The organism is Flavobacterium branchiicola (assembly GCF_018383905.1).
In the GTDB taxonomy this organism is placed as follows: domain Bacteria; phylum Bacteroidota; class Bacteroidia; order Flavobacteriales; family Flavobacteriaceae; genus Flavobacterium; species Flavobacterium branchiicola.
Genome location: NZ_JAGYWA010000007.1, coordinates 358,415 through 416,085 on the forward strand (window position 1 = coordinate 358,415; position 57,671 = coordinate 416,085).

A 57,671-nucleotide genomic window follows, 5' to 3' on the forward strand; every position below is an offset into this window, starting at 1 on the left:
ATCAACTAGTTTCTTTAATGGAAGAATTTAAATGTCCGCTTTACGATCCGCAAGTTCCTGCACGTTATGATGAAATGAGTGAATAGGTTTTTTGTTTGAAGTTTCAAGTTTCAGGTTTTTGTTCATACAGTTTTGGAATTTGGTCCCGAAGTTTCGGGATAAAAATTGGAATTTAAATTTACCCGTTTTTCAATATCAAATCCTGTTCTTTTCTTATTCTTACGACCAACTGATCGATATACGTTTTTATTTTCTGCGGAAGCGTATTCCAGTTTGCGTCTTTTTTAAAACTTATGCAAAAATCTAAGTCACATTCTACAGCGCGAATCACGTATTTTTTATTCTTATAAACGGTAATAATTTTTATACGTCTAATCTCATTGTATTCCGTTCTTGATCCGTATACAATTACAGGATCAACATAACCGTCGTTATCAAGATCTTTTGTATTGCAATATTTTGTCCAGAACCAAATATTAGTTTCTTTAGGGTCAGAATCTTCAAGGAAGTCATTAATTTTCCATTTTTCCAGAAAACCACCGTGATCATTTATGACACAAACCGCCTGAATTTTAGTATTTAAAGTATCCTTCTTCGAAATACTTTTTTGATTTTCGCCCAAAACCAATTCATAAACACCTCCTTTATCGCTAAACTCAAAAGCTCTGTAAATGGGAAATTCAATAAGGGCAGTAAGTTCTCTTTCTGAAATTTCTTGTTTGGTTAATCGGGTGCTTTCTGTTTTTTGAGAAAAAATAAAAGAAGAATAAAAAGAAAGTAGAATTAAAATATATTTTTTCATGGTTGGCTTTATACTTTTAATACATCAAAGATATTTAAAACCTTTTGGCATCTGCTAATTTTATGTTTTTTAAAAACAGATTTTATTGTATTTTTCTGCATTATAAAGACCGAATATCAATTTTTAGATAAATTCGTTCAGTCTCAAACAAACCGTAAGAAAAACGATAAAATGACTATAATAAACTCCAGAAAATTTCTTTTAGGAATATCAGTTTTGATGTTCAGTTTAACCAATACCGTAATTGGACAAAAGAAAGCAATTGAAAAACGAAACCTCATTCAGTACGTAGACCCAATGATTGGAACTGCCAAAATGGGGCATACGTATCCGGGCGCAACAGTACCTTTTGGGAGTGTACAATTAAGCCCCGAAACAGATACAATTGCTTATAGCTTAAACGGGAAATATAATGGAGACGTTTATAAATACTGCGCCGGATATCAATACGAAGATAAAACAATCGTAGGTTTCAGTCATACGCATTTCAGCGGTACAGGGCATTCTGATTTAGGTGATTTTTTAATAATGCCTACAACAGGAAAACTGCAATTAAATCCCGGTGTGGCATCAAAACCTTTTTCAGGTTACAGATCGGCATTTTCTCATGCAACAGAAAAAGCAGAGCCCGCTTATTACAGTGTACTTTTGGAAGATCATAATATCAAAGCCGAGCTTACTGCAACAACCCGTGTAGGAATGCATCAATATACTTTTCCAAAGTCTGATGAAGCTCATATTATATTAGATCTAACTTCCGGGATTTATAATTACGATAAAAAGAATGTATGGACTTTCGTGCGTATAGAAAATGATACTTTAATTACTGGTTACAGACAAACTAATGGATGGGCGAGAACCCGAACGGTCTATTTTGCGATGTCTTTTAGTAAACCCATTAAAAGCTACGGACAAGCTGCACAGGATAAAAGTGTTTACAGAGGCTTTTGGGGAAGATTTGATCAGACTAAAAATTTCCCCGAAATGGCTGGTCAGAACCTAAAACTGTTCTTTAATTTTAATACTGAAGAAGGAGAGAAAATCAAAATAAAAATGGCTTTGTCACCAGTAAGTTCAGCTGGAGCATTAGAAAACATGAAAAAAGAAGTTCCGGGCTGGGATTTCGAAAAAGTAAAAAAACAAAGTCAGGAAGTCTGGAATAATGAACTGAATAAAATTCAGATAGAAGCCATTCAGAAAGAGGATTATGTGAATTTTTACACGGCAATGTATCATGCATTTTTAGGGCCGACAGAATACATGGATTTGGATGGCAATTACAAAGGTTTGGATATGAATGTTCACAAAGCTCAAAACTTTAAAAACTATACCAGTTACTCGCTTTGGGATACGTATCGCGCTTTGCATCCTTTTTTTAATATTGTGCAGCCAACCAGAAATGGAGATATGGTAAGTTCAATGCTGGCACATTCAGAACAAAGTGTTCATAAAATGCTGCCAATCTGGTCGCATTATGCCAATGAAAACTGGTGCATGATTGGTTATCATTCTGTTTCGGTAGTGGCAGATGCAATTGTAAAAGGAAATGTAAATTTTGATGCCGAAAAAGCGCTTCAGATGTGTGTGAACACAGCAAAAGTTTCGTATTACGACGGACTGGAATATTATATGAAAATGGGTTATGTTCCCGAGGATAAAAATGGTTCATCGGTGTCTAAAACTTTAGAATATGCTTATGATGACTGGGCTATTGCTCAGGTTGCTAAGAAATTAGGCAAGACTGATATTTATAATGAATTCATCGAAAGATCTAAAAATTATAAAAATGTGTATGATGAGAAAACCGGATTCATGCGCCCAAAATTAAATGACGGAACTTTCAAAAAAGAGTTTGATCCGCTGGATACACACGGTCAGGGTTTTATTGAAGGGAATTCCTGGAATTACAGTTTGTATGTTCCGCAAGATCCAGCTGAAATGATTAAAATGATGGGAGGAAATGATAAATTCAATGTTCGTTTGGATTCTCTATTTAACATGCATTTGCCGGATAAGTATTTTGAAAATACAGAAGATATTACCAGAGAGGGAATTATTGGAAATTACGTGCATGGAAACGAACCTTCGCATCATGTGGTTTATTTGTACAATTGGACCAATTCGCCGTGGAAAGCTCAGGATAAAATTAGAATGATCCTGAAAAAGATGTATCGCAACGGAGCAGATGGTTTAGGAGGAAATGACGATTTCGGACAAATGAGTGCCTGGTACATTTTTAGTAGTTTAGGATTTTATCCAGTTGCTCCGGGCTCTGATGAATATGCTTTGGGTAGCCCGCTTGTAAAAAATGCAGTTTTCAATTTAGAAAACGAAAAGAAATTTGAAGTTGAAACAGTAAATCAATCCGATAAAAATGTGTTTGTTTCTAAAGTACTTTTAAATGGCAAACAATTAGATAAACCTTTTCTGAAACATTCGGATGTTATGAATGGAGGAAAAATCACTTTTTATATGAGTAATAAACCAAATAAAAAGAATTACCAGGATTAAAAATATTGCACACGGATTGAACGGATAAAACAGGTTTACGCAGTTTTTTGTTTTATTTTGCCAGACGTTCAGACCTGACAGGTTTTTAAAACCTGTCAGGTCTTATTTTGTTAAAGAACCACAACTTAGCTCAGTCTGGTAAAGAACAATATTAAAATTCGGGAAAATTTGTGCAATTCGTGGCGGAACAACAAAAAAACTTTACGAAATTTGCACTCTAATAAAGGAAACAACTATGAAAATAAATCTAAAATCAGGAATTGATAAATTGCTTTTCGGAATGAAGCAAAACGATGTAACGGCTGCTTTAGGAAAACCTGATAAAAATTATATAGACGAAGATGATAATGTGATTTTTGTGTACAATGCACATAAAATCAGATTGACATTCTATCAGGAAGAAGATATGAAATTAGGTTATTTAGTAGCTTCAAGCAATGATTTAGAAGTTTTTGGCTTCAAGTTAATCGGAAGAAAAATTGCTGATGTAAAGAAAGATTTAGCAACTAAAGGAATTACAAAATACAATCAGGAGACATTTGATACTTTTGAGAATTATTTCAACGAAGACAACTGGTTTATCCTTCAGACTGAATTTGATGAGGTAGTGAAGTTTGAAATTGGTGCTATTATCAACGACAAAGATGAATTTGACTGGAAATTTCCGGTGAAGAAATAATCAAACGTAAAAATCTTTGTCAAAGTTTCAAACTTTGACAAAGATCAAAACAAAAAGTTTGTCAGACTGAGCGAAGTCGAAGTCATATAAAGCGAATCACATTGCGGGACTTCGACTTCGCTCAGCCTGACATCAGATTACAAAAAAAACCGACAATCACTTGTCGGTTTTTTTGCTTTCAGAGTTAAAAGAGATTACCCTTTCAACCATGCATTTTTAAGTTTTTCTTTTGTAGCGTCTGTAGCTTTAAAAGTTTCAGATTCTTCGTATGGTAACTTTACAGTTCCTTTTATCGTTTCTTCTTTAGTACCACGTTTAATTTTTACTGTAATAGGATCGTTTTCTTTCCAGTTTTCGCTTTCAGTAATTAAATCATAGATGTTTTCTAGAGAATAGGCTTTGTTGTTGATTGCCAAAATTTTATCTCCACCTTTTATATTTAAGTTTTTGAAAAAATCATTTGGTTCGATGTCAGAACGAACAGCAATTTCTTTCGTTTGTTTGTCAACAGTGATAAAAGGAGTTTGTCCTTTTAAGAATATCGGACCTGGCTTTTTTTCTGTTGCTTTTGCTACACCAACTTTAGCTAAATAAAAATCGTAAGGAATTGGAGTAGTTCCTGCTACATATTTGTCTAGAAATTCACCCACTTCCGGATAAGTCAATGATGTAATTTTAGCAAAAAGCTCATTATCATTAAATGGCTTTTCAATACCATATTCATTAGATAATTTATGCATTAAATCAAGAATTCCTCTTTCTCCATTGCTTTTTTCTCTAATGATAATGTCAATACACATACCAATTAAAGCACCTTTTTGATATACATTTAAGTATTGATCTTTATAAGGTTGTACTAAAACGTTAGCACTCATTTTAGTAAATGACATCGTATCGTCTAAACTTTTTGCCTGCTCAATTTTATCAGCGATACGAGTGTAAAACTCACCTTCGTTAATTAATCCCTGATTGATCTGGAAGAGGTTTGCAAAATATTCTGTTACACCTTCATACATCCATAAATGCTCAGACATTTTTGGCGCATTGTAATCAAAAAACTGAATTTCTTTTGAGTGAATCGTTAATGGTGTTACAATATGGAAGAATTCATGAGAAACAACATCCTTCATTGATTCTACTAATTTCTCTTTTGGCATTGATTCCGGTAATACAACCGTTGTTGCAGTAGGATGTTCTAAAGCTCCAAAACCATGTGCATCATCTTTTGCCATACTTGACAAGTATAGTAAAACAGAATATTTTTTAGTTGAATTTACTGGTCCTAAAAAGTTTTTCTGAGCCGTCATCATTGTTTTCATTTCCGGCGTAATACTTTCTGCTGTAAATTTTCCTGTTGGAGAATAAACGGCAATTAAAATATCCATTCCGTTAACGTTGAAAGTAGTGTAATCCGGTTTAGAATACATAATTGGGTTTTCAACCAAAACAGCATAACGAGGAGTTGTAAAAACATCGCTTGTTTTGCTTGCATCTTCATCTGTCATAGATGTAGCACCCCAAAGTGTTTCAGGATGTGTAATGGTAACTTTATAAGGAACATCTAGTTTATCTTGAAAATAACCTACAAAACCATGCGTATTAACCATGAAGTTTTCTCCTGCTTTAATATTAGTACCTGCCGGAGAAAATACGTCATCATTACCAAAACCGGTTCCTTTTTCAGTATCAAAAGTATCTCCGGTTAAATAAGTAATCTTTTTTAACGTTTTTGCATTAGAAATAGACCATGAATTATCGTCAATTCTTTTTACCGTTAATGCATTTCCTTTAGCATCAAAAGCTTTGAAATCATCAGAATATTTACCGTAATTATCGGTAGAATAAGTTCCCGGAACTGTTTTAGGAATACTATAAATAACTTCGTCAGTTTTAATAGCAGGCGGAGTAACCGTTACCAAAACTTTATCGTCTTTTACATCAACAAGATTGATGTTAACGTCTACAATATTGCTTTTTGCAGTGCCGCCGGTACTACCTGTTTTACAACTCCAAAGCGTTACAGCCAGAGCTAAGGTGTAAATTATTTTTTTCATTTGCGTAAGTTTAGTTTTGTGTATATGACTAGATAAATAAGAAATTGTTACAAATTAGTTTAAAATAAAAAAAACTCCTGAATTTCAGGAGCTTTATTTTAGTCAAATTTGTTCTTAATGTAATATTTACCATCCAGATCTTCATCAAAATCATCAATTTTAACTGGTTTTGGTTTTGGTTTATTTGCAAGAGCCTTCTTTTTCCACATTTCAAATTTTTCAAGAGGCATTTTCTTCTTCAAAATTTCCAGTACTTCTTTTTCTGCCAATCCAAATTCTTTCTTAATGATCTCAAATGGATTTTTTTCTTCTAAAGCTAACGAAACAAGTTTTTCGGTTTGTTCCCAATTCAATTCTTTGCGGTTACTCTTTTTCATCTCGTGAAAATTAATTCAAAATAGAGGTTAATGATTAATAGATTGATTTTCATTTTATATATCAATATTAATAAAAAAAATAATTAGTTGGTACGCTCAATGATATTTTTTTTACTGATTTTAACTGTTTTTTTTCGATCTCGATTTTTGAAACGGAATTTGTAATAAATTCTGTAATTTATTGTGTTCCTCGGGTTTCATATGCGTATCAACCCCATAAATAAGCTGTTCTTTTGGTAAAGTTGTAAAAGTGCCAAATAAACGATCCCATACCGAAAAAATGTTTCCGTAATTACTGTCTGTATAAGGCAACATATAATGGTGATGCACTTTATGCATATTGGGAGAGACAATAAAATAACTTAGCCAAACATCCAGTTTTGCAGGAAGCGAAATATTGGCATGATTAAATTGTGAACCTATTACTGATAAAGACTGATAAAGGAACACCATCCACATCGGACTTCCCACTATTAAAACGCCCAAAGTGGTAAATATAAATCGAATAACACTTTCGCCCGGATGATGTCGGTTTGCGGTCGTAGTATCAATCCAGGTATCGGTATGATGTATAAGATGAAAGCGCCATAAAAATTTTATTTTATGTTGTACAAAATGGGCCAGATAAGCGCCAATTAAATCCAGTAAAAGTAAGCCAATTATAGTATAAAGCCAGATGGGTAATTCGGGAAGCCATTGCAGTATGCCGAAATTGTTTTCAGTGGTCCAGGCTGCGGTTTTAATTAAGATAAATGCCAGAATAAAGTTGACTATTATAGTTGTAATAGTAAAGAAAATATTAATACCCGCATGATGCCATTTGCGATACTGCATCTGAAAAAGCGGAAACGTATTTTCAATCAACCAAAAAAGGGTAATTCCTCCAATCAAAATCAAGCTTCTATGAGTTGACGGAATCGTGCTGAAATAATTAATAACTTCATTCATAATTAAGCAATGTATTTACTCAAATGTAATGAAATTGATGTAATAACGATATTGTTTTAGTGGAATTAATATTAATGAAGTGATTTTTTAAAAGAATCTGTTTTGTGATATAGTACAAAAAAAAAGAGAAAAAAGAGGTCTTTAGGACTTCTTTTTTCTCTTTATATATTCTGATAGGTGATTTAATTTATGCTAATACCTTTAGGCTTTTTTGATCAGGCTGATGATGAATAATAAAATCCAGGCACCTCCTGCAGCAATTAAAATTTGCCAAAGAAGCCCGCCGCCTCCAATACCAAGCTTTCCGGCAAGCCATCCGCCAAAAAATCCGCCGATGATTCCAACAATAATATTACCAATGAGTCCAAAACCTGCGCCTTTCCAAATTTGTCCGGCTAACCATCCTGAAACTGCACCAATAAGTAAGAAATATAAAAAATCCATATTTTAGTTTTTAATGTTAATGCTTGATTTGAGTTGTATGATTAAGCTTCGTCGTGATTTTGTAATAGATTTTTATAAATAAATCCGGCGACTATAGCTCCCAAAATTGGTGCAACCCAAAACAACCAAACCTGAGATAATGGTTCTCCACCAACAAAAATAGCCTGAGAAAGTGATCTAGCAGGATTAACTGAAGTATTGGTAATTGGAATACTGATTAAGTGAATTAAAGTTAAAGCTAAACCAATTGCAATCCCGGCAAATCTGCCATTTGCAAATTTGTCTGTAGCGCCCAAGATAACTAAAAGGAAAAACAATGTCAATACAAATTCGGCAATAAAAGCAGATTGTAAAGAATAACCGTCAGGAGAAAAAGCACCAAAACCATTTGATGCAAAAGCACCCGCTTTTGTATTGTCAATTACAAATCCGGCTTTGCCTGATGCAATCGTATACAAGGTACCTGCAGCAGCAATCGCACCTACACATTGCGCAACAATGTACGGAATTAGTTCTTTTGCCGAAAATCTTCCGCCAGCCCATAAACCAAACGAAACCGCCGGATTAAAATGTCCTCCTGAAATATGTCCTACAGCATAAGCCATTGTTAAAACAGTTAAACCAAATGCAAGGGCAACACCTGCAAACCCAATTCCCAGATCAGGAATTCCAGCTGCAAAAAGTGCACTTCCACAACCTCCAAAAACTAACCAATAAGTTCCAAAAAACTCTGCAAATAATTTTTTCATAATTAAATAATTTTAGATTAATAGATTTGATTGTTAACAGGTATATTGATATGCCCAGAAAATCAAAACAAATTGTAAGGGCAAACGTACAAATAAAATCCAATTTGGTAAACCAAAACTCGCTTTTTTATTTTGAAACATATAAATGTTTGCAGGAAATACAGCAATTAAAAGCGCTATAATTCCCCATGCGGCAAAAGTTTTTGTAGCAGGAAGCAAAAGGAGGGCACCCAATAGTATTTCGGCTCCTCCGCTTAGATTATTTATTAACTTGGGATTCTTAAATTGAGGCGGAATGATTTTAAAATACATTCCGGGTTTTCTAAAATGATTGATACCGGCAAGGATATATAAAAAAGCCATTAAATATAAATGCCAGAGTAGATTCATGATATCTTGTTGTTTATCACGAATTTATAAAAAAATTAACAATTATTACATTACAAGAGCTTTTTTTTTAGCACTCTGCAAAAAGTACTATTTTTTAGTCTTAAAATTGATGTTCATAATAATGATGGCAAGAATGATTAAAACAATTCCAACCCATTGTAAAAAGATAACTTTTTCATTCAAAAGGACGTAGGCCATAGTAACAGAAACGGGAAGTTCCAGCGCAGATACAATACTTCCTAAGCCAATTCCGGTTAACGGAAAACCAGCATTCATAAGCATAGGAGGGATTATGGTTCCAAATAAAGACAGAACAATTCCCCATTTAAGGAAGATTTCCAGATTAAAAGTTTCGGTTTGAGTAGCCAGAGCAAACGAAAATACAATTACAGCCCCGCCAAGAAGCATATATAGGCTTCGCTGTGCTGATGAAATTTCGGTCGCAACACGATTTGCGGTAAACATGGTTGTGGTAAATGATGACGCTGCACAAAGACCCCAGGCAATTCCTCGCCAGTCCAGTTTAAAATCGGCATTGATTAAGTTTGTTGCTAAAACAGTTCCTATAAGTACTATAAAAACGGCAAAAACTTTTTGTTTTGAAGGCAGTTTTTTTTCCAGAATCATTTCAAGTAAAACCCCCATCCATACAGTTTGCATTAATAAAACGATTCCAATTGAAACGGGAATATATTTTACCGCCAGATAATAAAACAAACTTGTCATTCCCAATGAAGTTCCGGCAAGCATTAATTGGAAGATGTTTTTTGAGGTGGCTTTTTTTACCGCTTTATCTTTATTTTTTATTTTTTGAAAGGCATTGATCAATAAAATTCCAAGAATACCTAAAACAAATTGAGAGGTGGTTACTTCGGCAGTAGTATATCCTTCACCATAGGCCATTTTTACAAAAGTGGCTAACATTCCGAAAGTTGTAGCTCCTAAAGCAACTAAAAATACTCCTTTTAATACGTTGTTTTGTGACATTGGAAATTCCTGTTTTAAAAATTAAGGCTGGCAAAGGTAAGGTATTTTGTTTAAGATTCAGCAGAAAATCAACGCAAACGTTATTATTGCTGTCGTTTTCGAGTGTAAAATTGCTTGATATTTTGAGGATTTAATAGAAAACAGAATTGGTTGAATAAAAAAAGAAAGCCATCAAAAATTGCTAATTGATGGCTTTCTTTTTATTTAAAATAATCAGTATAAATTACTTATTCGGCTGATTTTTATAAGTTTCAATTTCAAAAATCAAAGTAGCGTTTGGTGGAATTACACCTCCGGCACCTTTTTCTCCGTAAGCTAAATTTGAAGGTAAAAAGAAAGTTGCTTTCTCTCCGTCAGTCATCATATCTAACGCTTCAAGAAAACCAGGAATCATTCCGTCTTTTTTACCCACTGTAAAAGGAAAAGCTTTGTAGCCGCCTTGAGCATCTCTGCTTGCATCGTATTTACCGTAAGCTTTTGCGACACTTGCCATGCTGCTGTCAAAAAGAGTTCCGTCTTCAAAATAACCAGCATAATGAAAGTAAATTGCAGATCCTTCAGCATCTTTTACGCCAGTTCCTTTTTGTGTAATTACATATTTTAAACCAGAAGCAGTTGTGGTTGCTTTTGCTTTATTTGCTGTAAAAGAAGCAGCTTTTTGTGTTACTACTTTTTGAGCTTCCAATTTTTTTGCCTCTCCTTTTTTAGCATCGTCAGTAATCACTTTTAAAGCATCAAATTTTTTAGCAGCTGCACCTTTACGGGTAATTGTAATTTTTGTCATGATATCCCCCTGAACAATTTTATTTACATTGTCCATTCCAGATACCACATGTCCAAAAATGGTGTGTTTTCCGTTTAACCACGGAGTTTCTTTATGAGTAATAAAAAATTGACTTCCGTTTGTACCTGGACCTGAATTTGCCATAGCAAGAATTCCGCCTTTATCAAATTTTAATTCTTCAGTGAATTCATCTTTAAATGCATAACCAGGATCTCCTGAACCATTTCCTTCCGGATCACCTCCCTGAATCATGAAATCATTAATAACTCTGTGAAATTTTAATCCGTCATAAAATGGCTTTCCTTTAAGTCTTTCCACTTTTACATTAGGATTTTTTCCTTCTGCCAATAAAATAAAGTTGGCTACGGTAACAGGTGCTTTTACATATTCTAAAGAAAGAACGATGTCACCTTTTGTAGTTGCAATAGTAGCAAAAATACCATCATTTGGATCTGCTTTTGCAACCGTTTTTGTTGTTGCTGCCGCCTTTGGTTTTGCTACAGGTTTTTTTGTTTGTGCCTGTAGGTTTGCAACAGCAAGGCAAAATAAAAATAAAAATTTAAACTTCATTTTGTTTAGAATTTAAGTTTATGTTAGAATGTACTATTGTGGTTTTTCTAATAATTGAATCTCGAAAATGATATTTGCATTTGGCGGAATTACGCCTCCTGCACCAGTTGCTCCGTAAGCCAGATGAGATGGAATAAAAAGAACTGCTTTGTCTCCAAATGAAAGCTGCTCAATTCCTTCAATAAATCCGGGAATCAAACCGTCTTTTTTTCCTGCCTGAAATGGAATTGGCTGATAACCGTGTTGTTCTGCTCTTGCCGAATCATATTTTCCGAATGCTTTTGCAACATCTTCTACACTTGCATCAAATAATGTTCCGTCTTCAAGGAATCCTGCGTAGTGAATGTAAACCTGAGTTCCGATTGCAGGTTTTTTACCTGAACCTTTTTCTGTAATTACATATTCTAATCCCGAATTAGTTTTGGTTGCTTTAGCTTTCAAAGCCGCATAATAAGCTACTTTTTCTTTTTGAGCTCCTGCATATTTACCTTTTTCTTTTGCAATATCTGAGAAGTAATCGTGAAATACTTTTACCGCATCAAACTTTTTAGCTGCTTCACCATTTCTGATAATAGTTACAGAAACAATAGTATCACCTTGTTTTACCTGATTTACAACTTCTTGTCCTTTTTCAACCACACGACCAAAAATAGTATGTTTTCCATCTAACCATGGCGTTTCAACATGCGTGATGAAAAATTGGCTGCTGTTTGTTCCGGGACCATTGTTTGCCATTGCCAAAACTCCCGCTTTATCAAATCTTAAATCTGTAATTTCGTCTTTAAATTTGTATCCTGTATCACCAGAACCAGTTCCTTCCGGATCTCCGGTCTGAATCATGAAATCTTCGATAACTCTATGAAATTTTAAACCATCATAGAATGGTTTACCTTTAAGATATTCTTTTGTTACAAATTCGTTTTTACCTTCTGCAAGAGTTACAAAATTTGCTACTGTAACAGGCGCTTTTTTATAATCTAATTCAACGATAATATGTCCTTTGTTAGTTTCTATATCGGCGTATAAACCATCAGGTAAATTGCTGTGTTCGTCTTTACAGGAATAAAATGAGGTTACGGCTAATAGTAATAATAAAATACTCTTTTTCATTTTTAAAATGTTTTTTTAAGGGTTTATTGTATCTTTTTTCGGTTGAGCAGCAGGTTTTACAGCAGCAGGTTTAGGTGTTGCCGGTTTTGGTGTTTGTCCTGCCGGAGTCTGAGTTGTTGCTGCTTGACCTGCAGACACAGCTGTTTTTGGAGCAGTAGGATCCGGAACAAAATTTCGAAGCGTCACTGTACAAATTAAAGACTGGTTTGTTCCAATCTTGTTATTATCTCCATGGTATCCATAAGCGATATGCGACGGAAACAAGAAGGTAACTGTTTCATTTTTATGCATCAATTTGATTCCGTCTCTCAGACCCATCATAATATCCTGTTTATCTACAGCATACGTTTGAGGACCAAGTTCGGTTTCTGAGTAAATAACTTTACCGTTGATATCTTTTATTTCTAAGTTGAAATAAGCAATATCACCTTTTCTTGGTGTTTGGGTTTCGTTTAGATTTCGCTCATCATAAGAAAACCAATATCCTTTTCTGGTAGCATAATATTTTACCTTAGGATTATTTTTTATGATTTTTTTGATGACACTTTCTTCGTTGGCTACTAATTTCTTATTACGATCCGCCGATTTTTTCATGAAAGTACCCGAAGTTCTCGAAAGTGGTCTTCTCGCTTCTTCATGATGCTTGCAACTCACTAATAAAACAGCAAAAAGAAAACTGCAAATGCTTAGTTTTAAGTAATTCATATTCGGTTATATTTTTAGTTTAGATACTAAATCTTCAAATTTATTTAATGTTTCTTCCATCGATAAATCCGATTTTCCACCAGCCGCATTGCTATGTCCTCCGCCATTAAAATGATCTCTCGCAAATTGATTTACATCAAATCCGCCTTGAGAACGGAAAGATATCTTGATGATTTTCTCGTCTTTATTTTCGATAAAAATAGCAGTAAAAACAATACCTTTTATACTTAATCCATAATTTACAATTCCTTCGGTATCACCTTTTACATAATCGAAAGAATCCAATTCAGCTTGCGTAAGTGATGTATACGATGTTTTATGCTCTTCCTGCACTTTCATATTCTGTAAAGCGCGACCTAATAACTGAAGACGGCTGTACGAACTATTGTCAAATAACAGAACGGGAATTTGAGTATTTTCAACCCCTAAATCAATCAATTCTGCAATAATGCGGTGTGTGTTTCCTGTAGTTCCCGGAAAACGGAATGAACCTGAATCGGTCAAAATTCCGGTATAAATACAAGTTGCGATTGTTTTATCAATATCTTCTTTTTTGTTTAAAAAAGTGATAAAGTTATAAACCATTTCACAAGTTGATCCGTAAGAAGTATCAGAGTACGTATATGCCGCATAATCATCAGGTTTTTGGTGATGATCGATCATGATAAACGGAGCTGTTAGCTTTGCTAAAGTATGCTCCATTTCGCCCGTACGATGAAAAGCGTTAAAGTCAAGTGTAAAAATTAACTCGGCTTGTTCTAATATTTTTGTGCAGTTTTCAGTGTCTTTTTCAAATATTTTTACCGTTTCAGAACCCGGAAGCCAGGCAAGGAAATCAGGAAAATCATTTGGCGCAATCACTGTTGGCTGATGATTATTTTTTAATAAAAAATGGTATAAACCTAAGGTAGAACCCATGGCATCGCCATCTGGACCTCGGTGCGGAATTATTGCAATCTTCTTTGGGGTAGCAAGCAACAATTGTATTGCCTGTATATCTTGTATTTTCATAGTGTGCGAATTTACATTTTTTTAATGTAATGTTGAAATCATTTTACAGATTAACACACTTTTAGGTAATGGATATTTTAAGTTATGAAATAGGAGTTATAAGTTGTTATAAAGCAGTATGTAATTTGAGTTTATTTTGATGCTGAATTTGTACACGGATGAAACGGATTCGCTTTCGCGAAAGCGCTCATTTGAACGGATTTTAATCCATTGAAATTTGGAATTTTAAAAATTTGGAATTTAAGATTTGGAATTTCAAAAATTGGAATTTAGCCTTTAAAAATTAGAATTTAACCTCTGATATAATTTATGTTTTGAGCCTTTAACAATCTGAGATTTATAAATTCCAACAGAACCTGAAGAAAAATAAGCAATTACGCAGGCAAGTGCAATGAAAATTCCGGGTTGAATGCCGAATAATTCCATTCCCATAATAGTACAGGCGATAGGAGTATGTGTTGCACCCGAGAATACTGCAACGAATCCTAAACCAGCCAAAAGTGCAATTGGCATTGGAATAATTAAAGACAAGGCACTTCCTAAAGTGGCGCCTACAAAAAATAAAGGAGTAACTTCTCCGCCTTTAAAACCGGCTCCTAAAGTAAATCCGGTAAAAAGGATTTTAAGTAAAAAATCATACCATTCGTTTGGAGTAGAAAAGGAATCTACAATTACTGGAACTCCAAGTCCGGAGAATTTGGTGAATCCGAAACCGGCAATCGCTATGGCTAGAATAACTCCGCCAATAGCCGGACGAAGCGGTGGATATTTAATGCTTTTTGAGAATAATGAACTCCAAAAATGAGTACTTCTGGCAAATAATAAAGCAGCAAAACCAGATAATAATCCGATAATTATAGTGTAGAATAAAGTGCTGAAACTGATTTCCGGAACAACAGGAATGTTGTAATGGGTATGTTTTATTTTCCAAAATTCTACCGTAAAATAGGCTGCATAAGCCACTAAAAAAGAAAGAACGATACTTTTGAAATTGATTTTACTAAAATATAAAACCTCCAAAGCAAAAATAGCGCCTGCCAGAGGTGTCCCGAAAACGGAAGCAAAACCCGCACTGATTCCGAGAATAATTAAAATTTTACGTTCTGAATTATCTAATTTGAAAAGTTTTGTGAATTGATCGGCGATTGCGCCTCCCATTTGAACCGCGGTTCCTTCACGTCCTGCAGATCCTCCGAATAAATGAGTCAATAAAGTTCCTAAAAGAACCAAAGGTGCCATTTTAAACGGAATTACTTTTTTCGGATTCTCATATTCTTCAAGTAAAAGATTATTTCCTTTCATGACAGATTGTCCCCAGTAATAATAACTTAGTCCAACCAGAAATCCACCAATAGGTAAAAGCCAGATAATCCAGTTGTACTGAATTCTAAATTGTGTAACCCATTCTAAAGCAATCAGAAAAAATGCAGATGCAGATCCTGAAAGCACACCAATTAAAGCGCAAATAAGAATCCATTTAGGAATATCAAGAAGAAGTTGTTTTGGATTTTGGGAAGTCATTAAATATGCGGGACTTTTTTTGCCACGAATTTCACGAATTTTCACGAATTAATGTGTTTTTAATTAAAGGATTTAAAAGAAATCCGTTTAAATCCTTTAATCTGTGGCAAAGTAATTAGTGTAAGTAGTGTAATTCGTGGCTAAAATATATTATTGAATCACAGCTGTAAATTCAATTTCAACCAAATATTCAGGTGCAACTAATTTACTGATTTCATAAAAACCTGTAGTTGGTTTTACATCTTTAAAAAAAGCAGAATGCGCTCTTGCAACATCTTCAAAAGTAGTAATATCGGTAGTGAAAATACGGGTTCTGATGACGTCTTTCATTCCAACGTTTAAGTCTTCCAGAACTTTTTCTACACGTTCCAAAATATTATAAGTCTGAGCATAAGCGTCATCTGCTTTTACTTTTTCGCCATCAACAATTGCCACTGTGCCGGAAACTTCGATAATATTGCCAATTCTTACCGCGCGGCAATATCCCATTTTGTCTTCCCACGGTGATCCTGTCAAGATGTTTTCTCTTTTCATTTTTTTCTGTTTTTTGAATCTGTGTACTCTTTAATTAAAACAAATTCAGGTTAGTTAAATACGCCGCAATTTATGAAATATGCCGGTCAAAATGAGCTGAATTTGCTTGAAATCAATGTGTAAAATGCTCTTTTTTGTGATATTTTGACTGTCAGTTTTATTCCGTAAAATGTTGTTCGAAAAGACGAAGTTTATTTTGTGTCGAAGTTAAATCTTGCTGCAAAGCCTCAATTTTATTCAATAAATGAGCAATGGCATCAATTCCTTCCATGTTAATTTTCAGGTCATAATGAAGACGAATCATTTTCTCTACAGCAGGCAATTGTTTCGGATGAAAATATAGCTCTTCTTCCTGCGAAATAATTTCTATCAGACCGTAATTATTCAATTCCGTTATAAAAGTATTTTCAATTTCGTGATACAGGCAAAACTGTTTTATGAGGATTAAGTTTTTACTATTCATGATTTCTTATTTTAGCTAATTCTTGAAATAATTCTTTCTCTTTTTGGGATAATTTAGTTGGGATTTTTAGGTTGTAGGTAATGTACAAATCACCAAACTGATTTTCTTTTTTGTAAACCGGAAAGCCTTTTCCTTTCAGTTTAACTTTTGTTCCGGTTTGGGTTTCTGCCGGAACTTTAATTTTTACTTTCCCGTCAAAAGTGTTTACATATATCTCTCCACCTAAAACTGCGGTGTATAAATCCAGGTCAACATCGGCATATAAATTATTGCCTTCACGTTTAAAGTCGGAACTATTGGCAATGGTAAATGTGATGTACAAATCGCCATTAGGACCACCATTGGCTCCAGGCCCGCCATGTCCCGGAATTTTTATGATTTGTCCGTTTTCAACTCCTGCCGGAATAGTGATTCGGATATTTTTGCCGTTTACCGTTAAGCTTTGTTTATGTGTGGTATAGGCTGATGCTAAATCTAACTGTAATTCGGCATTAAAATCCTGCCCTCTGTATTTCGACTGGCCTCGGCTGCTTCGCCCGGAACCGTACATAGAATTGAAAAAATCTGAAAAATCTCCGCCTCCAAAATCACTTTCCGAAAAATCAGAATACGTTTGACCACCTTGCTGTTGTCTAGAATATTGCTGCTGATTTGGATCGTAACCGGCTTTTTCAAATTCATCAGCATGTTTCCAGTCTTTTCCGTACTTATCGTATTTTTTACGGTTCTCAGGATTACTCAAAACCTCGTTTGCCTCATTTATTTCCTTAAACTTTTGCTCCGCTTCTTTATCGTTCGGGTTTAGGTCGGGATGGTACTTTCTGGCAAGTTTTCGATACGCTTTTTTGATTTCAGCCTCAGTTGCGTTTTTTGTAACGTCTAATGTTTTATAGTAGTCGATATAATCCATTTTGTCAAATTTTTTATAAACGTAAATTAAAACACTGAATTTAAGAATAAGTTACTAACTGTCAAAGAAAAGCAGTTGTTTTATAACAAAATATTTGGAAAATAACGCTGAAATATTAGTGTGATACTATTTGATTTTAGTGAAGTATTTACATTTTTGGCAGGTTTTTTGTATCCAAAAATTTGCCTAATTTATTGTTATAAAAACCTTAAAGTTAAAGTGACTAAGTAAATTATGCTATTTTTGCTTTGCTATACTATTTATTTTATAAAATTATAAAAGCCGATTCGATAAAACTTTTTCAATGAAGCACATTTTATTTTTCATATTATTTTTTACTGCTGTAACGGTATCAGCCCAAACTGAATTTAGTACTAAATACAAGAGTATTCCTGCTCCAAAGTTTAGTGCAAAACCTAAAAAGACACCCATTCCTCAGGTAAAAGACCCGCAGGCTGATAATTTGGATATTCCGGCTATAAAAACACCAAATGTTTACGACAATACAAGCATAACTCCTAAATCAAAGTTTCAGATTGGTGAAGAAAAAAGTAAATTCACAATGTCAACCGAAACTGAGTTTGCAAACCCAGGAGACCGATATGTGGCAAAAATGGAAAAAGATTTAGATAAAGCCTTAAAAGATGCCGGTTTAAGAGAAGGCAGAGGAACACTTGTCAAGAAAAATATTTCGTTAGGAGATTTCAAAACCAAGTCACAATATTTTATAGTGAAATTTCGTGATTTTGGTGCAATCGATGGCGATTTGGTAAAAGTCTCTAACAACGATTATGTAATAAGAGATCAGATATTTTTAGATTCTAATTTTAAAGATGTAAAAATAAATCTATCTGACGGATTTAATAAATTAGATTTCGAAGCCTTGAATATTGGCTCATTGGGAGGGAATACTGCCGAAATACAAGTTTACGACGACAAAGGTCAATTGATTACAAATGATTACTGGGATAATCTTGCCGCAGGATTTAAGGCATCTATTATTGTGACGAAAGAGTAGCGCGCTTTTCGCGCCAGGTGCAAAGTAACAAAGGTTCAAAGCGACAAAGTTTTTACACTTCGTTTCTTTGAACCTTTGTCACTTTGTTTCTTTGGAACTTAGATCAAAATGGATCTGCAGTCACTCTAAACTTCATATCTGCTTTTACAGTTACATCTTTCGTCAAGGTTTCTTTTAAAGTTACTTTAGTTCTTATTTTGTAACTATCAGCTTTAATGTATTGATCCAGTTTTTTATCGGTACAAATCAAATCGATTGTATTGGTTGTTGCATTAATATTATCCTGATACGCCAATTCAATTTCATCAGAATCTGTAGTTGAAATGTATAAATGAACCGATTTTAAAAACGTAAAAGTTTTATCTGAAGGTTCTGTAATTGCTAGTTGAAGCGATCTTAGCTTCACATCTTTTACCAGACTGGCTTTTGTTTTATTGTTTTCAAACTGAGCTGATGAATTTGTTGTCACTTCAGGAGTAACAATCTCTGATGGTAAATTAATTGGGGAAGTGCTTTGAATTTTGATTGAAGTTTCATTTGAAATAGTAAAGGTCAATAAATCATCTACAGCATCACAAGAACTTAAAAATAAAGATAAAAAAAGAGAAAGGGCAATTAATTTTGATTTCATAAAAAAGAGGTTTTCTCGTAGATACGAGATTTTGTTTGGTTTGGATTTTTCTATTTGAGGTTCAAAGGTACATAGGTTCTAAGTAACAAAGAATTTTTAGTGTTAAATTTAAACTTTGAACCTTTGAAGCTCTGAACCTTTGTGCCTAAAAATTGGAACAATGAAAAAAAAATACATTTTTTCATTGTTCCGATTTTTCATTTTCGAATATAAAAAGTACTTTTGCGCATGCAACACAACGTACTTATTTTAGATTTCGGATCGCAATATACTCAGCTTATTGCGCGTAGAGTTCGCGAATTAAATATATTCTGCGAAATTTTCCCTTACAATCACATTCCAAGTGATTTATCAAGTTATAAAGCCGTAATTTTAGGAGGAAGCCCTTTTTCTGTTAGAGGAGAAGATGCACCACATCCTGATTTATCACAAATTAGAGGTAAAATGCCTTTACTTGCTGTTTGTTACGGAGCACAATATTTAGCACACTTTAGCGGTGGAGAAGTTGCTGCTTCTAATACAAGAGAATACGGAAGAGCAAATTTATCTTACATTAAAGAAGGTGAAACTTTCTTTGAAGGAGTTTCAGAAAACAGTCAGGTTTGGATGAGCCATAGCGATAGTATCAAAGCGCTTCCAACAAATGCTGTAAAATTAGCAAGCACGCATGATGTAGAATTCGCAGCTTACAAAATTGAAGGCGAAACTACTTATGCAATTCAATACCATCCAGAAGTTTACCATTCAACTGACGGAGCAAAAATGTTAGAGAACTTTTTAGTAAAAATTGCTGAAGTTCCTCAAAACTTTACACCAAACGCTTTCGTAGAAGAAATGGTGGCAGAATTGAAAGAGAAACTAGGAGACGATAAAGTGGTTCTTGGTTTATCTGGAGGAGTAGATTCTACTGTAGCTGCCGTTTTACTAAACAAAGCAATCGGTAAAAATTTATATTGCATCTTCGTAAATAACGGTTTACTTCGTAAAAACGAATTCCAAAATGTATTAGATCAATACAAAGGAATGGGATTGAATGTAAAAGGTGTTGACGCCGGAGATCGTTTTCTTGGCGAATTAGCGGGAATTAGTGATCCTGAAACAAAACGTAAAACTATCGGACGTGTATTTATCGAAGTTTTTGATGATGAATCACACTTATTAGAAGACGTAAAATGGTTGGCACAAGGAACAATTTATCCTGACGTAATCGAGTCGGTTTCTGTAAAAGGACCATCGGCTACGATTAAATCACATCACAATGTTGGTGGATTGCCAGACTACATGAAATTAAAAATTGTAGAGCCACTTAGAATGCTTTTTAAAGATGAAGTAAGAAGAGTTGGAGCTTCATTAGGAATAGATCCTGAATTATTGGGAAGACACCCTTTCCCGGGACCAGGATTATCAATCAGAATTTTAGGAGATATTACTCCGGAGAAAGTGCAAATTTTACAAGATGTAGATTCTGTTTTCATCGAAGGGTTAAAATCTTGGGGATTATACGATAAAGTTTGGCAGGCCGGAGCAATTTTGCTTCCTGTAAACAGTGTTGGTGTTATGGGCGATGAGCGTACGTACGAAAAAGTAGTAGCACTTAGAGCTGTAGAATCTACAGACGGTATGACGGCTGACTGGGTTCATTTACCTTACGATTTCTTGATGAAAGTGTCAAATGACATTATCAATAAAGTAAAAGGCGTGAATCGTGTAGTTTACGATATTAGTTCAAAACCACCTGCAACAATTGAGTGGGAATAATTTCGATTATCACTTCATAAAATAAAAAAAATGCCCATTCTATAATGGGCATTTTTTTGTTTCTATAAGAGAGAACGATATTTTAGCAGAGAAAAATATTTTATGTTCTAAGTTGTAACAAAGATTTAGGTAAGGGTAGTGCTATTTTTAAAATTAAGTTACATTTGTAATGCCCTAATATTTTAAACCTACTATTTATGAGAGAACTTTTAACGATTTCTCTTGTGTTTGTTTTGTCTTTTAACAAAATAACTGCACAAGATTCAATTATTGAGCACAAGATTCAAAAAGGAGAAACCGCTTATTTTATTGCCCAAAAATATAAGGTTTCTGTAGATGAGATTTACAAACTCAACCCCGAATCGCAAAGTGGAATCAAAGACAATCAAATAATTAAGATTCCGGTTCACTCTTCAGAAAAGCAAAAACAAGAACAGCAAATTACTCATGTTGTTGGCGCAAAAGAAACCCTTTACGGTTTGTCTAAGCAATACAATGTTTCTGTTGAAAGCATTCAGGAAGCAAACAAAGAGATTCTTGCAAACGGACTCCAAATCGGGCAGGAATTAGTTATTCCGCAAAATGTTTCAAATCCTGCTAAAACAGAAAATGTTACTTCTTCAAAATTAACACATTTGGTAATTGCCAAAGAATCTTTATTCAGTATTGCCAGGCAATATAATGTTTCGGTTCAGGATTTAGAAAACTTAAATAAAGATTTATTGCAAAACGGATTGCAAATTGGACAAACGATTGCTATTCCAAACAAAAGAAAAACGCTGGACGGAAGAGTTCGCGTGATCAATCAGGAAACTATTTTTCATGTGGTAGAGCCAAAGGAAACTAAATTTTCGATTGCCAAAAAATACGAAATCTCGATCGAGCAGTTAGAATCTCAAAACCCTGAAATTGTAAATGGTTTGGTTGTTGGAAATAAATTAGCCATTAATACCAAAGAAATTAAACCTGTCAACGAAAGCGAAGAATTAATGATGGCTTTGGCAGAAAAACAAGTTGTAGTTGAGAAAACAAAAGCAAAAACAGTTGAGCTGGAGGATTTAAAAGACCGATTGGTGATTCAGAAAGAAATGAATCAGAAGATTATCAAAATCAATGATCTGAAAGTAAATCTGAATGATATGAATGGTTCTAAAGAAAATTCGGTTGAAAAATTGCGATTGGTTTTAGAGGCGAATAAGAATGTTCAGGATATTTTGATGGCTAAATTAGATTCGTTGGTTAATACGATGAATAATGATTTAGTGGAATTAAAGCGAATGGATATTTTGAATGTTGATGAATCTAAACGTCTGGAAAAACAATCATCTGAAAGTATCGGAAAAACAAGTGAATTATCTTCTCAATTAAAAAAAGAACTGGCTGAAAACCGAAAAGCGTATGCCGGTTTGATGAATAAAGTAGAGAAAATTGCCGTTGAAGAAAATCAGGAATACAAGAAGAAAATCCGCGAAAGCGAAAAGAATAACAATGTTGCTTCGATACAACAACGCCTTTCTTTAGAAGAAATTAAACGCTATAAAATTGAGCAGGAGCAAGGTGATGCACAAAATCAGTTGTTAATTGCTAAAATTGATTCATTAGATATTCAGAAAAAAATTGAAGTAAAAAGACACATTAGCAAGGCTTCTTATTATAGTATGGAAGCCAGAAAATTTGATGATAAACTAGCTTTGGTTAAACTGAAAAAGTATCAGGATGAAGCGATTAAAAAACAAAGCAAAACAAATTCTGCCGAGGCTTCAAAAATAGTTTCATTAGAAGAAATGAAGCGCGAATTAGAACAAAACCCTCTCAAGAAGGATAAAACAGTAAAGGTTGAAGTTTTTGATAATCTTAAAGAAGTTTCAAATGGGTATTACTTAGTTTTAGGTATATTTACAGACGCAACATTGCGCGATAAGTGTATTATGAAACTTATTGATTCTGGTGATTTTAACGCTAGCTTCTTTTTCAATATTAACAGTCTTTCGTATTATGTTTACTCAGATAAGTTCCAAAACATGGAAGAAGTTTTATATAAATGCAAGAAAAAAGAGGAAGATGAGTTATATAAAGAGATTGTTATCGCAAAAGTTGAAATTGATCTTAGATAATAATTTGCATCGAATTAACATATGGCGCGAATCTTGCTTTGAGTAGAATTTAGTACCTTGTTAGAAATTAAAAATTAAATTGTTTTAAGCCTTATTATGAAATATTATTCAACATTATTGTTTCTCGTTTTTTTTGTAACCTGTTCTGCTTTTTCGCAAGAGAAAGTGGTGAAATATACGGTTTCAAGCGGGGAAACAATTAACGAGATTGCAGTAAAATTTAAAGTTACTCCTTATGATATCTATTCTTTGAATCCGGATGCCAGAAGTGGAGTTAAACCAAATACAGTTTTACTGATTCCGACAAAAACGAATAAAGCTGTGGCCAAAACAGAAACTGCTGCGGTTAAATCGAACGGTAATTCTAAAGAAATTATTCATGAGGTTCAGCCAAAAGAGACTTTTTACAGTATTGAACACAAGTACGGAATTTCGGATGCAGCTTTAAAAGCGGCAAATCCTTTTCTGGAAAAAGACGGCGTACAAATTGGACAAAAATTGGTGATTCCTGCAAAAGGTTCAGCTCCAAAAGCTGCTGCTGCTGCTGCAAGTTCAAAACCTGCTAAAAGTACTTCATCGGAAAAATATGTTTATCATGATGTTGCGGCAAAGGAAACTAAATTTGGTATTGCAAAACAGTACAATATGACGGTTGAAGAACTGGAAAAAAGAAATCCTGAAATTGTTGCCAATCTTCCGGTTGGATATCGATTAACTATAAAAGGAACAGCTCCTAAAACGGAAGTTGCAGCTCCGGCAGTAAATACGGTTAAACCAACTGAAACTAAAAAAGTAACTGAAACTCCTAAAAAAGCAACCACTTATATGGAGTATCAGGTAAAACCAAAAGAAACGTTTTATAGTTTAGGAAGAACTTTTCATTTGAGTCAGGAAGAATTGACAGCTTTAAATCCGTCTCTTTCTGAAGGGGTTAAAGAAGGAATGGTTTTGAAAGTTCCGACAGGATATTTAGCACCGGCTCCAATTATTGTACAGGCTCAACCAACAGAAAAAGAGGCAGAGAAACCAATTGAAAAAGTAGCAGATGCTCCAAGCGGGATTAAAATTGTCGATAAAGTAAAATCTGAGTCTGTTTCTGCAGATCCTGAAATTGTTGAATTGACAAAAAAGAGAGGTCAGATAGGACGTCAGAAAGTTGTTTTATTGTTGCCTTTTAATCTGGCAAAAATGCAAAACGATACAACAAGTACAGCAACGAGAATTAAAAGCGATAAGTTTTTGAACATGACCCTTGATTTTTATTCGGGAGCAATGATGGCGATAGATTCGGCTAAAACTTTAAAATTACCAATTGATGTTTCTATTTATGATTCGGGAGAAACTAAAACAACATCAAATGTTTCGAGTTTAATTGCACAGAATAAACTTCAGAATGCAAATGCAGTGATTGGACCTTTTTATCAAAATAATGCCGAGGCGACTGCAAATTCACTTCAATTATATAATGTTCCGGTAATTTCTCCATTGTCTAAAGATGCTGCAAATCCAATTGATAATTTGTATCAGGCGATTCCATCAAATGATGTTATTCGTAATGCTATTTTTGATTATATGCGTGCTAAAAACGGAAACATTGTTGCCGTTGTAGATAAGAAAAAAGAATCGGTAACGAATTATATCAAACAAAATCAAAAAGGAGTTGTTTTTGCTGCTTTGACAGAAACAGGAGGTTTGGATGTTGCAAACCTGAAAAGTTTGTTATTGCCAAACAGAATGAATTATGTGGTAATGGAAACCGGAAATACGGCAATGGTTAAAGCCACTATAAAAGCGTTGCTGGATGCACAAAAAACTTGTCAGGTACAATTGGTGATTTTAGAACCTAACAGTACACTGGATACGGATGAAATTAGTTTTGATAATTTGACAAAATTAAAATTAATGTATCCGTCTGTAACTCGTGAAAGTGATGATGCCGGAGTTCAGATTTTTGAAAAAGCATACCGATTGAAAAACAAAGTAAATCCAAATGCGTATGCAACTAAAGGATTTGATGTAACTTTTGATACTATGATGCGTTTGGTGCAAGGAAAAACATATCAGGAAACGGCAGATCTAATGACGACAGAACAAGTAGATAATAAATTTCAATATTATAAAAAAGAAGATGGAGGACACGCAAACAAAGGTGTTTACATTTTATATTATGATACTGACTTAACTTTAAAAGTAGCAAATTAATGACATCAAAAGTAACCTATTTAGGCGATTTAAGAACAAAATCAATTCATATACAATCTGGCAGCGAAATCATTTCGGATGCGCCGGTTGATAATAACGGAAAGGGAGAAGCATTTTCACCAACAGATACTGTAGCAAATGCTCTGGCAAGCTGCATGATGACGATTATGGGAATTAAAGCCCGTGATATGGAAGTAGATTTTACAGGTTCTACTGCCGAAGTAACTAAAATTATGAATGCAGAACCAAGAAGAATCGGAGCAATCGAAATTGTATTTGATATGCAAGGTGTGGCCGATGAAAAAAGCAGAACGATTTTGGAGCGTGCAGGAATGACTTGTCCGGTTTTCTTAAGCTTAAGTTCAGAAATTGAAAAAAGAATTACTTTTAACTGGAAGTAATTTCAAAATTTATAAAAGCAACAAAGCCATCCAATATTGGGTGGCTTTGTTGTTTCTAGGCGCTTTAAACATTCGACGAAGGAGAAATCTTCGTGAGAAGCTCGACAAAGATTAGGTTTTCGTTGCGAGTTACTTGTGAAGATTTCTCCTTCGTCGAAATGACAAAACTTTGCGCTTTTGCGTCTTTGCGAGATTAATTTTGTTTTGTAAAAGCTTAAATTATAAACCTTTCTCCGGTTTTAAATCTTCTAAAATTGGAGTTTCTATTGTTTTTACCTGCTTTTGAATTTTCTCATTTTTCTGTTCAAAAATCACAATATTATTTTTGCCTTTCTTTAGCCAGCATCCCGGCACATAAAGGGTTTGTTGCGGACCAACGCTCCAGTAACGCCCAATATTAATTCCGTTTATAAAAACAATTCCTTTACCCCAATCTCTCATATCTAAAAAGGTATCTCCGGTTTTGTTTACATTAAAAGTTCCCTGATAAAGTGTAGGGCGATTTACTTTTGCTGAGTTTTTGTAAGGGGTCAATTCCGGTTCTTTGTTCATTGGTAAACCATACATTTCCCAATTTCCGGTAATGGTTTCGCCATTAATAATCACAGGACTTATAATTCCTTTAGTATTGGCATTAATTTGCGAACCATAATTTATGCGTCCCATATTCTCGACTACGATATCCAGCGTTGCATTAAAAGGAACGTCGATTTCGCAGCTGTAATTTTTGTAATAACGATTTAATTCAGCTACTTTTTTACCGTTTACGTATACCATTGCATAATCACGCAAACCATTCAATTCTAATTTTCCGCTTATAGGTTGTGTAAATTTTTTGCTGTACCAAACGTAACCATCGCCCTGATTTAGTTGTTCGAATGTTTGTGGCGTATCTTCAATAACGGGCATTATTTTATCTTTTAAATCGGCTAAATCAACTGCTTTTGTCAGCGCAATATTAGGAATTGTTATTACAGGGATTCTTGCCGGAATTGCTGGAGTTTCATTTGTTTTTAGTAATTCTCTCAGCGCGTTGTATTTTGGCGTTGCCCAGCCCGCTTCGCTAATAGGTGCATCATAATCATAAGAAGTCATATCGGGCTGAATGTCGTGTTCTTTATCATAATTTGCTCCGGAAGTAAACCCGAAATTAGTACCGCCATGAACCATATAATAATTGAAAGAAACCTGGTTGTCTAAATATTTTTTGGTCTGGCGAACGGTTTGTTCCAGTTTTTGTGTTGGGAAAGGTTCTGCCCAATGATCCAGCCAGCCCGGATAAAATTCGGCAACCATATATGGTCCTTTGCCATTATTAAACTGATTGACTACTTTTTTTAATTTTTCAACATCGTCCTCGCCATTGGCTGTTGGCAAGGCTCCGGGTAGAGCACCGCCTTCAAAAAGCCAGCTTCCGTCTGAAGTAAAAAACGGAACTTCAAATCCTACATCTTTTAATTGCTGAAATACGGCTGCACTGTATTTTTTATGTTCTTCAAGCGGAATGTCTTTGCGTTGTGATACGTAAGATCCAAATTCGTTCTCGCCCTGAACCATAATAATTGGCCCACCTTTGGTAATTTGCAAAGAAGCGACTTGTTTATACAATTCAGTAAAATAGGCTTTTGTCGCAGCTAAATATTCTGGATTATTACCTCGAATAACCATATTAGGAACATTCTGTAAAAACCACGGATAACCGCCAAATTCCCATTCTGCACATACATAAGGCCCTGGCCGTAAGATTACAAATAAACCTTCTTCTTGTGCCGTTTTGATATATTCGGCTAAGTTTTTGTTTCCTGTTTTAAAATCCCATACACCGGGAGCAACTTCGTGGTAATTCCAGAAAACATAAGTTGCAACGGCATTTAACCCCATTGCTTTCATCATTTGTAAACGGTGGCGCCAGTATTGTTGCGGAATTCGGGAATAATGCATCTCACCCGAATGAATCTGAATTGGTTTTCCGTTCAGCAGAAAATTGCCGTCGCTAATAGCAAAAGTTTGTTTTTGTTGTGCTGTTGTAGTCAGTAATACTGAAATAGAGAATAGTATTGTATAGAGCGCTTTTTTCATTACTACTTTATTTTAAAAATTATTATAATAAACAAGAGAGCATTTTTTTAAATAATGCCCTCTTGTTCCTTTCAACTAACCAATATTATTTATTCTGAAAACTCTAATTTTTGTAGTTTGTTCCATCCGCCTCTGGTGAAATCCGGAATTTCGACAGGAGATGAATTGTGATCTAATGAAATTTCGGTTAACGGGCCAAGACAAGACCATTCGGCTAGATCGTAAACATCCATATCTAACGGAAGTCCTTTTTGCAGACAATGAATCAAACGATAATCCATTACGAAGTCCATTCCGCCGTGACCGCCCACTTTTTTAGCTTGTTCTTCGATATTTTTTACAATCGGATGTTTGTATTTTTCCATCAAAGCTTTTTTAACTTCTTCGGGAACAAAAGAATGTGCGCTAAGTTTTTCGTGATTTGGTTTTACATCATCGCCCAATTCTTTGCCGTCTAAAGCATAACCTTCTAATGGATATTTATTTGCAAAACCTTTTGTACCGCTCAGTTGGTACATTCTGCTATAAGGACGGGGAGAAGTAACGTCGTGCTGAATCTGGATTGTTTTTCCGTTTTCGGTACGAATCATAGTCATCGTGTGATCTCCATTTCTGAAATCTTTTATTTCCTGTCCTGATTTTTCTTTAATGTAAGCAGGATTTCCAACCGCTTTTGTATCCATAGAAACAAGGAAATTCATTTTATCACCACGGTGAATGTTTAATGCCTGACAAGCGGGCCCCATTCCGTGAGTTGCATATACATCACCACGATGTTTGATGTTGTAATCCATTCTCCAGTTGTTCCAGTATTCGCCCCAAAAAGGTTGTAAACCGTGAATGTAGGAACCTTCGGCGTGTAAGATTTCACCAAACAAACCTTGCTGCGCCATATTTAAAGTAGTCAGTTCAAAGAAATCGTAAACACAATTTTCAAGCTGCATACAATGTTTTCTTGTTTTTTCGGAAGTATCAATTAATTCCCAGATTTCTTTCATAGTTAAAGCTCCCGGAACTTCGATTGCAACGTGTTTTCCATCTTTCATAGCCTGAACACCAATTACGGCATGATGCAGCCAGTCTGTAGCCACATAAACTAAATCAACATTTGGTAACGCTGTTACTTTTCGCCATGCATTTTCATCTCCATAAAATTCCTGTGCTTTAGGAAATCCGGCTTTGGTTACAATTTCATTTGCTTTAGAGGTGTTCTCCTGTGTCATGTCGCATAATGCTACGATTTCAACACCGGGAATATGTGTCATACGTTCTACTGCTCCCGGACCGCGCATACCAAGTCCGATGAAAGCAACGCGAACGGTTGGAATTGGATCAGCTGCCATTCGCAAAACATCCTGTTGCCCTTTGGCGCGGGAAGGTGTTTTGGTCTTAATCATTTGTGCCGATGCAATGCTCCATCCCAATAAAAGAACAAAGGCTATTGTGGTTTTAAAAAATCTGGTTTTCATAAGTGAGTTAATTTGTTTTGTGAATCAGTGTTTTTCCGAATTAGGGTAAAGAACTGAAATTTATATCTGGTTTTTTATGGTTTAGAGGTCTGGTGAATAGTGTTTTTGGCGTTGTAAAATCGTTGAAAAATCCTCCGTCTTTTAAATAGAAAGCGTTTTTTTCTAGTCCGCCGGAAAAATCCATTCTGTATTCTTTTGCTCCGGTATTGTCTGTGGTGAAACGAGCCGAATTAATTTCTGTCCAATTGCCTTTTTCATCGCAAATCCATTGATTGTTGAATAAAACTTTGCGGGATAAATTGCCTTGTTCGGGAACAAAATTTTCTAGAAACGAATGAAATTTTTTTAGATATGTATTGGTTTGAGGTCTGTTGAAACTGGCAATTAAAAGCCATTTTTTTAATTCGGGCGCGTAAAAATAAGCGGTATAATTTGTTGAGTTGTTGTTTTGCGGAATTCCGTGTAAAAGGAATTTATAAGTAGTTCCTGCTTTCCAGTTGTATTTCAGATAGCTTTGTCCGCCGGAGCCTTCGCTTCCAAATTCTCCCGAATGGACATTTTCGCCTTTCTTAAGCATTTTAATTTTCTGATCCTCCGGAATACTGTTGGGATCATCAGTTGTAAACGGACTCCAAACGGAAAATAAAATTCTTCTTTCTGTTGCCGAGTTTACCTGAATTCCGAAATAGCCTTCTCCAAAGCCATTTGCCATAAAATAAGAGCCTATTTTATCTTCATTTTTTGGAACAGTAACTTCATTGTAATACCATTCGGCATTGGTATTTTCAGGGACCTGATAATTTAAATGCACAGATGGTCCGCGTCGTCCCCAATGATAAAAGTTTCCTTCGTTATTTGGCACATAAGAGATTTTACCCTCATAATCTGTACTTGAAACAGTCAAACGATTAATAGACGGAAAGCGATCTCCGGTTTTGCTGATTCCTTTTATTTTAAGGGCAACATAACCTTCCTGATTAATTGTCCAGCTTCCAGCGGCAACTGCTTTTTTGGAAGTGGTAAAAAGTATTTTTTTTGATTGATTCTGAATGGAGAATTCCAATTCTGATTTTCCGAAGACTTCAATAGATTCTTCTACCGTAATCTGAAAAGTACCCGGTTTTGAAACTCTGAAATAAACAGTAAAAAATTCGGCAGTATTGGTCCAGTTTTCTATTCCATTGTCTGTAATTGTATTGCTTCCGTCAACATGTTCAGAACTGAAAGCATTTCCGGCAAGTGGAATTGAAACAGTTGTTTTATCGTCCTTTTTTTCGTTTGAAAAGGACATTAGAAGAAAAGCAAAAAACAGGTAGAATAGATTTTTCATTTTGCTGAAATTTTGGTTTTTATTTAAATTATTACTCTTTTTGAGTTATAATTTTTTAACACATAGATGCATAGTCTTTAATAAATTTAAAAAAGGCGTTTCACTTATTTAAATGCACATAGTTTAGCTATGTTAAAGAAATGATTTTCTCTTTACCTTCTTTTTTGAATTTCATTATCTATGTTTCTATGTGTTTGATTTTTTTGAAATTTTATACTTTGGATTTAAAAGAACCTCTCTAATTAACCAGATTAGAGAGGTTTCAAAAACAAAACAATTCTAAAGAACGTTACTAATTATTTTTGACTACTAAATCTTTTAATCAATGGATTTACATGTTTTTGAGTGTCTTCATCTAATGTTGATAAGGCTTTATCAGCTTCATTAGCATCATATTTTCTTAATCCGGTTAATCCGGCTGCAATTACATTGTAAGATTGATTTTTAATGCTTTCCTGCATCAATTCTTTATACTGAGCATCGCCTGAAGAAGCTAGTTTTATAATCGCCGCAGCTCTGCTTGAGGTATTTTTATCTGTTTTGGCAATGTTAAGCAAGGTTTTTAGCGTCACATCTTTTATTTGAGCATCGCTTAAATCGATTCCTTTTATACTCAATACTCTCAAATCATCTTGTTGATCCTGCAAACCGGCCAATAAAATTAATTGTGCGTCATGGCTTTTATCTTTTACAGCAAATTTGATGGCTTCGATTCTGTTATAATAAGAGGGAGCATTTTTGTACTGAAACAAATAATCGGCTATTTTTTTGTTATCGATAACCTGACCAACTAAAATTTTGTCAGGATCAAGATCGATTAAAGTTGGCTGAGCCGGAACATCAAAACTGAAATTTTGTTCTCTTTGATCGATTAAAATATCTTTTCTGATTTTAGCTCCGTTTACATAAAAATCAACTTTTAAGGGTAAACTAAATGTTTGTACCGAACTTTCCTGAACTTGTTTTACTGCTATTGTAGCTTTTCCGTTTGCATATCCGTATTCGATATTTAAGATCGGATTTCCTCCTTGGTAGTACCATTGATTAAAATACGGACTCCAGTCTTTTCCTGTAACTTCTTCCATAGATAAACGCAATTGATGTGTTTCCCCGGCTTTGAAAGCATTGGTTGTTAAATAATGATTTAAAGATTTGAAAAATGCTGCATCGCCCATCTGATTTTTGATCGCATATAAAATGATCGAACCTTTTGAGTAACTGATATTATCGAACATATCATCTCTGTTTTTGTAATGAAAACGAGCCAAAGGCGGACTTACACCTTCTTTTGAAGAACGTAAGCAGTTTTGCAGTTTTTCATAACGAGAGCGGTCTTCGGCATCTTGTCCTGCATCATGACCGTGCCATAATACTTCACCAAAAGTGGCAAAAGATTCATTCATAGTTAAGTTTGACCATGATTCAGCCGTTACATAATCGCCAAACCATTGGTGAAAAAGCTCGTGTGCAACAGTACTTTCCTGATTGTCATCCAGTAATTCTCTGGCTGTTTTTTGTACATATTCGCCATGTAATGTTGCCGAAGTATTTTCCATCGCCCCGGAAACATAGTCCCTGGCAACGATTTGCGCATATTTTGCCCAAGGATATTCTACGCCTAACATTTTGCTGTAAAAGTTCATCATATCGGGAGTTTTACCAAATATTTGTTTGGCGTAAGGCGCATATTTTGGTTCCAGATAATAGCTTACTTCTTTACCATTGTAAGTGTCTTTGGTTATTTTAAAATCACCAACTGCCATCATAAACAAATACGGAGAATGAGGTAATTCCATTTTCCAGGTATCAGTACGGGTTCCGTTTGAATTTACTTTTTGTGAAGCCAGTTTACCGTTGGATAAGGTTACATATTTTGCATCAACCGTCATCGCAATTTCAGAAGTTGTTTTCTGATTTGGTTTGTCGATTGTTGGAAACCATGCCGATGAAGATTCTGTTTCTCCTTGTGTCCAGATTTGGATTGGTTTGTCGTCTTTTCCATCCGGATTTATAAAATACAATCCTTTTGCATCTGTAATTGCAGCGCTTCCTTTTGCTTTTAATTCATCCGGTTTTGCTGTGTAACTAATGTAAATAGTAAATTTTTCGGTGCTTTTGTATTTTCTGTTTAAGGCAATAAAAAGCTGCTCATTATCATAAGTATATTTTAAAGGCGTTTTTTTACTTCCTTCAATAATTGCAATTTCTTTAAAATCCATTCCTTTTGCGTCAAGCGTAAGGGAATCGGTTTCGTAGAAATGGGGTTTTAAAGTAAGCCATTCTTTTCCGTAAAGATATCTTTTGCCATAATCAAAAGATACGTCGAGTTTGGTGTGAACTAAATCGTGTACTTTTTGAGCCGTAACTCGGTAAACAGATAGTTCGTCTTTGCTTTTGTCAGCGTTTTGTGCCTCTGTATTTTGACCTGCCAATAAAGCAAGTCCAAAAAGAGAACATTTTAAGAAAAGGTTATTCATTTTTTTGATTTTAAATGATTGTTTTATGGATTAAAAGTACGGTTAATGCACTGTACTTTTAGTATATTTTTTTAGGCTGGCGTATAATTTTTCAACACATAGAGACATAAGATTAGCAAACTCAAAAAAAGTCGTTTCACTTATTTTAATGCACATAGATTCTATGTGTGGAAATGAGTTTCTTCTCTATTCTTTTTTTAGAAAATAAATTCTATGCTTCTATGTGTTAAAATATTTTTTAAAGTTTTTCGATAATTCGAACTTCACCATCTTTTTCATCTGCCGTTAAACTATCGGATTGTTTGTTTTTATAAACTTGTAAACACCATTGAATAATTTTATTTGTCGGATATAAACCAGCCTGATTTTGCAACCATTTTTCCGCTTCGTTTGCTGATTTTGTTTTTTCAATCGCCCAGGCAGAAATCAATTGATTTGCTGGTAAAAAGTTCATTACCGTATTGTCTACTTTTGGATTGAAAGCGACTATTTTCTGTAATGATTTATTTGCCGTTTCAGTATTGCCAAGACTGGTATAACATTGATAATCCATCCAGTTTTCTAGTCTTTCGTCAATATCCTCGTCGTATGGTTTTCCAACGCCCAGATTTTGTGGCCACAGTTTGGCATCAGCAATAAATTGTACTGCTTTTTTGTATTGTTTGTTTTTCATTTCTGCCAAAGCCTGCATTAATTTGGCTTCGTGATACAATTGTCTTCCGGCAGTTGCACCTTCAAAAGGAAGAATTTCCAACTTAGTCAAAAAGGCGTCTGCTGCGGCATATTTTTTATTCAATAACAAGGATTTCGCATACAACATTCCCATCAGATAATTTTCTTTGTGCGTTTTGTAGAAAGATTCTGTTGTTGTAAGCGCTTTATCAAATTGTTTTTGGGCAATATAATGTTCTGCCAATAATTTTTGATATCTCCAGCCCTGAGGATCCAATTTTATTGCTTGTTGTAAACTTGCTGTTACTATAGCCGAATCGTCTTTGAACAAAGATGCTTTTGCAGCATAAAAAGCCGGATCGATTGGTTTTGTTCCGCATTGAAGGAATAATTCTTTGGCTTCCGAAATGTCATTATGATTCCACTCAATCAATGCCAAATGATATTTTAATTGGTATTGATCGTTTGTTTTAATTAATTTTTTCAGAATTTCTGCTGTTTCTGTTCTAAAAGGAAAACTGGTTCCCGGTTTGATTTTACTTATATCTACCGTTTTATTTTCTAAAAAGGCATTCCAATATATAATTTCAGCGCTTGGAGCTGCTATCGAAAATACTTTTTTTGCATCATCATTTAATCCTAATTGCTGATACCAGATTCCTAATTCAAGATAAGTTTGCTCGGGCATTTCATTTCGTATCATCGAAGTGAAATTCCCTTTTGATGTTTCTGATTTTTCCCAAAGGAATTTTTCAAAGTCTGCAAAATGGTTTAAAGGATCAATAGAATTAATCGTTTTTAAAACGGAATTTGCTTTTTCAGAATTATTTTGAAGACGATAAATAACGGCAAGTAATTGTAAACCTTCTAAGTTGTTTTGATTGTTCAGCAGACTTTTTTCGCCATATTCTACTGCTTTTGATAAATCATTTTCAGCTAAATAAATTTTGCTTAAAGCAGTATAAGCAGCACTTCTAAATTCAACTCCGGCAGCAGCAATATCAAAACCATCTTTTGCATCGGTAGTATTTCCTAAGTGTAAATGTGCCAAGCCATAATAATAATTTGCAGCTGAATCGTACGTATCAATTGCCAAAGCTTTACTTGCTGAAGCAACGGCTTCTTTATATTCAAATTTTCTGATTTGTAAAGAGGCCAAAGCCGATAGAGCAGGAGCGAAGTTCGGATCTTTTTTCAGGCAGGCATTCAGTTTTTCTTCTGCTTGTTTATAATCTTTAAAACTGATGTAATTTTTTCCTTGCAGATATAAACCGTAAACGGAATTATGATCAAAGTCCTGCGGTATTTCTACCGGACGGCTAATATTTCCGTCTTCGGGAGCGGAATTCCAAACTAATTTATTTCCGCCAATAGTCAGTTTTAGTTTATTTTCATTAACAGCAATCTGAATAGAATCTTTAAATACTTGTAATGTGTTTACAGCAATATCTTTAGAATAGATTTTCTTGCCGTTGTCAAAAACTTCGATTTTTTCATTTGTTTTTTGAAGCGGAGAAAAATAGATTTTAAGCCAGCCGTTTTCATTTTTAATATTAACAGAACCATAGTTATTTGCTTTTACAAAACCTTTGGTTTGTTTTACCGGAAACCAGTATTCTGTCCAGATATCGGTTTGATTGGGTGCAAACGAACGTTGTTTAAAAGGCGTTAAATTACTTCCTTCACTCGCCTGATTAAATAATCTTCCGCTTTGTACTTCTACATATTGTCCGTCAGTATCGGTTAATAATTTTTCCCAAATCATTCCTTGCTGAGACAATCCCCAAATCCATATTTTTTTACCGGGTTTATCATCGTGGTTTCCATATCTTCCCATTCCGAAATCTTCGTTGTGATAGTATCCTCCAAAGAAATCATCGTACTTTCCAAAAACATGATAGGATTTGTAACCGCCAAAATCGTTGTTTTTATAGAAAGATAGATCTTTGCCATTTTCTTTATCAATTGGCCACGGATTGTGTTCTCCGTTATGACCAATATAGGATTGTCCCGGATAAATAAATTGCAAATCTCCCGCTGCTTTTATTCCCGTATTCATCCAGGTATAATACGGCTGATCTAATTCGGTTGAATTGGACCAAAACGAGTTTGTGGTAAAATAAGCTTTGTCTTTTGGTAAATTGATGTCCAGTTTCCACGAAGTTCTCGTAAGAAGATCTAAAACTCCAATGACGCAACTAATGCTTCCGTCTTCGCGGTTTATAATTTTATAATCAACTGGAGTTGCACAGTTTGGTGTATGGCCGATAATTCCGTAATTTCCCTCAACACCGCCGCTCGTCCATGGACCGCGCATTGCAATATCTCTAAATTTGATTACATGATTGTTGTAAACAAAATCTTTTCCGGTTGCTTTTTCAGTTGCCGACCAGACTTTTCCTCCAATTTCAGGCAGAATCATCAATTTGATATAATCGTTTTCGATTTCGATTACTTTCCATTCTTGCTGAACGGGTTTATCTGTAAATCCGTCAAAACGGAAATAAGGATAAAACTTAGTATCGGGTTTTGGAATGGGATCAGGATCAGAAAACGGATAGGTTGTAAAGACCTTTTTATATTCTTTTACAGTTGTTTTGTTTTGTGCAGTGACAAAGAGGCTTCCAAGGAGTAGAATTGATAAGAAAGGCTTAATTTTCATATGGATAGCTTTTTTGGTTATGATTAGTCTGATAGTTATGTTGTTTTGCCAATTTTGTCATTTCGACGTAAGGAGAAATTACACTCGTAAGTAGACAAAGATTGGCGACTTTCTATGCGGAACTACTAGTGTGATTCCTCCTTCTTCGGAATGACAAACAGAACGAGGTAATTATTAGTGTTTTCCCGCATTTTTGTCATTTCGACGGAGGAGAAATCCTCGTTAGTAGCTCGACAAAGATTGCGTCCCGAAGCTTCGGGATTGTGGAGATTTCTCCTTCGTCGAAATGACAAACTGCTTGGGACAATCGTTATTGCCGTTAATTATTTCACAATCAACAACCAGCCTTTTCCTTTTGATACCGGGATTTCATCTTTTGCATTAAATGTTTGAGCCGGTTGAAAGTTAAGTACTTCCGGCGCTGTGATTGTAGCTTTTGCAGGATTGATTCCTAGTTTTTTCCAGTCAATGTTCAGTTTTACTTTTGTATCAGCATCAGCCCAGCTTGCGATAGAAATTAAAGCTGTTCCGTTTTTTTTGTAAACTGTTGCCAAAACTTTGTCGTTGTTTGTTTTTACAGGGCAGTTTTCGCTCCAGTATCCGATCATTTCTGAACCTTTAATTCCGAAAGAATCCCATAATTTCCAGATTTGTCTTGGGTCTGCATTGTCGCTCCAAGGTAATCTGTTGGTCATTCCGTAAACCATTCCTCTCCATGGATTTCCGCCATCTTGTAGCATTTCACCCATTAATCCGAAAGGAATTCCGCTTACTTCTGTTAAGAAAAAGTCAGGTTGGTTTTTGTTGTAATCAAAATATTCTCCAAACCATAATTTATTGATGTATGGAAAGTGTTCCATATATAAGTTGGCACTGTTGTTAAAACCATCACTTTTGTTGTATTGGTTTGCACTGTGCAAATCAATAATTCCAGGATGACCGTCTTGCGTAAGTACACGTTTGATACGTTTCATTGTAATTCTGTCAAAAGCAACATCGTCAAGGTAAATTCCGTCGATGCCAACGTTTTGTGTTAACCAGTTCATTCCTTCTACGTAATAGTTATGCCAACGGTTCATACCGCTGTTTACGATTGCAGCATCTTTAATTTCAGGTACAAACCATGCCGCGATATAATCGTCGCCAACATGTTCCTGCAACCAGGAGAATCCGCCTCCTTTTCCTGGAGAATAGATTTCATGACCTAAACTTTTTAGAGCAAATGTTTCATACGCTTTATTTGAAACCTCTCTCACAGTATTGTAGATTTTTACTTTTAAGCCTTTTTCATGTGCTTCATCGATATAAGTTTTCATCTTTTTATATTCAATAAAAGGATAATTGATATAGGGATTAATTGCATTGGCATGGTGAATATTGATTACCGTAGCTCCGGTTTTTGCAATGGTATCGATTGGGCTGTATTTATGGTAAAACTTCGTATCCCATTGAAAATCGGTATTTATGGTATGGAATGGTGTAATTAATAAGTTGAAATTATAATACAATACATCGCCTTTTTTCATTGTTCTTGCACCGCTGTAGGCATTTACCAAAACTGATTTTTGATTTGGTGTAATGGTAATTCCGCCTTTGTTTTCGTTACCCCATGAAGTTGGCAATAATAAAGGTTTTTGTAAATAGAAATTGGTGTTTAACGGACGGCTGTATTTTTCGTCTCTTAAAGAAAATTGTAAACCTGAATTCACATTTCCGATCCATGCTCCATCCTGACTTTTATGCGCTACATCCCATTTCCAGTCAAAAGTTGCAGGACGATCGCCTCCTTTTTGACCTAATCCCATCATGTATTTTGATGCTGATGGCTGCATTGGCAACTGAAAGTTAATGTCATTAAAAGAAACATCTTCAAGTGCTGTAACTTTAACGATGTAATGTACAAAACCATCAAATTCAATAGTCGCATTTACATCCATCTGAACCGATTTTGATGTAGATGTATTTTGCCATGCAACTGTTCCGGCTTCTTTTTTAGTGAAATTAATTCCTGTATTTTTCCAGTCTGTTATTTCTTTTCCTGTTGCATCAACAAAATGAAACGCAATTGGAGCTGTAAGAATATCATTTGCTTTTGTACCCAAAGTAGTCATTTCAGGTGTGAAGTACGTTTGTATTTGTGCGGGAAATCCGTTTGGAGCTAAAGTTAGTTTTCTTCCTAATAAAGAAATTTCAGAACCGTTTACGTTTAATGGAATATATGGAGCAATCACGGTGTTTTCCTGTGCTAAAGTGGAGTTTAACCATTTTAAACGCGTCATTTTCTCCGGACTGTCGATTCCGCCATTTTTAGTTACTTCGTTAGATACTTTTATTTCTAATGTAATTTCTCTTGATTTTCCGTCGGCAACAACTGTAGCTTTTCCGGTATAGGTCCCTGCTGCAGCAGTTTGTGGTACATCAATACCACACCACATAGATTGTACTTTTCCTTTTGAAACCGCAACATTTGCAGTAAAAGGAGTTCCGTCATATTTTACTCCGTCTGTATTAATGCAGCTGATGTCTTTTGCTTCAATTAATGCTCCGTTACCGCTGATTAAATTAGAAAAAGTAACTTTTACATTCTTTAAATCTTCAAGCGCATAAACGCCTAATTGAAATGCTAAATATTCTCCTTTCATTGCAGTATCAGCAAAGCTATTCTGTACGCCTTTCTCAATCCATCTTTGTGGTAAATCAGATTTCATTCTGATGGAATGAAGTCGGTCTTCAGGAAAAACTAAAAATGTATTTCCGCTGTTTTTTGCAATAAGAGCTTTCGTTTCAGCAGCTGTTGCAATTACTTCCATCGGATAAAAACTATTGAAAGCATTTACACTCTGAATCTCTGTTACTGAAGCGTTGTCTTTTATATTAGATTTAATTTTAGATAGCCATTGCGCATCAGCTTTGTCTTGAGGTTTTGCATAAATTCCTTTTGGATAATTTGCAGTTCCTTCGTCAATGTAAGGCATATAATAAACGTAATAAGTTCCTTTTCCTGAAATAGGTTCAAAGAAAATAGTTCCGTTTTCTCTATTAATGTTTTCAGTTTTGATGTTTTGGATTTCTTTTCCTGTTGCGTCCTGAACAATAATCTTTTTTAATTCCGGATTTTCATCTCTTCTTCGCCATTCAATGGTAGTTTTTGCCACATTTCCTGTGCCTGAAAAAGCGACTACAACACGATGATTTCCTAATTGGTTAGGATTCCAGCTGTCGTTTCCGTCTGTATATTTTATCTGGGCAGTTAATGGAATACTGATTGCGAAAACGCATATAATCAATATCCTGCTTAAAAGTGGCTTGTTATTAAAGTTTAGTTTCATTGTATTTTATGTTCAGGTTAAATAGAATAGTCTTGTATTTTGATTTTAGTAAACGGCTTTCCATCCTTGCTTTTTCCAGTAAGCAATAATGGGTTTGTATGGGCCGTATTTATGTTGTTCTTCTGTAAAATTATCACTGAAAGGGCTGTGGGAGTAATCGATAGGTTTGCCCATTTTATTTGGATAATCGAATGTTTTTGGATTGGGTCTTGAATGTATTCTGTCGTCATTTACAAATGCTGCAATATCAAGTGCTTCTTTGTCTGTAAGATACGGTTTGCCCGGAGTTACTTTGTCGTATGGCATATTGTTTTTTAGCCATTGTGCCTGTTTGATAACGCGGTGCATGCTTGAACCGGGCTGGTATCCGTATTCGCCCCAAAGCGGCGGGTAGATGTAACCTGATTTATCTGCATTGTATTGTCCCTCACCATTATTTCCGTGGCAACGGGCGCAATTTTCAACAAATAATGCTTTTCCTCTTTCGGGGCTTGCGGCCACATCCGGAAATTCGATTTCTAAATTTTTAGCCCCTTTAAAATCTCCGTCTTTTGGAACAAATTTGCTGATCCATTTAAAGTAAGATAAAAAAGCAACCATTTCTTTACTGTCAAGCGGAAGCGGTTTTCCTGAATGAGGTCTCATAATACAGTTGTTTACACGTTCAGCAAGTGTAAGTACTTTATTTTCACGGCCTCTGTATTGCGGATAATTATCATGTGATGACAATAAATTGAAGGCATGAGGTTTTGTACCGGCATCCTGATGACAGTTCGTGCAGTTCATTTTGTTACCTAAATATTTCCCGTTTTTACCATCCGGACCAATATAATAGGCTGTTTTCATCATTAATTCTCTTCCGTAACGAACTGATTCACCAAATTGATCGTCAGGAATTTTTGAAGTATCAATTGTGATATATCCTTCTTCATTTTCTTTTTCTTCAAATTTTGAAGCTAAAGTTTGAGAATTTGATTTGGTGCAAGAGTTGAAAACAACCATTGGTAAAGCTGAAAAAAGTGCAATAAGAATTATTTTTTTCATGTTTTGAATTTTTAATCTTGTCATTCTCCTGCGAGGTTTTCCAAACCTTGTAGGTATTCGTTTTATAATTTGCTCTGCATGGTTTTGAAAATCTTGCAGTTATTAGTTTTATAATTAAACCTACAAGGCTTGAAAAACCTTACAGGAAAATCATTCTTTAATTGAGGAGAAATGGTTTCATTTCTTTTTCTTCTATAAACTGTGTGCGATAAGGCGGAATTTCTGATTCTAAAGCCCAAAGTAATACGCCTTTTTTATTCGTTAAAACCGTAATGTGTCTTTTAGAGCAGCAGCACAATATGGCATCTTTGTCTATCATATAAGCGCTTCCCATTCTGTCGTTGTAAATATCTTTTGGTAAATTGATGTGGAAATCCAGTTTTGCCGACTTTGTTTTTTCGTCAATTTTCAATGCAAAAACAGCTGATTGTTTTTTATCTACACCATTATCAAAAAACAGTAAACTTCCTTCCTGATTAATATGTGCGGCATGTGCCTGAGAAAAATTGGTTTCCGGCGCCATTTTCAGGTTTCCGCCTTTTCCTAATTTCCAGATTACTTTTCCGGTTTTAGCATCTACTTTCCAAATTTGGCCGTTGTTGTAAAATGAAATCAGAAAATTTCCATCTGTATCATAGTTTAGACTGTTGGCGTGTGTCCAGTCTTTCTTGGTTTTCAATAAATTTTTATCTTTTAATGGATCTAAATCATCAAAAACGCTCCATTTCCAAATCTGTTTTCCTTTTTTATCTAAAATTAGAATTCCGTCTCCGTTGATGGTGTCTTGTTTTTTTCCTCCAATAGAAGTTAAATCAATAATTTTTTGATCGACAGTTATAGTGACAATTTCATTAGCCGATTTTTTAATGATTTCGTGGTGAATGGTTTGTTTAAAATCACCTTGTCCTTTTTTGATGTGAGTTAAAGTATCTCCCTGTAAATTGATTTCCAGAATTTCACTTCCATAACTTGTTGGTTCGTCATTTGTACCTAAAATGGAAAGAATAGTTTGTTCTTTTGTAAAATGAGTTACTTTAAAACCAGTTCCTTCAAGGGTATGATACCATCTTAAATTTCCTTTGTAATCTACAATATAAGCTGTTCCCGGAGTTTCTCTTTTGGCCAAAAGCATAAATCCTCTTTTGAAATTTTGCGGTAACAATTCCGGTTTCGGACAATTTGCTTTGAATTGTTTCTGAAGCCATTCCGGAAGTTTTCTGGATTTGAAAGTGTAAACCTTGCTTGGAATTTTTTCGCCATCCTGAACCGTAATAAGCTGATAACTATAATTAGTTTCGGGAGTTATATTACAAAGCACTAAAGAATGTTTAAGACCTGATTTTGATATAGGAGATGTTATTTTATTTTTTATTCCTTTTTTATCCGACCAATATTCGGCAAATACCTGCGCATTGTCCTTCGTAGTAACATCGATCTGAATTTTCAGTTCGTTGTTGCTATGAGTCCCAACTGTGATATTTGTGATACCGCCCTGATTTTTGGAACAACTTGCAAAAGCAAGTATAACCAAAATAAAATGCCATTTTAATACTATTTTTTTGATCATCTTAAAGAATTTCTTTGTGAAACAGAAAAGTACTTATTTTGTTTAAAAAAATCAGAAACAGACAGACATTTTAACTGCCTGTTCCTGATTAAGTGTGTTTTATTGTCTGTCGGCGTTACTTAACTTAGGGTTAAGATTTACCTGACTTTGTGGATAAGTATAAAACTTATTTTGCGGCATTTTTATTTGTGCCGGTTCTCCAACTCTTAGGTGATACGCATTTACTAGAACATCATATTTGTTCATTCTGATTAAATCCTGACGACGTTTTCCTTCGTAGAAAAATTCCCATCCTCTTTCTTGTAAAATAGCATCTCTCAGAGAAGCTTGATTATAATCTCCAAGAACTAATAATTTTGCATGAGATCTTCCTTTTACTCTGTTAATTAAATCAATAACTTCAGTGGTTGGTCCGCTAATTTCATTTAAGGCTTCTGCTCGGCTTAACAATACATCAGCATAACGAAGGATGTTTACACTATGTCCGTCATAATAAGTTGTTGTTTCATCATCGGCATATTTTCTTGTTGATACATCCTGCATGTAAAACTCACCTTCTGGCGGTTCTGCTCCCAAGGTTGGTGCTTGTTTGTGTAATAATCCGTCTACACCCATATATTCTGGAAAGAAACATTCTTTTCTCTCGTCTTCATCACCAAAAGTGTTATAGAAATCCCAGTTTACAGTATAATACTGCCATCTGTTTTGTACCACAGGGTGATCAACAGGCCCAAAGTGATTTAATAATTCAGTTCCGTTTGTGTTCGCATCACTAAGAGAAGAGAAAATATTTTCATTACACCATTTGTTGCTTTCTTTAAATAAACCTAGATAAGTTGGATAAAGGCTGTATTGGTTTAAATCCATTACTTGCTGTGTTAAAGTCACTACTTTTTGCCAGTCATGACTGCGCATATACAATTTAGCCAATAAAGTAAGTGCCGCACCTTTAGTAGCACGTCCAACATCATTGGTACTATAAATAGCATTGTTTTGATAGTTAACAGGCAATACAGCAGCAGCTTCAGTTAATTCTTTAATAATAAAAGCATCAATCTCTTCCACAGATGAAGGAGGAGTCTGATCTAAATAACCAGGGTTCCCTAAATTAGCTTCTGTAATTAAAATTACAGGCCCCCAAGAATCTGTTAAATCCATATAAGCCGAACATCTTAAAAACTTAGCCTCGGCAAGGAATTGTGCTTTTTCTTCTGCCGAAATTCCAGTCATTGGTGTGATGTTGAAAATAGCATTATTGGCATTCGCAATTAATTTGTACATCGCAAGCCAGTCTTCTTCAAGTAATCCGTTTGTAGAACTCCAGGTTCCCAAAGATAATTGTCCCGGATCTCCACCAAACTGGCAGTGTCCTAAATCTGTAGCAATATCTGTCAAAGCAAAGTGACGTGTAGCCCAATACGAGAAGTTATCACCTACAGAGGGACCTTTTAGACGGCCATAAATTGCATTTATAGAAGCAACGGCATCAGACTTTGTCTGGTATCCATTAGTATTGGTTAAATTACTATATACTACAGGATCAAGATCCTGATTGCATGAGAACTGTGCTCCCGCAACTAGTAATAGTAATAATAGTGTATGTTTTTTCATTTTAATAAATTTAATGTTACTAAAAAAGCTTTTTAGACTAGTGTATTGCTACTTTAATACCCAAAATAAATGTTCTGGAAGCCGGGAAGGAGTTAAAGTCAATTCCTCCGCCTAAGTTTTGAGCTGTTGCTGTAGAAGTGTGTCCGTTTACCTCAGGATCATTTCCTGAATAATTAGTGATCGTAAGTAAATTTTGCCCGATAGCATATAATCTGATGCTGTCAATAAATTTAGCTTGTTTTAATACGCTCTCCGGAATTGAGTATCCTATAGAGACATTTTTTAAACGCAGGTAAGACGCTTCTTCAACAAATTTTGAATTTACATAACTACCGTATTTACTTTTGTAGTAACCATCTCTTGGAATGTCGGTATTTTCATTTGTTCCGGCCACCCAACGATTTAATGCATCAGTACTTGTAGACGATTCTCCAACCATAGCTGTCATATTGTATACAGAGTAATCAAAAGCGCCTTGGAAAAAGATATTCAAATCAAAATTTCCATATCTGAAATCATTGTTTATACCGGCAATATAATGAGGTACTGAATTTCCTAAATAAGTTCTGTCTCCCGCTGTAATTGCCCCATCGCCATCAACATCTTCATATTTTGGATCTCCCGGTTTAGACAAAGGTTGTGGAGCATATGTTTCTCCGGATTTTATTACTCCTGCATATTTATAGCCGTATAAAATTCCCATTTCTTTTCCTGGCTCTAATCTAGTAAACTCTTGTCCTGAAACAGTTCCACTTGGATTTGAAGTGTTTACACTAATAATTTTAACGTTATCTGAAAGTGCTACCACTTCTTGTTTGTTGTAAGCCAGATTTAAAGAACTAGTCCATAAAAATTTATCATTTTTGAAATTTACAGTACTAATTCCTAACTCAATTCCTTTATTATCTATAGTTCCAGAGTTAACAGTTTGTGTTTTAAAACCCCACCATCCGCCAACCGGAACATTTAAAAGCGCATCTGTCGTTCTTTTTTTGTACACATCAATTGTTGCTGTAAGTCTGTCATTAAAGAATCCCATATCTACCCCAATATTGGTTTGTGCCTGCTGTTCCCATTTTAAATCTGGATTTGGCAAGTTAACAGGCTCTGTACCACTTGATATACCGTCTGTATTAACAGATGCTCCCCATGAAGCTAATCGACTCATATAAGCATAATCACCAATACCGTCACTTCCTGTAATACCATAACTGGCTCTTAATTTAAGTTCAGAAAAAGTATTTAAGTTTTGAATAAAAGGCTCATTCGACATTTTCCATGCAACAGCTCCAGAAGGGAAAATTCCGAATTTATTGTTTGGTCCAAAACGAGAAGAACCGTCTTTTCTTATTGTAAAAGTTGCAAGGTATTTGTCATTAAATGAGTAGTTTAACCTTCCGAAATAAGAAGTAAGTTTTGTTTCTTGTTTTTGAGTTTCAGGTTTTAGATAAATCGCTGCACCTTCAAGATTGTAATAAGTAAGCAAATCGTTAGAAAAACCTGTTCCTGCTGCTTTTACTCTCTCGTAAGTATCTTTTTGGTTCGAAGTTCCAATCATGGCAGTTACTGCATGTTCTTTTATTGCAAACTTATAAGTAAGATATTGTTCTGTAGTCCATCTGAAATAAGTTTTATTCTCTTCAGATCCTGAACCTTTTAATGCAGCTCCTGCTACCAATGTACTTGGAGTATATTTACCCTGAATATTTTCCTGCCATTCAGCTCCTGCACCAAAATGATACGTTAAGTTTTTGATGATTTCATAATCCAAAAACATGTTTCCGTTTACCAGTCTGTTGATAGTGTGGTCAGTAGGTTCTAGTAATAGCGCCAAAGCATTGTCTTTACCTTGGTATTTATAATAAGAACCATCTGCATTATAAATTGGAATAGTTGGAGGAGCAGTCTGGATAGAAAACATTGGAGATAAAATATTGTCTCCAAAATCACTATTATGACCTTCACTGGCAGCACCATAAACATTGGTTCCGATATTTAATTTATCATTAAATCTTTTTTCGGCACCCATTCTTACGCTATATCTTTCAAAATCAGTGTTTTCAATAGCTCCCGTTTGTTTGATGTAATTTCCTGATAAGAAAAATTTAGAGGTTTTATCGCTTCCGCTAAAAGTCAACGATCTGTTTAATACTTCACCCGGACGTGTTGCTGCAGCAAACCAATTGGTATTTGCAACTGGAAAACTCACCGGAAAAACTGGTGGTCGTCCGTTTTCAGAAGCAAGCGCATTTTGAAAATCAGCATATTGTTGTCCGCTCATCAATGATGGCTCTTTTATAATATTTTGAAAACCATCAGAGATTTCAGCCTCAACTTGTAATTTTCCTAATTTTCCTTTTTTAGTTGTAATAATAATAACCCCATTTCCTCCTCTTGAACCATAAATTGCAGTAGAAGCGGCATCCTTTAGAATCTGAATATTTTCGATGTCATTTGGACTAATTTGTGCACCTGTGCTGGTAATAAAACCGTCAACAACATATAATGGAGCGTTAGAGGTATTAATAGAGTTTCCACCTCTAATTACCACTGTAGGAGTGCTTCCCGGAGCATAGCTATTTTGCTGTACCTGAATCCCTGAGGCACGACCTTGTAAAGCCTGACCAACATTTGAAACCGTACCGCCTAAGTTTAAATTGTCTTTTCCAACAGAAGCAACAGATCCTGTAAGATCTTTTTTCTTCGCTTTTCCGTATCCAATAACAACTTCATCCAGTTTTTGACCAGCTTCCTTCATTACGATTTTTAGCGGAGAATTTCCAATAGTAACTTCCTGATCTTCCATACCAATGTAAGTAATGACCAATTTAGTTACATTGTCAGCCACAGTAATGGCAAAACTTCCGTCAACATCTGTCTGAACACCTTTATTTGTTCCTTTAACCACAACATTTACACCCGGAAGAGGTAAACCATTCTGATCTGTAACAGTACCTTTTATCGTTTTTTCAAAAAACAATGCAGTTTTATTTTTGGCAGACGCATTTATTGATGAAGCCGCCGGAGCCTGAAATGTAAAAACTAATAACGATAAAAGTGTTAGTTTGAATTCTTTTCCGGATAAATTGTTAATCCGAAAATCTCTTGGCTTTTTTTGGGTTAATAATTTCATACTTAAAATTGGTTTTGGTTAATGTTTAATTGTTTTTCGTTGTTTGTAGGTTTTGGATTTCTTTTTTAATTCCGGAACTCATTTTTGTTTTTTAATGACGTGTATTTGAATTATTTTTTTTCGAAAATCCTCTTTCCTTTTTTAATCCAAAAGATGGGTTATTTCGTTTCATTTTATCTGTTTTTGAAGGCTCAAAATCGACTAAAATTTTCCTGAATTAACTTAGTTTTAAGATTAATACAGGACGAAACTATAGATTATATTTTTATAAAACAAGAAAAAACACAAAAAATGTGCTCGAACACACAAAATTAATGTTCTCGAGCACATAAAATTGTTCGAAACGTTTTTTTTGACTTAAAATGATGTGATTTTTATAATATATTTTGGAAATAAAAGGTACTCTGTATTTGATAGGTTTTTATACGGAATTGTTATTTAATTGAAGAATAAATAAGGTTTGATTAAAATCTTGTGAATTTCGCAATCAGGAAAACTAAATAATAAAAATTAAACAGTGTTTTCTTATGGGTTTATTTTTGGATTATAAGTAATTTGACTCTTTTTTATTTCTTATTTAAGAAGGTTTTTTTTCTTAAAATTTAGACTATCTTGGTGAGCATAAAAAAACAGTAAAAAAAGAGGTTAAATCTGAGGTCATTTTCAGTTTGATCAGAAACCAAAAATTAACAAAAATTTAGAGTCAATATAATGAAAGAATATCAGGTAGTTTTGATCGATAAAAATGGTATAAATGAGGACGAAATTTTAGATTCTTCTCTTTGGGAAAATGCAAATTGTTTAGCTGATTTTTCTTCTCCGTGGAAAAATGATCCGATTTCCAAAATCGAATTTCGGGCACTTTGGGATTTTGAAAATCTCTATTTTAATTTCCGCGTTTTTGATACGGATATTTATATCGATCAAAAAGATAATAGTATTGATAGTATCGGAAATTCGGATAGAGTGGAGCTCTTTTTTAGAGCAAATGATGCTTTAGATCCATATTATTGTCTGGAAATAGATACTTCAGCAAGAGTAATGGATTTTAAAGCACAACCGGATAAGAATTTTGATTTTAATTGGGATTGGCCAAAAGAGGATTTGAAATTGAGTGTCTCAAAAGATAAAGTTTCTTTTACTGTTGGAGGCAAAATAAGTATAGCGTCTTTAAATGAATTGAATTTAATTCACGATAATACTATCGAAACGGGGGTTTACAGAGCTAAATTTTCTAAAGCTGAAAATCAAAACTATGAACCAACCTGGATCACCTGGGTTGACCCAAATACCGAAACTCCAAATTTTCATATTGCATCTTCTTTTGGGAAATTCGTTTTGGAAGGTTCTAAGGTACTAAGAGGCTAAGGTATTAAGGGGTTAGAGTGATTTTTGCCCACGGATTTTACGGATTAAACGGGTTTGCACGGGTTGTTTTTAGTTTTTGCAAAAAAAATGCAACATAAATCTGTTTAATCTGTTTAATCTGCGAGCCATTTTTTGCCAGCATCATCACAAAGTTAAAAAAAAGAAAGCAGTGTGAATCCGTTTAATCCGTACAATCTGTGTGCTATTTTTTAATCAATATTTACAGAAGTCTAGACGCACACAGTTTACAAAGAAACCAGCGTAAACCCGTTCAATATGTAAAATCCGTGTGCTATTATTCGCGAAACTATTTAAGAAACATAAAAAGAAGCATTCTCAACATTAATAATATCGATTGGTAATAATATAGTATCCGGAATTTCTTTTCTAAATAAAAAGTGATCTACTAAAGTACTGACTCCCAAATAAGCTTGTCTCTTTTGATTTTGGTGAATTAAGAAATGCAACAATCCGTCATTCAGGAAATTGACATTTTTCTCAATTAAATCATAGCCAATCAATGCAATCTTTTTATTTTTGAAAGAAGATAAAATCGTTGCAATCTGATACGCTTTTGAAGTGGTGATAAAAATTCCGCTTAAATCCGGGTTCTCTTCCAAAAAAGCTGCAAATTTTGTTTCGATATTGGAGTTTTTTAGTTTTAAAGTCATTAAAGAGAAATCAGAAAGATTCTTTTCTTCAAAGTAATTCCTGAAACCTTTTTCCTTTTCCTGCATGTGAACAGCGTTCTTAAGGCTTTCATCAATATGAATAATAGCAAGTTGTCCTTTAGGTAAAATCAGTTTCATTAAACTGGCAGCGACACGTCCGCTTTTGTATAAGTCCTGACCGACAAAACTTTTAATTGACGAAGACTCCACCTGATTATTAAACGTATTAACCATAATACCCAGTTCATCATATTGTTTGATAATCTCGATAGTTTCTTTATGAAATAACGGAGCTAATAAAACCGCATCAGGTGATTTTTCAACAATCGTTTCGTGGGTTTTCAGAAAAGATTTTTTGCTTTCAGGATTAAAATAATGTGTTTCGATAACCACACTATAAGCTTTAAATTCGGCAATAGCATCCTGAATTCCGTTAACGCATGGAAGCCAATAGGGGTCAATTTCAGGATCCGGCAATAAAACACAAATACGATAAACTTTGGTACTTTTTAGGTTTCTGGCAATTAAGTTGGGTTCGTAATCAATCACATTCAAAACCTCATTGATTTTTTCAAGCGCCGTAGGAGAAACCTTTCCTCTGTTGTGCAGAACCCGATCGACAGTTCCTTTAGAAACTCCGGCCATTTTTGCAATATCCTTTATCGTGTACTTCTTATCCATATAAGCAAATATAAAAACTTTGATTTAATTATGGGAAAAAACTTTACTGAAATAACATTGTGTGCTCGAGAACATTTTTTCAGTGTGTTCGAGCACATTTTTTGCTTTTTTCTTGTTTTATCAAAATATAATCTATAGTTTCGTAAAATCAAAACCGAAAATATAAAACAAATTTATAACCAAAAAATATTGTAATTATTTGAATTACAATATTTTAACGCACAATTTTTAAGTGAAAAAAATTACTTCATTAGCCCCGGGCCGAACGTGTCTCTTCGGAGATCATCAGGACTATTTAGGATTGCCCGTTATAGCATGTGCTATAAATCGAAATATACGGCTATCTGCAGTGCAAAATAAGACCAGCACATTTGTTATTAATATGATTGATATTAATGAAATTCGTGTGATCGATATTAATGCCGTTTTTGAAAAGCTCGAACCACGTGATTATTTTGCGTCATCCTTGCGTGTCTTACGCAGACATGGCTGCATTCCCAACGTTGGTTACGATATTACCATTACAGGAGATATTCCAATTAATTCAGGAACATCAAGTTCTTCAGCTTTATTAATGGCGTGGATTCGCTTTTTAATTGCCGCTTTTGGAGTCGATGATGAAGTGACTTGCGAATTTATTGCAAAGATCGGATATGCTTCTGAAGTTCTGGAACATGGTGAACCGGGCGGAATGATGGATCATTTTAGTATAGGTGTAGGGAATATTGTTTATATCAATACCAAAGATCCTTTTTCGTACCGTTCTGTTGGTACTGAGTTAAAAGGTTTAATTACAGGAGTTTCCGGAGTTCCAAAAGAAACGATTGGCTTGATTGGAGAACTAAAAGGAAATGCTTTAATGGCGATTGATCTTGTCAAGCAAAGTTATCCTGATTTTGATTTAAATGCTTCTGAAATTCAGGATGTTGACCGTTATAAAAATTGCCTTCCGGATCGTTTGATTCCGTTTTTTGAAGCAGCTTTAAAAAATTACCATTACACAAAAGAAGCTTTAAAAGAGTTCGAAAAACCAGTTTTAGATCTTAAAAAAATTGGAGAATTGATGAACGAGCATCATACTGTTCTGAGAGATTTATTGAAAATTACCGTTCCAAGAATCGACGATATGGTAAATGCAGCGCTACGAGCAGGTGCTTATGGTGCTAAAATTGTCGGATCTGGAGGTGGAGGAAGCATTGTTGTAATAGCTGATCCTAAAAAAGAGCAGCAGGTTATTGATGCTATTTTGCAGGCAGGCGCTCAGGAAGCCTATGCTGTGAGTGTAGATCCGGGCGTTCGAATTATAGAAAATATTGAAATTTAGAGAAATAAGTATGCACAATAATTTAGTTATTCTTGCTGGTGGCGCATCATCACGCATGAAAAAAGAAGCTGTTTTAGATAATTTATCTCCGGAAGAAATTGCACAGGCAAACGAAAGAAGCAAAGGCCTTATCGGGGTAGGGTCGAGCGGGAGACCATTATTGGATTATTTGTTATTAAACGCCAAAAAAGCAGGTTACAAGAGCATTTATATCATTATTGGAGAACAAGGAGCGTTATTTAAAGAGTTCTACGGAAATCAAAATAGTAATAATGATTTTCATGGTCTCAATATTTCATTTGCCGTGCAATATATTCCAGAGGGAAGAGTAAAGCCATTTGGAACCGCAGATGCTTTGTTTCAGGCAGTAGAGCAGTTTCCGGAGCTTAATACGCAGGAATATTCAGTTTGCAACAGTGATAATTTATATTCTGCTAAGGCATTACTTGCATTGCGCGAAACTACAAGTCCAAACGCTTTTATCAGTTATGATCGTGATGCTATGGAGTTTCCTTTGGAGCGAATTTCGCGTTTTGCGATTGCTAAATTGGATGAAAATAATCAGCTTTTAGATATTTTAGAAAAGCCAACAGCTGAAGATTTAGAACATTATAAAGATGTCGACGGAAAAATCAGGGTAAGTATGAATGCCTTTAAATTTAACGGAAAAACATTATATCCGCATCTTAAAAACTGTCCTGTTCATCCGGAAAGAGACGAGAAAGAATTGCCGACAGTGCTTTTAAATTCAGTAAAAGAACATCCTAATACCACCTTAGGAATTCCGTTTTCAGAACATGTTCCGGACCTTACTGCAAAAGAAGATATTGCTGAAGTTAAAGCCTATTTAAAAGAGCATTATCCGGTGTTAAACTGGGAAAATTAAAAATTAACAAAAAATTTATATCTAAATAAGAGATTGGTACTATTTAATACGCTACTTTTGTCAATGCAAAAAAAATGCAGAAAATTGCATAAAAAATGCAAAGCAATTTATAAAGTGTTGATTCTATTTAGATTTAAAGAAAAAAATCTATTAACAATTAACCAAAAGTATTATGTCAAACATTGAAAGTGCCATACAGATAAATAAAAGGAGCGCCATTATTCCGATGGTAATCCTGACTGCTTTGTTTTTTATTCTCGGATTTGTGACCTGGTTAAACGGGCCGCTTATTCCGTTTTTTGAGCTTGCCTGCGAACTGACTTCTTCGCAAGCTTATTTTGTAACTTTTGCTTTTTACATTGCCTATTTTGTTATGGCCATTCCTTCTTCATGGATTATTGAAAAAGTAGGCTATAAAAACGGAATTTCATTAGGATTACTGATTATCGCATGCGGTGCTTTTATTTTTTATCCCGCAGCAGAAAGTCGTACCTTTTTATTGTTTTTAATTGCGCTTTTTGTAATGGGAACTGGATTGGCAATTTTGCAAACTGCTTCAAATCCTTATGTAGTTGTAATTGGACCGCGCGAAAGTGCTGCAGCCCGAATAAGTGTATTAGGAATCGCTAATAAACTGGCAGGATTTGTGGCGCCAATTATTTTAACAGCTTTGGTTTTGTCTAATATGCAGGATTTTACAGCAGACAAAATCGCAATGTTGGATTCGGTTGCAAAATCAAATGCTTTAAATTCTCTTGCATTGCAATTACAAAGACCTTATCTTTATATGGGATTGATAATTACGGTTTTAGCTTTTTTAGTTAAGCTTTCACCACTTCCTGAAATTGATTTGGATGAAGATGGAAATGTGGCGCATCTGAGTATTTTTAAGCAAATTAGAAATGCATTAAGACGTCCGCAATTGGTTTTAGGAGTAATTACTTTAATGTTATATCTGGCTGCCGAAGTTTTAGCCGGAGATTCTATTGGAGGTTTCGGAAAACAATTGGGCGTTTATGGTGAAGAAGGTAATTTTTATTTAAAACTAACCTCCTTTACAATGTCTGCAATGGTTGTTGGATATATATTAGGTATAACGCTGATTCCAAAATACCTTTCGCAGGTTACAGCTTTAAAAGGATCTGGAATTTTAGGAGTGATTTTAGTTTTAGCAATTGTTGTGATTTCCCCAAAAGCAATGATTCAGTTACCGGGAATTCCAAATTTACCAATTGTAATTCTTTTAGTGGCATTATTAGGTTTAGCAAACGCACTTTGCTGGCCGGCAATCTGGCCAATGGCATTGGAAGATTTAGGAGGTTACACTAAAATAGGAAGCGCAATTTTAATTATGGGAATTATAGGTGGTGCTATTTTTCCTTTGTTATACGGTTTAATTACCGAAACCATAAATACATCAAATATCGCAGCTGGTACGCAGGGAATTTCAAGAAGTGGAAATCAGTTGGCTTATTTAATGCTTTTACCATCTTATTTAATGATCCTTTTTTATGCAGTAAAAGGACATAAATACAGAAGATGGTAGTTTAATGAGAAATTAAAAATAAACTATATCATGTTAAAAAGTAAAATCGACAAAGCAACAGGGTTCGAAAAACGATTCGAAAACATCAATACAGTTGTTTTTGAAAATTCTTCTGAGGCTTCAAAAGCAGTAGCTCAGGAAATTGCAGCATTAATTCAATCCAAGCAAAAGGAAAATCTTCCTTGTATTTTAGGATTGGCTACGGGTTCTTCTCCAAAAGGATTATATGCTGAATTGGTTCGTCTTCATAAAGAAGAGGGCTTGAGTTTTAAAAACGTAATTAGCTTCAATCTGGATGAATATTATCCGATGGAGCCAAATTCAATCAACAGTTATGTTCGTTTCATGAAAGAACTTTTGTTTGATCATGTCGATATTTTACCTGAAAACGCTCACGTTCCGGACGGACTTTTAAACAAGGAACAAATTGCAGATTATTGCCATGAATATGAAGCTAAAATCGAAGCTTTAGGCGGAATTGATTTGCAGGTTCTTGGAATTGGTGGAAACGGACATATCGGTTTCAACGAATCTGGTTCACTTCAAAACTCTAAAACTCGTTTAGTAGCTTTAGATCACATTACAAGAGTTGCGGCAAGTAAAGATTTCTTCGGATTAAATAATACACCAAGAACAGCAATTACACTTGGGGTTAAGAAAATCATGGAAGCAAAAAGAGTAATCTTATTGGCTTGGGGAGAAGGAAAAGCAAGTATTGTAAAAAGATCTGTTGAGGATGAAGTTACCAACAGAGTTCCTGCATCATTTTTGCAAGAGCACAACAATGCTGTTTTTATTTTAGATAAAGAAGCTTCTTCAAAACTAACAAGAATAAATAAACCTTGGTTGGTTGAGAAAATTGTCTGGACAGATAAATTAACTCGTAAAGCAGTTTTAGGGTTGGCATTAGATCTTAAAAAACCAATTTTAATGCTTACAGATGCTGATTATATCGAGAATGGAATGAGCGATTTATTAGCAGATTCTGGTCCGGCGTATGATATCAATATCAAGATTTTCAATAAATTACAAAATACAATTACAGGTTGGCCAGGTGGAAAACCAAATTCAGACGATTCAAACCGCCCAGAAAGAGCAGAGCCAGCTAAAAAACGCGTACTAATTTTTAGCCCGCACCCGGATGATGATATTATTAGTATGGGAGGAACTTTTATGCGTTTGCAAGAGCAAGGGCATGAAGTACACGTAGCGTACCAAACTTCTGGAAATATTGCAGTTGCTGATGATGAAGCGTTGCGTTTTGCAAGATTCGTAATTGATTACAACGAAAAATTCGGAATCAAAAGCGAGGAAGCAGATAACATCTACCAAAAAGCACAAACATTTTTAGAGAATAAAAAGAATAGTGAAATTGATATTCCTGAAGTGCGTTATATTAAAGGTTTAATCAGAAAAGGTGAGGCGAGAGCAACAAGTCATTTTGTTGGTTTGCCGGATTCTCAAATTCATTTTATGGAATTGCCTTTCTACGAAACTGGAACAATCGAGAAAAAACCAATCGGACTAGAAGATATTCAGTTGACGGTTGATTTAATTGAAAAAATTAAGCCACACCAAATTTATGCAGCAGGAGATTTAGCAGATCCACATGGAACGCACAAAGTTTGTCTGGATGCTATTTTTGAAGCAGTAAAAGTTTTAAAACCAAAAGAATTCATGAACGACTGTTGGTTATGGTTGTACCGTGGAGCTTGGCAGGAATGGGGAATTGATGAAGTTGAAATGGCTGTACCAATGAGTCCGGATCAGGTTTTATCAAAACGTCATGGAATCTTCAAACACCAGTCTCAAAAAGACGGAGTTGTTTTTCAGGGAACAGATGCGAGAGAGTTCTGGCAAAGAGCTGAAGACAGAAACCGCGAAACTGCTGCTTTATATCACCAGTTAGGTTTAGCAACTTATGCGGCGATGGAAGCTTTTGTGAGATGGCACTACTAAAAAGGTTCTAAGGTTCTGAGATGCTAAGGTTCTAAGTTTTTTTCTTAGCCTTTTAGGGAATTAGCGACAAGTTTAAATTATAATTTTGAAGCAGGAAGAGAGACCGAAAGTTGGTTCTTTTTTCTTGCTTCTTTTTTTTAGATGCTAAGTTGCTAAGGTTCTTAGATGCTAAGTTTTTTAATTTATGATAATCATTTTAATCTGTGGCAAAAGAAAAAATAAGTGATAGTTTTGCATATAATTGAATTAAGTGCAGCAATCTATTTTCTTTCATCTGGCATCTTTCTTCTCGTAAAAAAAAATGGAACAAGACAAAAAACTTCTCATTAAATTAGCGCACACCAAAATGCCTTTCGGGAAATACGAAGGTCGATTTTTAATTGATTTACCTGAATACTATGTCGTTTGGTATTATAATAAAGGTTTTCCAAAAGGAGAGTTAGGACAGCAATTACAGCTTATTTACGAATTAAAACTGAATGGATTAGAAGAGTTAATTCGCAATATTAAAAAGCAATATCCAAAGCCAATATAAAATAGTAAGAAAAATCTTTGGAAGTTTGATTTTTTTTATATAAGTTTGAAATACAAAATATTATAATTTCTTAAAACAAAATGATACCACAGAATTCAAGCCTGAATTCGTTAATGTGTACAAGTCATTGTTTTTAGATTATAATATTTTTTTTTGTTTAAAAACATCTTTAAATATTAATTTTTGGCTACAAAAGGTAGTGTAATAATTTCTCTATCTTCTTTTAAAGTCTGCTTTAAGATAATTCAGACACGGAATTAAGTACATTCTTCAAAAAAAACTCTAATTAAAAGTTAAAATTATCGATTATAAAATCAAGTAATCGATATGTTTAAAAATTTGCAAAATTATCTCATTCTCTTATTGATAAATTGTCTAATTAAATTTGTACTTTTGCCAAGTTTTTTACACAACTACAATACAAACAACTACAGAATGAATCAAACAAAATATATTTTTGTTACAGGAGGTGTGACCTCTTCTTTAGGAAAAGGAATTATCGCGGCATCTTTGGCAAAATTGTTACAAGGAAGAGGATACCGTACAACTATTCAAAAATTTGATCCGTATATCAATGTGGATCCTGGAACTTTGAATCCTTACGAACATGGAGAATGTTACGTGACAGATGATGGTGCTGAAACCGATTTAGACTTAGGTCACTACGAGCGTTTCTTAAACGTTCCTACTTCTCAGGCAAATAACGTTACTACAGGAAGAGTTTATCTTTCGGTTATTGAAAAAGAAAGAAGAGGGGAATTTTTAGGAAAAACAGTTCAGGTTGTTCCTCATATTACAAACGAAATCAAAGACAGAATGCAATTGTTGGGTAAATCTGGCGATTACGATATTGTTATTACTGAAATCGGTGGTACTGTTGGTGATATTGAATCTTTACCTTATATAGAGTCTGTTCGTCAGTTAGTTTGGGAGTTAGGTGAAAATAACGGAATTGTTATTCATTTAACATTAGTTCCTTATTTGGCTGCAGCAGGTGAGCTAAAAACAAAACCAACGCAACACTCTGTTAAAACTTTAATGGAAAGTGGTATTAAAGCAGATATTTTGGTTTGTAGAACTGAGCATGAATTGTCTCAGGAATTACGTCAAAAATTAGCTTTGTTCTGTAATGTTAAGAAAGAAGCAGTTATTCAGTCTATTGATGCTTCTACTATATATGAAGTTCCAAATTTAATGCTTGAAGAAGGATTAGATGTTGTGGCTTTAAAGAAATTAGATTTACCTAAAAAAGCATCTCCGGATCTTAAAAACTGGAATACTTTCTTAAAAAGATTAAAAAATCCAAAGCAAACTGTAAACATTGGTTTAGTTGGTAAATATGTAGAAATGCAGGATTGTTACAAATCTATTTTAGAGGCGTTCATTCATGCAGGTGCTGCAAACGAAACCAAAGTAAACGTAATTTCTATTCACTCAGAGCATATTAATGCTGATAACGTTGAGGAGAAATTAGGATCATTAGATGGAGTTTTAGTTGCTCCTGGATTTGGTGAAAGAGGTATTGAAGGAAAAATTGAAGCAGTTCGTTATGTACGTGAAAATAATATTCCGTTTTTCGGAATTTGTTTAGGAATGCAAATGTCTGTTATTGAATATTCTCGTAATATTTTAGGTTACGCCGAAGCGAATTCTAC

General features: G+C 34.7%; 43 protein-coding genes (2 of these 43 running past the window's edge). 15 read left to right on the top strand and 28 right to left on the bottom strand.

Features of this window, described 5'->3' with window-relative positions:
* A protein-coding gene (locus KHA98_RS18890; RefSeq protein ID WP_213259451.1) for a hypothetical protein crosses the window boundary here: on the top strand, positions 1 to 86 show its end. Its footprint begins 271 nt before the window's first position; 86 of the gene's 357 nt are visible here — the last part of the coding sequence; its start codon lies beyond the left edge, outside the window; its stop codon occupies positions 84 to 86.
* Between the two features lie 92 nt (positions 87 to 178).
* Here KHA98_RS18890 and KHA98_RS18895 read toward each other — a convergent pair whose 3' ends face one another.
* Positions 179 to 802, bottom strand: a complete 624-nt coding sequence (locus KHA98_RS18895) for a M949_RS01915 family surface polysaccharide biosynthesis protein (RefSeq protein WP_213259452.1) — start codon at positions 800 to 802, stop codon at positions 179 to 181.
* 171 nt (positions 803 to 973) lie between these two features.
* Between KHA98_RS18895 and KHA98_RS18900 the strand changes: the two genes are divergently transcribed.
* Complete coding sequence (locus KHA98_RS18900; RefSeq protein WP_213259453.1) at positions 974 to 3,313, top strand: GH92 family glycosyl hydrolase; 2,340 nt, start codon at positions 974 to 976, stop codon at positions 3,311 to 3,313.
* Between the two features lie 235 nt (positions 3,314 to 3,548).
* Positions 3,549 to 3,992, top strand: coding sequence for a hypothetical protein (locus KHA98_RS18905; RefSeq protein WP_213259454.1), 444 nt, complete (start codon positions 3,549 to 3,551; stop codon positions 3,990 to 3,992).
* A 194-nt stretch (positions 3,993 to 4,186) separates the two neighbouring features.
* Here the strand turns inward: KHA98_RS18905 and KHA98_RS18910 are convergent, their stop codons facing one another.
* From KHA98_RS18910 to KHA98_RS18980, 15 genes are all read right to left on the bottom strand, one after another.
* Positions 4,187 to 6,046: a M61 family metallopeptidase gene (locus tag KHA98_RS18910; protein ID WP_213259455.1), complete on the bottom strand. Its 1,860-nt coding sequence runs from the start codon at positions 6,044 to 6,046 to the stop codon at positions 4,187 to 4,189.
* Between the two features lie 98 nt (positions 6,047 to 6,144).
* On the bottom strand, positions 6,145 to 6,423 hold the full coding sequence (locus KHA98_RS18915; protein WP_213259456.1) for a DUF2805 domain-containing protein: 279 nt from the start codon (positions 6,421 to 6,423) through the stop codon (positions 6,145 to 6,147).
* A gap of 120 nt (positions 6,424 to 6,543) precedes the next feature.
* Positions 6,544 to 7,371 carry a sterol desaturase family protein gene (locus KHA98_RS18920; protein ID WP_213259457.1) on the bottom strand — a complete coding sequence of 276 codons (828 nt, stop codon included), beginning with the start codon at positions 7,369 to 7,371 and terminating at the stop codon, positions 6,544 to 6,546.
* Positions 7,372 to 7,572: 201 nt separating this feature from the next.
* Positions 7,573 to 7,815 carry a GlsB/YeaQ/YmgE family stress response membrane protein gene (locus KHA98_RS18925; protein WP_213259458.1) on the bottom strand — a complete coding sequence of 81 codons (243 nt, stop codon included), beginning with the start codon at positions 7,813 to 7,815 and terminating at the stop codon, positions 7,573 to 7,575.
* Between the two features lie 41 nt (positions 7,816 to 7,856).
* Positions 7,857 to 8,564 carry an aquaporin Z gene (gene aqpZ, locus KHA98_RS18930; protein WP_213259459.1) on the bottom strand — a complete coding sequence of 236 codons (708 nt, stop codon included), beginning with the start codon at positions 8,562 to 8,564 and terminating at the stop codon, positions 7,857 to 7,859.
* Between the two features lie 33 nt (positions 8,565 to 8,597).
* Positions 8,598 to 8,954 carry a DoxX family protein gene (locus KHA98_RS18935; RefSeq protein WP_213259460.1) on the bottom strand — a complete coding sequence of 119 codons (357 nt, stop codon included), beginning with the start codon at positions 8,952 to 8,954 and terminating at the stop codon, positions 8,598 to 8,600.
* Positions 8,955 to 9,041: 87 nt separating this feature from the next.
* Complete coding sequence (locus KHA98_RS18940) at positions 9,042 to 9,941, bottom strand: DMT family transporter (RefSeq protein ID WP_213259461.1); 900 nt, start codon at positions 9,939 to 9,941, stop codon at positions 9,042 to 9,044.
* Positions 9,942 to 10,164: 223 nt separating this feature from the next.
* On the bottom strand, positions 10,165 to 11,295 hold the full coding sequence (locus KHA98_RS18945; protein ID WP_213259462.1) for a peptidylprolyl isomerase: 1,131 nt from the start codon (positions 11,293 to 11,295) through the stop codon (positions 10,165 to 10,167).
* A 33-nt stretch (positions 11,296 to 11,328) separates the two neighbouring features.
* Positions 11,329 to 12,405, bottom strand: coding sequence for a peptidylprolyl isomerase (locus tag KHA98_RS18950; protein WP_213259463.1), 1,077 nt, complete (start codon positions 12,403 to 12,405; stop codon positions 11,329 to 11,331).
* Between the two features lie 15 nt (positions 12,406 to 12,420).
* Complete coding sequence (gldI, locus tag KHA98_RS18955; RefSeq protein ID WP_213259464.1) at positions 12,421 to 13,110, bottom strand: gliding motility-associated peptidyl-prolyl isomerase GldI; 690 nt, start codon at positions 13,108 to 13,110, stop codon at positions 12,421 to 12,423.
* Positions 13,111 to 13,116: 6 nt separating this feature from the next.
* Complete coding sequence (locus tag KHA98_RS18960) at positions 13,117 to 14,121, bottom strand: DHH family phosphoesterase (RefSeq protein WP_213259465.1); 1,005 nt, start codon at positions 14,119 to 14,121, stop codon at positions 13,117 to 13,119.
* Positions 14,122 to 14,397: 276 nt separating this feature from the next.
* Positions 14,398 to 15,642 (bottom strand): voltage-gated chloride channel family protein, encoded by a 1,245-nt coding sequence (locus KHA98_RS18965; RefSeq protein WP_213259526.1) that lies wholly within the window; start codon positions 15,640 to 15,642, stop codon positions 14,398 to 14,400.
* Positions 15,643 to 15,792: 150 nt separating this feature from the next.
* Complete coding sequence (locus tag KHA98_RS18970) at positions 15,793 to 16,176, bottom strand: RidA family protein (protein WP_213259466.1); 384 nt, start codon at positions 16,174 to 16,176, stop codon at positions 15,793 to 15,795.
* Positions 16,177 to 16,333: 157 nt separating this feature from the next.
* A complete protein-coding gene (locus KHA98_RS18975) occupies positions 16,334 to 16,639 on the bottom strand; it encodes a chaperone modulator CbpM (RefSeq protein WP_213259467.1) in 306 nt (101 codons plus the stop codon).
* Entirely contained in the window at positions 16,632 to 17,549 is a 918-nt protein-coding gene (locus KHA98_RS18980; RefSeq protein ID WP_213259468.1) for a DnaJ C-terminal domain-containing protein, read from the bottom strand. The genes KHA98_RS18975 and KHA98_RS18980 overlap by 8 nt, the downstream gene beginning before the upstream one ends.
* A gap of 304 nt (positions 17,550 to 17,853) precedes the next feature.
* Here KHA98_RS18980 and KHA98_RS18985 point away from each other — a divergent pair, with 304 nt between their 5' ends.
* A complete protein-coding gene (locus KHA98_RS18985) occupies positions 17,854 to 18,567 on the top strand; it encodes a hypothetical protein (RefSeq protein ID WP_213259469.1) in 714 nt (237 codons plus the stop codon).
* Between the two features lie 103 nt (positions 18,568 to 18,670).
* Here the strand turns inward: KHA98_RS18985 and KHA98_RS18990 are convergent, their stop codons facing one another.
* A complete protein-coding gene (locus KHA98_RS18990) occupies positions 18,671 to 19,198 on the bottom strand; it encodes a hypothetical protein (RefSeq protein ID WP_213259470.1) in 528 nt (175 codons plus the stop codon).
* 228 nt (positions 19,199 to 19,426) lie between these two features.
* On the opposite strand from KHA98_RS18990, the gene guaA reads away from it, so the two are divergent.
* The 4 genes from guaA (at position 19,427) to KHA98_RS19010 (ending at position 25,673) form a co-directional block, all read left to right on the top strand.
* Complete coding sequence (gene guaA / locus KHA98_RS18995) at positions 19,427 to 20,956, top strand: glutamine-hydrolyzing GMP synthase (RefSeq protein ID WP_213259471.1); 1,530 nt, start codon at positions 19,427 to 19,429, stop codon at positions 20,954 to 20,956.
* Between the two features lie 197 nt (positions 20,957 to 21,153).
* Positions 21,154 to 23,070, top strand: coding sequence for a muramidase family protein (locus KHA98_RS19000; RefSeq protein WP_213259472.1), 1,917 nt, complete (start codon positions 21,154 to 21,156; stop codon positions 23,068 to 23,070).
* Positions 23,071 to 23,166: 96 nt separating this feature from the next.
* The gene (locus tag KHA98_RS19005; protein WP_213259473.1) at positions 23,167 to 25,272 is read left to right on the top strand and encodes a PBP1 and LysM peptidoglycan-binding domain-containing protein; all 2,106 of its coding nucleotides are present in this window, start codon (positions 23,167 to 23,169) and stop codon (positions 25,270 to 25,272) included.
* Positions 25,272 to 25,673 carry an OsmC family protein gene (locus tag KHA98_RS19010; RefSeq protein ID WP_213259474.1) on the top strand — a complete coding sequence of 134 codons (402 nt, stop codon included), beginning with the start codon at positions 25,272 to 25,274 and terminating at the stop codon, positions 25,671 to 25,673. Before KHA98_RS19005 ends, KHA98_RS19010 begins: the two co-directional genes overlap by 1 nt.
* 219 nt (positions 25,674 to 25,892) lie before the next feature.
* On the opposite strand, the gene KHA98_RS19015 is transcribed toward KHA98_RS19010, so the two are convergent.
* The 10 genes from KHA98_RS19015 to KHA98_RS19060 all read right to left on the bottom strand — a co-directional run bounded on the left by KHA98_RS19015 (position 25,893) and on the right by KHA98_RS19060 (position 47,046).
* Complete coding sequence (locus KHA98_RS19015) at positions 25,893 to 27,752, bottom strand: glycoside hydrolase family 35 protein (RefSeq protein WP_213259475.1); 1,860 nt, start codon at positions 27,750 to 27,752, stop codon at positions 25,893 to 25,895.
* Between the two features lie 89 nt (positions 27,753 to 27,841).
* Complete coding sequence (locus KHA98_RS19020) at positions 27,842 to 29,221, bottom strand: Gfo/Idh/MocA family protein (RefSeq protein ID WP_213259476.1); 1,380 nt, start codon at positions 29,219 to 29,221, stop codon at positions 27,842 to 27,844.
* A gap of 40 nt (positions 29,222 to 29,261) precedes the next feature.
* The gene (locus tag KHA98_RS19025; RefSeq protein ID WP_213259477.1) at positions 29,262 to 30,551 is read right to left on the bottom strand and encodes a DUF3472 domain-containing protein; all 1,290 of its coding nucleotides are present in this window, start codon (positions 30,549 to 30,551) and stop codon (positions 29,262 to 29,264) included.
* Positions 30,552 to 30,847: 296 nt separating this feature from the next.
* On the bottom strand, positions 30,848 to 33,028 hold the full coding sequence (locus tag KHA98_RS19030) for a M1 family metallopeptidase (protein WP_213259478.1): 2,181 nt from the start codon (positions 33,026 to 33,028) through the stop codon (positions 30,848 to 30,850).
* Between the two features lie 238 nt (positions 33,029 to 33,266).
* Entirely contained in the window at positions 33,267 to 36,362 is a 3,096-nt protein-coding gene (locus KHA98_RS19035) for a DUF5107 domain-containing protein (RefSeq protein WP_213259479.1), read from the bottom strand.
* A gap of 323 nt (positions 36,363 to 36,685) precedes the next feature.
* Positions 36,686 to 39,691 carry a glycoside hydrolase domain-containing protein gene (locus tag KHA98_RS19040; RefSeq protein ID WP_213259480.1) on the bottom strand — a complete coding sequence of 1,002 codons (3,006 nt, stop codon included), beginning with the start codon at positions 39,689 to 39,691 and terminating at the stop codon, positions 36,686 to 36,688.
* Between the two features lie 45 nt (positions 39,692 to 39,736).
* Complete coding sequence (locus tag KHA98_RS19045) at positions 39,737 to 40,735, bottom strand: c-type cytochrome (protein WP_213259481.1); 999 nt, start codon at positions 40,733 to 40,735, stop codon at positions 39,737 to 39,739.
* 157 nt (positions 40,736 to 40,892) lie between these two features.
* Positions 40,893 to 42,302 (bottom strand): aryl-sulfate sulfotransferase, encoded by a 1,410-nt coding sequence (locus KHA98_RS19050; protein ID WP_213259482.1) that lies wholly within the window; start codon positions 42,300 to 42,302, stop codon positions 40,893 to 40,895.
* 99 nt (positions 42,303 to 42,401) lie between these two features.
* The gene (locus KHA98_RS19055; protein WP_213259483.1) at positions 42,402 to 43,913 is read right to left on the bottom strand and encodes a RagB/SusD family nutrient uptake outer membrane protein; all 1,512 of its coding nucleotides are present in this window, start codon (positions 43,911 to 43,913) and stop codon (positions 42,402 to 42,404) included.
* Between the two features lie 37 nt (positions 43,914 to 43,950).
* A complete protein-coding gene (locus tag KHA98_RS19060) occupies positions 43,951 to 47,046 on the bottom strand; it encodes a SusC/RagA family TonB-linked outer membrane protein (protein ID WP_213259484.1) in 3,096 nt (1,031 codons plus the stop codon).
* A gap of 711 nt (positions 47,047 to 47,757) precedes the next feature.
* On the opposite strand from KHA98_RS19060, the gene KHA98_RS19065 reads away from it, so the two are divergent.
* Entirely contained in the window at positions 47,758 to 48,414 is a 657-nt protein-coding gene (locus tag KHA98_RS19065; protein WP_213259485.1) for a sugar-binding protein, read from the top strand.
* A 311-nt stretch (positions 48,415 to 48,725) separates the two neighbouring features.
* On the opposite strand, the gene KHA98_RS19070 is transcribed toward KHA98_RS19065, so the two are convergent.
* Positions 48,726 to 49,766: a LacI family DNA-binding transcriptional regulator gene (locus KHA98_RS19070; protein WP_213259486.1), complete on the bottom strand. Its 1,041-nt coding sequence runs from the start codon at positions 49,764 to 49,766 to the stop codon at positions 48,726 to 48,728.
* A gap of 232 nt (positions 49,767 to 49,998) precedes the next feature.
* Here KHA98_RS19070 and KHA98_RS23055 point away from each other — a divergent pair, with 232 nt between their 5' ends.
* From KHA98_RS23055 to KHA98_RS19100, 6 genes are all read left to right on the top strand, one after another.
* Positions 49,999 to 51,090, top strand: a complete 1,092-nt coding sequence (locus tag KHA98_RS23055; RefSeq protein WP_213259487.1) for a mevalonate kinase family protein — start codon at positions 49,999 to 50,001, stop codon at positions 51,088 to 51,090.
* A gap of 10 nt (positions 51,091 to 51,100) precedes the next feature.
* Positions 51,101 to 51,976 carry a sugar phosphate nucleotidyltransferase gene (locus KHA98_RS19080; protein WP_213259488.1) on the top strand — a complete coding sequence of 292 codons (876 nt, stop codon included), beginning with the start codon at positions 51,101 to 51,103 and terminating at the stop codon, positions 51,974 to 51,976.
* Positions 51,977 to 52,148: 172 nt separating this feature from the next.
* Positions 52,149 to 53,522, top strand: a complete 1,374-nt coding sequence (locus KHA98_RS19085) for a sugar MFS transporter (protein ID WP_246522424.1) — start codon at positions 52,149 to 52,151, stop codon at positions 53,520 to 53,522.
* 30 nt (positions 53,523 to 53,552) lie between these two features.
* Complete coding sequence (gene nagB / locus KHA98_RS19090; RefSeq protein ID WP_213259489.1) at positions 53,553 to 55,481, top strand: glucosamine-6-phosphate deaminase; 1,929 nt, start codon at positions 53,553 to 53,555, stop codon at positions 55,479 to 55,481.
* A 301-nt stretch (positions 55,482 to 55,782) separates the two neighbouring features.
* Positions 55,783 to 56,016 carry a DUF3820 family protein gene (locus KHA98_RS19095; protein WP_213259490.1) on the top strand — a complete coding sequence of 78 codons (234 nt, stop codon included), beginning with the start codon at positions 55,783 to 55,785 and terminating at the stop codon, positions 56,014 to 56,016.
* Between the two features lie 435 nt (positions 56,017 to 56,451).
* Positions 56,452 to 57,671: the 5' portion of a CTP synthase gene (locus KHA98_RS19100; RefSeq protein WP_213259491.1), read on the top strand. Its footprint extends 394 nt past the window's final position; only the first 1,220 of its 1,614 coding nucleotides appear in the window; its start codon is at positions 56,452 to 56,454; its stop codon lies off the right edge, out of view.

Coding starts and splice junctions, on each gene's coding strand:
- KHA98_RS18895 (WP_213259452.1), bottom strand. CDS start 802: ATGAAAAAATATATTTTAATTCTACTTTCTTTTTATTCTTCTTTTATT.
- KHA98_RS18900 (WP_213259453.1), top strand. CDS start 974: ATGACTATAATAAACTCCAGAAAATTTCTTTTAGGAATATCAGTTTTG.
- KHA98_RS18905 (WP_213259454.1), top strand. CDS start 3,549: ATGAAAATAAATCTAAAATCAGGAATTGATAAATTGCTTTTCGGAATG.
- KHA98_RS18910 (WP_213259455.1), bottom strand. CDS start 6,046: ATGAAAAAAATAATTTACACCTTAGCTCTGGCTGTAACGCTTTGGAGT.
- KHA98_RS18915 (WP_213259456.1), bottom strand. CDS start 6,423: ATGAAAAAGAGTAACCGCAAAGAATTGAATTGGGAACAAACCGAAAAA.
- KHA98_RS18920 (WP_213259457.1), bottom strand. CDS start 7,371: ATGAATGAAGTTATTAATTATTTCAGCACGATTCCGTCAACTCATAGA.
- KHA98_RS18925 (WP_213259458.1), bottom strand. CDS start 7,815: ATGGATTTTTTATATTTCTTACTTATTGGTGCAGTTTCAGGATGGTTA.
- aqpZ (WP_213259459.1), bottom strand. CDS start 8,564: ATGAAAAAATTATTTGCAGAGTTTTTTGGAACTTATTGGTTAGTTTTT.
- KHA98_RS18935 (WP_213259460.1), bottom strand. CDS start 8,954: ATGAATCTACTCTGGCATTTATATTTAATGGCTTTTTTATATATCCTT.
- KHA98_RS18940 (WP_213259461.1), bottom strand. CDS start 9,941: ATGTCACAAAACAACGTATTAAAAGGAGTATTTTTAGTTGCTTTAGGA.
- KHA98_RS18945 (WP_213259462.1), bottom strand. CDS start 11,295: ATGAAGTTTAAATTTTTATTTTTATTTTGCCTTGCTGTTGCAAACCTA.
- KHA98_RS18950 (WP_213259463.1), bottom strand. CDS start 12,405: ATGAAAAAGAGTATTTTATTATTACTATTAGCCGTAACCTCATTTTAT.
- gldI (WP_213259464.1), bottom strand. CDS start 13,110: ATGAATTACTTAAAACTAAGCATTTGCAGTTTTCTTTTTGCTGTTTTA.
- KHA98_RS18960 (WP_213259465.1), bottom strand. CDS start 14,121: ATGAAAATACAAGATATACAGGCAATACAATTGTTGCTTGCTACCCCA.
- KHA98_RS18965 (WP_213259526.1), bottom strand. CDS start 15,642: ATGACTTCCCAAAATCCAAAACAACTTCTTCTTGATATTCCTAAATGG.
- KHA98_RS18970 (WP_213259466.1), bottom strand. CDS start 16,176: ATGAAAAGAGAAAACATCTTGACAGGATCACCGTGGGAAGACAAAATG.
- KHA98_RS18975 (WP_213259467.1), bottom strand. CDS start 16,639: ATGAATAGTAAAAACTTAATCCTCATAAAACAGTTTTGCCTGTATCAC.
- KHA98_RS18980 (WP_213259468.1), bottom strand. CDS start 17,549: ATGGATTATATCGACTACTATAAAACATTAGACGTTACAAAAAACGCA.
- KHA98_RS18985 (WP_213259469.1), top strand. CDS start 17,854: ATGAAGCACATTTTATTTTTCATATTATTTTTTACTGCTGTAACGGTA.
- KHA98_RS18990 (WP_213259470.1), bottom strand. CDS start 19,198: ATGAAATCAAAATTAATTGCCCTTTCTCTTTTTTTATCTTTATTTTTA.
- guaA (WP_213259471.1), top strand. CDS start 19,427: ATGCAACACAACGTACTTATTTTAGATTTCGGATCGCAATATACTCAG.
- KHA98_RS19000 (WP_213259472.1), top strand. CDS start 21,154: ATGAGAGAACTTTTAACGATTTCTCTTGTGTTTGTTTTGTCTTTTAAC.
- KHA98_RS19005 (WP_213259473.1), top strand. CDS start 23,167: ATGAAATATTATTCAACATTATTGTTTCTCGTTTTTTTTGTAACCTGT.
- KHA98_RS19010 (WP_213259474.1), top strand. CDS start 25,272: ATGACATCAAAAGTAACCTATTTAGGCGATTTAAGAACAAAATCAATT.
- KHA98_RS19015 (WP_213259475.1), bottom strand. CDS start 27,752: ATGAAAAAAGCGCTCTATACAATACTATTCTCTATTTCAGTATTACTG.
- KHA98_RS19020 (WP_213259476.1), bottom strand. CDS start 29,221: ATGAAAACCAGATTTTTTAAAACCACAATAGCCTTTGTTCTTTTATTG.
- KHA98_RS19025 (WP_213259477.1), bottom strand. CDS start 30,551: ATGAAAAATCTATTCTACCTGTTTTTTGCTTTTCTTCTAATGTCCTTT.
- KHA98_RS19030 (WP_213259478.1), bottom strand. CDS start 33,028: ATGAATAACCTTTTCTTAAAATGTTCTCTTTTTGGACTTGCTTTATTG.
- KHA98_RS19035 (WP_213259479.1), bottom strand. CDS start 36,362: ATGAAAATTAAGCCTTTCTTATCAATTCTACTCCTTGGAAGCCTCTTT.
- KHA98_RS19040 (WP_213259480.1), bottom strand. CDS start 39,691: ATGAAACTAAACTTTAATAACAAGCCACTTTTAAGCAGGATATTGATT.
- KHA98_RS19045 (WP_213259481.1), bottom strand. CDS start 40,735: ATGAAAAAAATAATTCTTATTGCACTTTTTTCAGCTTTACCAATGGTT.
- KHA98_RS19050 (WP_213259482.1), bottom strand. CDS start 42,302: ATGATCAAAAAAATAGTATTAAAATGGCATTTTATTTTGGTTATACTT.
- KHA98_RS19055 (WP_213259483.1), bottom strand. CDS start 43,913: ATGAAAAAACATACACTATTATTACTATTACTAGTTGCGGGAGCACAG.
- KHA98_RS19060 (WP_213259484.1), bottom strand. CDS start 47,046: ATGAAATTATTAACCCAAAAAAAGCCAAGAGATTTTCGGATTAACAAT.
- KHA98_RS19065 (WP_213259485.1), top strand. CDS start 47,758: ATGAAAGAATATCAGGTAGTTTTGATCGATAAAAATGGTATAAATGAG.
- KHA98_RS19070 (WP_213259486.1), bottom strand. CDS start 49,766: ATGGATAAGAAGTACACGATAAAGGATATTGCAAAAATGGCCGGAGTT.
- KHA98_RS19080 (WP_213259488.1), top strand. CDS start 51,101: ATGCACAATAATTTAGTTATTCTTGCTGGTGGCGCATCATCACGCATG.
- KHA98_RS19085 (WP_246522424.1), top strand. CDS start 52,149: ATGTCAAACATTGAAAGTGCCATACAGATAAATAAAAGGAGCGCCATT.
- nagB (WP_213259489.1), top strand. CDS start 53,553: ATGTTAAAAAGTAAAATCGACAAAGCAACAGGGTTCGAAAAACGATTC.
- KHA98_RS19095 (WP_213259490.1), top strand. CDS start 55,783: ATGGAACAAGACAAAAAACTTCTCATTAAATTAGCGCACACCAAAATG.